The organism is Stenotrophomonas sp. YJH_SMC_10 (assembly GCF_059371555.1).
The window spans coordinates 53403-110156 of the sequence record NZ_JCAFUS010000010.1 but is presented as its reverse complement, the minus strand read 5'-3'; the positions used below and the strand labels follow the sequence as shown (position 1 = coordinate 110156).

At 67.2% G+C, this 56754-nt stretch carries 50 protein-coding genes and 5 tRNA genes (2 of these 55 running past the window's edge); 23 read left to right on the top strand and 32 right to left on the bottom strand.

The genetic code is table 11. From position 1 onward, the window contains the following. From AC5P9C_RS14060 to ispG, 3 genes are all read right to left on the bottom strand, one after another. Positions 1–144: the beginning of a response regulator gene (locus tag AC5P9C_RS14060; RefSeq protein WP_053506275.1), read on the bottom strand. The gene continues 504 nt to the left of window position 1, outside the view; the window shows 144 of its 648 coding nt (coding positions 1–144); the start codon lies at positions 142–144; the stop codon falls past the left edge of the window. A 201-nt stretch (positions 145–345) separates the two neighbouring features. Then, positions 346–1095, bottom strand: a complete 750-nt coding sequence (locus AC5P9C_RS14055) for a phosphatase PAP2 family protein (protein ID WP_049468765.1) — start codon at positions 1093–1095, stop codon at positions 346–348. Next, the gene (gene ispG, locus AC5P9C_RS14050) at positions 1076–2341 is read right to left on the bottom strand and encodes a flavodoxin-dependent (E)-4-hydroxy-3-methylbut-2-enyl-diphosphate synthase (RefSeq protein WP_053463394.1); all 1266 of its coding nucleotides are present in this window, start codon (positions 2339–2341) and stop codon (positions 1076–1078) included. Before ispG ends, AC5P9C_RS14055 begins: the two co-directional genes overlap by 20 nt. A gap of 114 nt (positions 2342–2455) precedes the next feature. On the opposite strand from ispG, the gene AC5P9C_RS14045 reads away from it, so the two are divergent. Both AC5P9C_RS14045 and AC5P9C_RS14040 read left to right on the top strand, forming a co-directional pair. Further along, positions 2456–3682, top strand: coding sequence for an ATP-binding protein (locus AC5P9C_RS14045; RefSeq protein WP_074726107.1), 1227 nt, complete (start codon positions 2456–2458; stop codon positions 3680–3682). After that, positions 3679–4248, top strand: a complete 570-nt coding sequence (locus AC5P9C_RS14040) for a response regulator transcription factor (protein ID WP_049468770.1) — start codon at positions 3679–3681, stop codon at positions 4246–4248. The genes AC5P9C_RS14045 and AC5P9C_RS14040 overlap by 4 nt, the downstream gene beginning before the upstream one ends. 245 nt (positions 4249–4493) lie before the next feature. On the opposite strand, the gene pgi is transcribed toward AC5P9C_RS14040, so the two are convergent. The 7 genes from pgi to pcnB all read right to left on the bottom strand — a co-directional run bounded on the left by pgi (position 4494) and on the right by pcnB (position 10591). Next, entirely contained in the window at positions 4494–6008 is a 1515-nt protein-coding gene (gene pgi, locus AC5P9C_RS14035; protein WP_053463396.1) for a glucose-6-phosphate isomerase, read from the bottom strand. Beyond that, a complete protein-coding gene (gene panD / locus AC5P9C_RS14030) occupies positions 6005–6385 on the bottom strand; it encodes an aspartate 1-decarboxylase (RefSeq protein WP_005409061.1) in 381 nt (126 codons plus the stop codon). Before panD ends, pgi begins: the two co-directional genes overlap by 4 nt. Before the next feature lie 87 nt (positions 6386–6472). Further along, a complete protein-coding gene (locus tag AC5P9C_RS14025) occupies positions 6473–6970 on the bottom strand; it encodes a hypothetical protein (RefSeq protein ID WP_103282940.1) in 498 nt (165 codons plus the stop codon). Positions 6971–7036: 66 nt separating this feature from the next. Beyond that, on the bottom strand, positions 7037–7876 hold the full coding sequence (gene panC, locus AC5P9C_RS14020) for a pantoate--beta-alanine ligase (RefSeq protein ID WP_103282941.1): 840 nt from the start codon (positions 7874–7876) through the stop codon (positions 7037–7039). Further along, positions 7873–8688, bottom strand: coding sequence for a 3-methyl-2-oxobutanoate hydroxymethyltransferase (gene panB, locus AC5P9C_RS14015; protein WP_005416119.1), 816 nt, complete (start codon positions 8686–8688; stop codon positions 7873–7875). Before panB ends, panC begins: the two co-directional genes overlap by 4 nt. Positions 8689–8722: 34 nt before the next feature. Beyond that, entirely contained in the window at positions 8723–9208 is a 486-nt protein-coding gene (folK, locus tag AC5P9C_RS14010; protein ID WP_103282942.1) for a 2-amino-4-hydroxy-6-hydroxymethyldihydropteridine diphosphokinase, read from the bottom strand. A 3-nt stretch (positions 9209–9211) separates the two neighbouring features. Then, entirely contained in the window at positions 9212–10591 is a 1380-nt protein-coding gene (gene pcnB / locus AC5P9C_RS14005) for a polynucleotide adenylyltransferase PcnB (RefSeq protein WP_049466337.1), read from the bottom strand. Positions 10592–10643: 52 nt separating this feature from the next. Here pcnB and AC5P9C_RS14000 point away from each other — a divergent pair. Then, positions 10644–10718 (top strand) — tRNA-Glu (locus AC5P9C_RS14000). 437 nt (positions 10719–11155) lie between these two features. Here the strand turns inward: AC5P9C_RS14000 and AC5P9C_RS13995 are convergent. Then, entirely contained in the window at positions 11156–12580 is a 1425-nt protein-coding gene (locus AC5P9C_RS13995) for a sugar porter family MFS transporter (protein WP_053506625.1), read from the bottom strand. A gap of 189 nt (positions 12581–12769) precedes the next feature. Between AC5P9C_RS13995 and fdxA the strand changes: the two genes are divergently transcribed. Further along, on the top strand, positions 12770–13093 hold the full coding sequence (gene fdxA / locus AC5P9C_RS13990; RefSeq protein ID WP_049411316.1) for a ferredoxin FdxA: 324 nt from the start codon (positions 12770–12772) through the stop codon (positions 13091–13093). A gap of 175 nt (positions 13094–13268) precedes the next feature. On the opposite strand, the gene AC5P9C_RS13985 is transcribed toward fdxA, so the two are convergent. Together AC5P9C_RS13985 and dapA are read right to left on the bottom strand one after the other, a co-directional pair. Beyond that, complete coding sequence (locus AC5P9C_RS13985) at positions 13269–13784, bottom strand: hypothetical protein (RefSeq protein ID WP_049466341.1); 516 nt, start codon at positions 13782–13784, stop codon at positions 13269–13271. Between the two features lie 32 nt (positions 13785–13816). Beyond that, positions 13817–14710 (bottom strand): 4-hydroxy-tetrahydrodipicolinate synthase, encoded by an 894-nt coding sequence (gene dapA, locus AC5P9C_RS13980; RefSeq protein ID WP_053463400.1) that lies wholly within the window; start codon positions 14708–14710, stop codon positions 13817–13819. Positions 14711–14874: 164 nt separating this feature from the next. Between dapA and AC5P9C_RS13975 the strand changes: the two genes are divergently transcribed. From AC5P9C_RS13975 to AC5P9C_RS13930, 10 genes are all read left to right on the top strand, one after another. Then, positions 14875–15435, top strand: a complete 561-nt coding sequence (locus AC5P9C_RS13975) for a glycine cleavage system transcriptional repressor (RefSeq protein WP_005409051.1) — start codon at positions 14875–14877, stop codon at positions 15433–15435. Between the two features lie 91 nt (positions 15436–15526). Beyond that, complete coding sequence (locus AC5P9C_RS13970) at positions 15527–16006, top strand: peroxiredoxin (RefSeq protein ID WP_049466345.1); 480 nt, start codon at positions 15527–15529, stop codon at positions 16004–16006. Positions 16007–16090: 84 nt separating this feature from the next. After that, positions 16091–17491 carry a PhoH family protein gene (locus tag AC5P9C_RS13965; RefSeq protein WP_049466347.1) on the top strand — a complete coding sequence of 467 codons (1401 nt, stop codon included), beginning with the start codon at positions 16091–16093 and terminating at the stop codon, positions 17489–17491. Continuing rightward, entirely contained in the window at positions 17488–17994 is a 507-nt protein-coding gene (locus tag AC5P9C_RS13960; RefSeq protein ID WP_049466349.1) for a hypothetical protein, read from the top strand. The genes AC5P9C_RS13965 and AC5P9C_RS13960 overlap by 4 nt, the downstream gene beginning before the upstream one ends. A 12-nt stretch (positions 17995–18006) precedes the next feature. Next, positions 18007–18675: a YoaK family protein gene (locus AC5P9C_RS13955; RefSeq protein WP_064238151.1), complete on the top strand. Its 669-nt coding sequence runs from the start codon at positions 18007–18009 to the stop codon at positions 18673–18675. 121 nt (positions 18676–18796) lie between these two features. Continuing rightward, positions 18797–19606, top strand: coding sequence for a bifunctional hydroxymethylpyrimidine kinase/phosphomethylpyrimidine kinase (thiD, locus tag AC5P9C_RS13950; RefSeq protein ID WP_164083668.1), 810 nt, complete (start codon positions 18797–18799; stop codon positions 19604–19606). After that, positions 19603–20529: an alpha/beta hydrolase family protein gene (locus AC5P9C_RS13945; RefSeq protein WP_343542998.1), complete on the top strand. Its 927-nt coding sequence runs from the start codon at positions 19603–19605 to the stop codon at positions 20527–20529. Before thiD ends, AC5P9C_RS13945 begins: the two co-directional genes overlap by 4 nt. Further along, positions 20520–20596, top strand: a tRNA-Arg gene (locus tag AC5P9C_RS13940). The genes AC5P9C_RS13945 and AC5P9C_RS13940 overlap by 10 nt, the downstream gene beginning before the upstream one ends. Positions 20597–20654: 58 nt before the next feature. Beyond that, positions 20655–20731 (top strand) — tRNA-Arg (locus AC5P9C_RS13935). Positions 20732–20763: 32 nt separating this feature from the next. After that, positions 20764–20840, top strand: a tRNA-Arg gene (locus tag AC5P9C_RS13930). A gap of 782 nt (positions 20841–21622) precedes the next feature. Here the strand turns inward: AC5P9C_RS13930 and AC5P9C_RS13925 are convergent. Continuing rightward, positions 21623–22543, bottom strand: a complete 921-nt coding sequence (locus AC5P9C_RS13925; protein WP_343542995.1) for a LysR family transcriptional regulator — start codon at positions 22541–22543, stop codon at positions 21623–21625. Between the two features lie 140 nt (positions 22544–22683). Between AC5P9C_RS13925 and AC5P9C_RS13920 the strand changes: the two genes are divergently transcribed. Further along, on the top strand, positions 22684–23385 hold the full coding sequence (locus AC5P9C_RS13920) for a pirin family protein (protein ID WP_049464791.1): 702 nt from the start codon (positions 22684–22686) through the stop codon (positions 23383–23385). An 82-nt stretch (positions 23386–23467) separates the two neighbouring features. On the opposite strand, the gene AC5P9C_RS13915 is transcribed toward AC5P9C_RS13920, so the two are convergent. Continuing rightward, positions 23468–24163, bottom strand: a complete 696-nt coding sequence (locus AC5P9C_RS13915) for an alpha/beta hydrolase (protein ID WP_343541708.1) — start codon at positions 24161–24163, stop codon at positions 23468–23470. A gap of 184 nt (positions 24164–24347) precedes the next feature. On the opposite strand from AC5P9C_RS13915, the gene AC5P9C_RS13910 reads away from it, so the two are divergent. Beyond that, complete coding sequence (locus AC5P9C_RS13910; protein ID WP_057493845.1) at positions 24348–25487, top strand: MFS transporter; 1140 nt, start codon at positions 24348–24350, stop codon at positions 25485–25487. An 81-nt stretch (positions 25488–25568) separates the two neighbouring features. On the opposite strand, the gene AC5P9C_RS13905 is transcribed toward AC5P9C_RS13910, so the two are convergent. Then, entirely contained in the window at positions 25569–26687 is a 1119-nt protein-coding gene (locus AC5P9C_RS13905) for an alpha/beta fold hydrolase (RefSeq protein WP_074725897.1), read from the bottom strand. 184 nt (positions 26688–26871) lie between these two features. On the opposite strand from AC5P9C_RS13905, the gene AC5P9C_RS13900 reads away from it, so the two are divergent. The 4 genes from AC5P9C_RS13900 to AC5P9C_RS13885 all read left to right on the top strand — a co-directional run bounded on the left by AC5P9C_RS13900 (position 26872) and on the right by AC5P9C_RS13885 (position 33752). Further along, on the top strand, positions 26872–28218 hold the full coding sequence (locus AC5P9C_RS13900; protein WP_343541702.1) for a c-type cytochrome: 1347 nt from the start codon (positions 26872–26874) through the stop codon (positions 28216–28218). Next, on the top strand, positions 28215–29141 hold the full coding sequence (locus AC5P9C_RS13895) for a c-type cytochrome (protein WP_343541700.1): 927 nt from the start codon (positions 28215–28217) through the stop codon (positions 29139–29141). Before AC5P9C_RS13900 ends, AC5P9C_RS13895 begins: the two co-directional genes overlap by 4 nt. A 115-nt stretch (positions 29142–29256) precedes the next feature. Then, a complete protein-coding gene (locus AC5P9C_RS13890; RefSeq protein ID WP_343541697.1) occupies positions 29257–31635 on the top strand; it encodes a TonB-dependent receptor in 2379 nt (792 codons plus the stop codon). A gap of 8 nt (positions 31636–31643) precedes the next feature. After that, entirely contained in the window at positions 31644–33752 is a 2109-nt protein-coding gene (locus AC5P9C_RS13885) for a phosphocholine-specific phospholipase C (protein ID WP_343541695.1), read from the top strand. Between the two features lie 109 nt (positions 33753–33861). Here AC5P9C_RS13885 and AC5P9C_RS13880 read toward each other — a convergent pair whose 3' ends face one another. The 4 genes from AC5P9C_RS13880 to AC5P9C_RS13865 all read right to left on the bottom strand — a co-directional run bounded on the left by AC5P9C_RS13880 (position 33862) and on the right by AC5P9C_RS13865 (position 40068). After that, positions 33862–35457, bottom strand: a complete 1596-nt coding sequence (locus AC5P9C_RS13880) for an alkaline phosphatase D family protein (RefSeq protein ID WP_343541693.1) — start codon at positions 35455–35457, stop codon at positions 33862–33864. Between the two features lie 10 nt (positions 35458–35467). Further along, entirely contained in the window at positions 35468–38401 is a 2934-nt protein-coding gene (locus AC5P9C_RS13875) for a TonB-dependent receptor (RefSeq protein WP_414615052.1), read from the bottom strand. Positions 38402–38542: 141 nt separating this feature from the next. Beyond that, the gene (locus AC5P9C_RS13870; protein ID WP_343541960.1) at positions 38543–39556 is read right to left on the bottom strand and encodes a FecR family protein; all 1014 of its coding nucleotides are present in this window, start codon (positions 39554–39556) and stop codon (positions 38543–38545) included. After that, positions 39553–40068 (bottom strand): RNA polymerase sigma factor, encoded by a 516-nt coding sequence (locus tag AC5P9C_RS13865; RefSeq protein WP_049469036.1) that lies wholly within the window; start codon positions 40066–40068, stop codon positions 39553–39555. Before AC5P9C_RS13865 ends, AC5P9C_RS13870 begins: the two co-directional genes overlap by 4 nt. A gap of 135 nt (positions 40069–40203) precedes the next feature. Between AC5P9C_RS13865 and AC5P9C_RS13860 the strand changes: the two genes are divergently transcribed. After that, positions 40204–40503: a hypothetical protein gene (locus AC5P9C_RS13860; protein WP_343541959.1), complete on the top strand. Its 300-nt coding sequence runs from the start codon at positions 40204–40206 to the stop codon at positions 40501–40503. A gap of 243 nt (positions 40504–40746) precedes the next feature. Then, positions 40747–43419 (top strand): pyruvate dehydrogenase (acetyl-transferring), homodimeric type, encoded by a 2673-nt coding sequence (gene aceE / locus AC5P9C_RS13855; protein WP_414615051.1) that lies wholly within the window; start codon positions 40747–40749, stop codon positions 43417–43419. A gap of 49 nt (positions 43420–43468) precedes the next feature. Here aceE and AC5P9C_RS13850 read toward each other — a convergent pair whose 3' ends face one another. Further along, positions 43469–43951, bottom strand: coding sequence for a LuxR family transcriptional regulator (locus AC5P9C_RS13850; protein ID WP_074725907.1), 483 nt, complete (start codon positions 43949–43951; stop codon positions 43469–43471). A 176-nt stretch (positions 43952–44127) separates the two neighbouring features. On the opposite strand from AC5P9C_RS13850, the gene AC5P9C_RS13845 reads away from it, so the two are divergent. After that, entirely contained in the window at positions 44128–46458 is a 2331-nt protein-coding gene (locus AC5P9C_RS13845; protein ID WP_495205187.1) for a TonB-dependent receptor, read from the top strand. Between the two features lie 59 nt (positions 46459–46517). On the opposite strand, the gene AC5P9C_RS13840 is transcribed toward AC5P9C_RS13845, so the two are convergent. The 11 genes from AC5P9C_RS13840 to miaA all read right to left on the bottom strand — a co-directional run. Beyond that, positions 46518–46610 (bottom strand) — tRNA-Ser (locus AC5P9C_RS13840). 78 nt (positions 46611–46688) lie between these two features. Next, positions 46689–46892, bottom strand: a complete 204-nt coding sequence (csrA, locus tag AC5P9C_RS13835) for a carbon storage regulator CsrA (protein ID WP_004152909.1) — start codon at positions 46890–46892, stop codon at positions 46689–46691. A 147-nt stretch (positions 46893–47039) separates the two neighbouring features. Continuing rightward, on the bottom strand, positions 47040–49688 hold the full coding sequence (gene alaS / locus AC5P9C_RS13830) for an alanine--tRNA ligase (protein ID WP_150827255.1): 2649 nt from the start codon (positions 49686–49688) through the stop codon (positions 47040–47042). Positions 49689–49797: 109 nt separating this feature from the next. After that, the gene (gene recX, locus AC5P9C_RS13825; RefSeq protein WP_049469023.1) at positions 49798–50289 is read right to left on the bottom strand and encodes a recombination regulator RecX; all 492 of its coding nucleotides are present in this window, start codon (positions 50287–50289) and stop codon (positions 49798–49800) included. A 110-nt stretch (positions 50290–50399) separates the two neighbouring features. Next, positions 50400–51437 carry a recombinase RecA gene (gene recA / locus AC5P9C_RS13820; protein WP_049420399.1) on the bottom strand — a complete coding sequence of 346 codons (1038 nt, stop codon included), beginning with the start codon at positions 51435–51437 and terminating at the stop codon, positions 50400–50402. Between the two features lie 203 nt (positions 51438–51640). After that, the gene (lexA, locus tag AC5P9C_RS13815) at positions 51641–52276 is read right to left on the bottom strand and encodes a transcriptional repressor LexA (RefSeq protein ID WP_046429914.1); all 636 of its coding nucleotides are present in this window, start codon (positions 52274–52276) and stop codon (positions 51641–51643) included. Between the two features lie 155 nt (positions 52277–52431). Continuing rightward, a complete protein-coding gene (ubiB, locus tag AC5P9C_RS13810) occupies positions 52432–54114 on the bottom strand; it encodes a 2-polyprenylphenol 6-hydroxylase (RefSeq protein ID WP_343543472.1) in 1683 nt (560 codons plus the stop codon). Between the two features lie 34 nt (positions 54115–54148). Beyond that, the gene (locus AC5P9C_RS13805; protein ID WP_053463576.1) at positions 54149–54643 is read right to left on the bottom strand and encodes a CinA family protein; all 495 of its coding nucleotides are present in this window, start codon (positions 54641–54643) and stop codon (positions 54149–54151) included. 119 nt (positions 54644–54762) lie between these two features. Then, positions 54763–56073 (bottom strand): ribosome rescue GTPase HflX, encoded by a 1311-nt coding sequence (gene hflX / locus AC5P9C_RS13800; RefSeq protein ID WP_329852066.1) that lies wholly within the window; start codon positions 56071–56073, stop codon positions 54763–54765. Between the two features lie 14 nt (positions 56074–56087). Next, positions 56088–56363 (bottom strand): RNA chaperone Hfq, encoded by a 276-nt coding sequence (gene hfq / locus AC5P9C_RS13795; protein WP_004152891.1) that lies wholly within the window; start codon positions 56361–56363, stop codon positions 56088–56090. A 96-nt stretch (positions 56364–56459) separates the two neighbouring features. Beyond that, positions 56460–56754, bottom strand: partial view of a tRNA (adenosine(37)-N6)-dimethylallyltransferase MiaA gene (miaA, locus tag AC5P9C_RS13790; RefSeq protein ID WP_074725911.1) — the 3' portion only. It continues 659 nt past the right edge of the window; 295 of the gene's 954 nt are visible here — the last part of the coding sequence; its start codon lies beyond the right edge, outside the window; its stop codon occupies positions 56460–56462.

Below are 56754 nucleotides of genomic sequence, written 5' to 3'. Positions count from 1 at the left end.
CAGCAGCTGACGGACGTCACGCAGCGCGTCTTCGCCGGTCTCGGCTTCGCCCACCACCTCGATGTCGGTCTCCCCCGACAGGATCATCTTCATCCCGGTCCGGACCAGCGCGTGGTCATCCACCAGGTAGACTCGAATCGTCATCCACGTACCTCTTCGAATGCGGCCATTGCAGGTCAAGCTAGGCAGGGCGCCGATACCCCTGCAAGCGCGTTCGGGAAGCGAACCGGGCATTCTGCCTTGCGCATCACAGTACCGCGCGTTGTGCTTGTCCCCTGTCTTGCAGAACCTGCAGTAACGAAACAACTGATCTATTACGTAGACGCCCCGGAGGGGTCATCCACGTCAATCCCCCTGTGGTGATGCTTCGCTGGCCGTCGCTGGCGGCGAATCGTGACGTCGCCAAGGATGCCGGCGACTGAACATGACCAGATAGCACCCTACCACCCAAACCAGCGCCGCACACCATCCGGCCAGGATGTCCGAGGGGTAATGGACCCCCAGATAGACCCGGGAGACGCTGACCAGCAGGCTGAACGCGGGCGCCAGCAGCAGCACCGGCCAGCGCCAGCGGGTGTTCCAGGCCAGCAGCACCAGGGTCGCAGCCAGGGTCATCGAGCCCATCGCGTGGCCGCTGGGGAAGCTGAACGTCGATTCGGGCGCGATCGATTCCCACAGGCTGGGCCGTTCGCGCTGGAAGAACTGCTTGCTGCCCATGTTCAGCAGCGCCGAGCCCACGAAGCTGACCGCCACGAACGTGGCCTCCCGCCACCGCCGACAGGCCAGCAGCACGCCGATGATCAGCACGTCGGCCGGAATCAGGAACCATTCGTAGCCCAGCCTGGAAATGAGCACGAAAAAGCGGTCCAGCAGCGGCGAATGCAGGCCATGCATCTGCCACAGCAGCGGCGCATCGAAATGGAACGATTCAAACTCGTGGACTTCGTCGGCCAGGGCGACGAAGCCGGCCAGCGGCAGCAGCACGCCACCGAACAGCAGCACCAGGCGCCACGCATTGCGCGCCATCCAGTGGCGGAAGCCGGAGGCGGACTCCGGCGCGGCGAGGATCGCAGGCTTATCCGGCGCTTCGGACATACGTGCGTTCGACGTAATCGTCGATCAGGGCGACGAACTCCTGGGCGATGTTGTCGCCGCGCAGGGTCACCTTCTTCTCGCCATCGACGAACACCGGCGCCGCCGGCGTTTCACCCGTGCCCGGCAGCGAGATGCCGATGTTGGCATGGCGCGACTCGCCCGGCCCGTTGACGATGCAGCCCATCACCGCCAGGGTCATGTTCTCCGCCCCCGGGTGATGGACCTTCCACAGCGGCATCTTCTCGCGCACGTGGTTCTGCACCACCTTGGCCAGTTCCTGGAAGAACTCGGAGGTGGTGCGGCCGCAACCGGGGCAGGCGGTGACCAACGGCGTGAAGGCGCGCTGGCCCGTGGTCTGCAGCAGTTCCTGGGCGACGATCACCTCCTGCGTGCGCGACTGGCCCGGCTCCGGGGTCAGCGAGATGCGGATGGTGTCGCCGATGCCTTCCTGCAGCAGCACGCCCAGCGCCGCCGACGAGGCGACGATGCCCTTGCTGCCGATACCGGCTTCGGTCAGGCCCAGGTGCAGGGCGAAGTCGGAGCGCTGGGCCAGGTCGCGGTACACCGCGATCAGTTCCTGCACGCCGCTGACCTTGGCCGACAGCACGATGCGGTCGCGCGGCAGGCCCAGCTCCACCGCCTGCTCGGCCGAATCCAGCGCCGAACGGATCAGCGCCTCGCGCAGCACGCGACCGGCATCCCAGGGCTCCGCGCGCAGGTTGTTCTCGTCCATCAGCTTCGCTGCCAGGGCCTGGTCCAGCGACCCCCAGTTGGCGCCGATGCGTACCGGCTTGTTGTAGCGGATCGCGAACTCGATCAACTGGGCGAACTGCAGGTCCTTCTTCTTGCCGAAGCCGACGTTGCCCGGGTTGATGCGGTACTTGGCCAGCGCCTCGGCACACGCCGGTTCGGCGGTCAGCAGCTGATGGCCGTTGTAATGGAAATCACCGATCAGCGGCACATCGATGCCCATCATCGCCAGCTTGTCGACGATGCGCGGGATCGCCGCAGCCGCCTCCACGGTATTGACGGTCAACCGCACCATCTCCGAGCCGGCACGCCACAACTCGGCCACCTGCTTCACGCTGGAGGCCACGTCGGAGGTATCGGTGTTGGTCATCGACTGCACCACCACCGGCTTGCCTCCGCCTACAGTGACCCCGCCGATCTGGACGGCATGGGTCTGGCGACGGGGCCAGGCGGTGGCATCGGAAGGGGGAGTCGGGCGGGTGACGGCGTCGTGCATGCGGGCATTCTAGCGCCCGGCCCTGCATTCCGGGTGACTCGCATTCAGCCGGCGGCACGGCTGCGGCCGATTGTCGCAGGCACGTGCACGCCTGAACGCATACGATGGGCACGCATGACCGGTCCCGACGCCCCGTTTCTCCGCACCCTGTGCAGCCTGCGCTGGCTTGCCGTAGGTGGCCAGGCCGCCACCATCCTGGTCGCCACCTGGGTGCTGGGCCTGCCGTTGCCGCAGCAGCCGTTGTGGGCCGGTGTGGCCGTGCTTGCCCTGTTCAACATCTACACCCAGCTGCGCCCGGAAGCGGCCGACACCGCGCCGCTGACCGCATTCGGCCACATCCTGGTGGACGTGATCATCCTGACCTGGATGGTGGGCTGGAGTGGCGGCATGGCCAACCCGTTCAGTTCGCTGTTCCTGATCCTGATCGCGCTGGCGGCGTTCGCCCTGCCCCTGCGCTGGGCACTGGCGGTCGCCCTGGCCTGCCTGCTCGGTTACGCCGCCAGCGGCATCTTCGGCCAGCCGCTGCCGGACGGCTATTTCCGCGCGCAGGACCTCAACCGCTGGGGCGTGGTCGCCAACTTCCTGATCTCCGCTGCGGTGGTGCTGACCTTCTCCACCCGGCTGGCGCTGGCGCTGCGCCAGCGCGAACTGGAACTGTCGGCGCTGCGCGAGCGCTTCGCGCGCAACGAGGGCATCGTCGCCCTGGCCACCCATGCCGCCTCGGTGGCACATGAACTGAACACGCCACTGGCGACCATGACCCTGCTCGCCGATGACGTCGCCGAGCGCAGCGAAGAGCCGGAAGTGCGCGAGGACATGGAAACCCTGCGCGAGCTGCTGGTGCAGTGCCGCGAGCGCGTGCTGGCACTGGCTGCGCCGGCGTCGACCGATGCACCGGGTCGCAGCCACTCCAGCGCCCAGCAGGTGCTGGAGCAATGGCGCCTGGTGCGGCCCACCATCGACCTGCATCGCAACGACGATGCGCCGCTGCGGCTGCCACTCGACCCGGGCGTGGGCCACCTGCTGATGGTCCTGCTCAACAATGCCGCCGATGCCGGCGAACAGGCCGGCCGGCCGCGCGTGGACCTGGACCTGCGCATCGAAGGCGACGACCTGATCGGCGAAGTACGCGATTACGGCCATGGCTTCGACGCCCGTGCCGCCGTGCTGCCGGGCAGGCTGTTCGGCAGCAGCAAGAGTGAGGGCATGGGCGTCGGCCTGGCCCTGTCCCATGCCACCATCGAACGCCTCGACGGCGAGATGTGGATGCGCCCGGCCCAGGGGGCCGGCAGCCGCGTCGGCTTCCGCCTGCCGCTGGCCCCACGCGAGGACACCCCATGAGCCTTCATCCCTCCCCCCAGGGCCTGCTGGTCGACGACGACGAGCTGTACCTGCGCACCCTGCAACGCAGCCTGGCCCGCAAGGGGCTTGAAACGCAGACCGCACAGGATGCGGCCAGCGCGCTGGCGCTCGCGCGCCAGCATCCGCCGGCGTTCGCGCTGATCGACCTGAAACTGGGCAGCGACTCGGGCCTGGCGCTGATCCAGCCGCTGCGCGCCCTGCGAGCCGACATGCGCATCCTGCTGGTGACCGGTTATGCCAGCATCGCCACCGCGGTGGAGGCGATCAAGCTGGGTGCGGATGATTACTTGCCGAAACCGGCCACGGTGCCGATGATCCTGCGCGCGCTGGGCGAAGAGGACGACGGCCCGGCCGACGATGGCGAAATGGAAGTGCCGGACGCGATGACGCCGATCAGCCGCCTGCAGTGGGAACACATCCAGCAGGCGATGCACGAGACCGGCGGCAATGTCTCGGCCGCCGCGCGCCTGCTCGGCATGCACCGGCGTTCGCTGCAGCGCAAGCTGGCCAAGCGGCCCAGTCCGGAACGCGACCCGAGCAGGTGAGGCGGTAGTGCCGGCCGCTGGCCGGCAGCCTCATGAACGATTGAAGCATCACCTGGATGCCGGCCAGCGGCCGGCACTACCAGGGCATCAGCGCTTCAGCTGCGCCAGGATCTCGCGGGTCAGCGCACCCAGCGCCTGCGCGGCAGCGCGTCGAGTGACGCGGTAGTGCCGGCCGCTGGCCGGCAACCTCATGAACGATTGAAGCATCACCTGGATGCCGGCCAGTGGCCGGCACTACCAGGGCATCAGCGCTTCAGCTGCGCCAGGATCTCGCGGGTCATCGGATCGGCAATCGCCACCTCCTCGCCCTGCAGCGCCGGCAGCAGGCCACTGGCCAGCTGCTTGCCCAGCTCGACACCGAACTGGTCGAAGGCGTTGATGTTCCAGATCACCGACTGCACGTACACGGCGTGTTCGTACATGGCGATCAGCGCGCCCAGCGCCTGCGGGGTCAGCGCGTCGAGCAGGATCAACGTGCTCGGGCGGCCGCCCGGGTAATCCCGATGCGGATCTTCGCTGCCCTGGCCATTGGCCAGCGCCTCGGTCTGCGCCAGCAAGTTGGCCAGCAGGGCCTGGTGATTGACCGTGTACGGATCATCGTTGTGCACGCAGCCGATGAAATCGGCCGGCACGATGCTGGTGCCCTGGTGCAGCGCCTGGAAGAAGCTGTGCTGCACATCGGTACCCGCCCCGCCCCACCACACCGGCACGGTGTCGGTGGTGACCGGCTGGCCGTCACGCTGCACGCGCTTGCCCAGGCTTTCCATCACCAGCTGCTGCAGGTAGGCCGGCAGCAGCGCCAGGCGCTGGTCGTAGGTCATCACCGCATGCGTGGCATGGCCCAGCAGGTTGCGGTTCCAGATGTCGGTCAGACCGTGCAACACCGGCAGGTTGCGCTCCAGCGGCGCATCCAGCGCGTGCGCATCCATCTGCGCCGCGCCTTCCAGCAGCTGTTCGAAACGCTCGAAGCCGATCGCCAGCGCGATCGGGAAACCGACCGCCGACCACAGCGAATAACGGCCACCGACCCAGTCCCACATCGGCAGCACGCGATCGGCGGCGATCGCGAAGGCCTTGGCGGCGCGTTCCGGGTTGGCGCTGACCGCATACAGGCGCTCGCTGCCGCCCAGCCAGTCGTGCAGGATCTGGCCGTTGAGCAGGGTTTCCTGCGTACCGAAGGTCTTGGAAATCAGGATGCCGGCGGTCTTGGCCGGATCCAGCGTGGCCAGCGTGCGCTGCATGGCGGCGCCGTCCACGTTCGACACGAAATGCACGCGCAGGCGCGCGCCGGTGACCGGGCGCAGCGCGTCGGCGACCAGGCGCGGGCCAAGGTCGGAACCACCGATGCCGACACTGACCACATCGGTCACGCCACTGTCTTCCAGCGCGCGCACCAGCACGCCCATGCGCTGGCGGATCGCGCGCGCGGTGGCATAGGCCTCGGCCGCCACCGGCGCATCGACCACGTCGCCGCGCAGCGCGGTGTGCAGCGCCGCGCGACCTTCGGTCAGGTTGACCTGCTCGCCGCGGAACAGGCGGGTGATGGCACCGCCGACGTCACGGTCGGCCGCCAGCGCCAGCAACGCCTGCAGCGCCGCGGCATCGTATTTCTGCCGGGCAAAGTTGACGTACAACGGACCGACCCGCAGCGCCAGGTCCTGTACGCGGCCGGGTTCGGCGGCGAGCAGGCCGGGAATGCTTGCGCCCTTCAGGCGCTGGGCGTGGGAATGCAGCGAGTCGAATCCGTTGTTCGTTGTCATGCGGCCTGGGTCGGGATCGTGTCGTTGGTGTGGGTGATCTGGTTCTTGCCATCAACGTACACCAGCTTCGGCTTGAAGCTGTCGGCTTCCTGCTCGGTCATGCTGGCGAACGCGGCAATGATGATGATGTCACCGACCTGCACGTGGCGCGCGGCGCCACCGTTGAGCGAGACAACGCCGCTGCCGGCTTCGGCGCGGATGGCATAGGTCGAGAAACGCGCACCGTTGGTCACGTCCCAGATGTGCACCTGCTCGAACTCGCGGATGCCGGTGGCCGCCAGCAGGTTGTCGTCGATGGCGATCGAGCCTTCGTAGTTCAGCTCGGAATGGGTGACGGTGGCGCGGTGGATCTTGGTCTTGAGCAGGGACAGGTGCATGGGGGCGCTGCAACGGCAAAGGAAAGAGCGGATTCTAGCACCCGCTTGGCCGTCGTCAGGGGGCTGCCGCAGGACGCTGAAGGCCGTTCAGGCGCCCTCGCCCCACGGCGCTGGCGCGGCAGGGACGGCACCGCCCTGCAGTGACAGCCGGAATACCGCATGGAAGGCCAGCCCGGCGGCCAGGCCCAGCCCCCCGGCCAACAACACCGTCAGCCCATAGCGGATCACATCGAAGGTATCCACATAGCGCAGGCGCTGCAGCAGCGGCCCCTGGACCGCACCCGGCCATTCATGGACCGCCATGGCCAGCGCGCCCAGCGCAGCCCCCACAAACGCGAAGCTGATCCGGCGCAAGGGCCGCCGGGACTGCAGGATCAGCGCCATCGGCAGGAACACCGCGATGGCGCTGCAGAGGCCCAGCCCGAACATCAGCCCACCGCCGGTGAGCGCGGGCATCGGCGTGCGCCTGAATTCGAGCGCGAACAAGAGGCCGCCAAACAGCTGCGCCGGCAGCATGCCGGCCGCCAGCACGGCGAGGATCGTCGCCCGGGCAAGGCGGCCGGCGTCAGTGGCAGGGGTCTTCATATCCAGTCTCCCGTCCGTGGGATGGTGAGAGGCGCCCGTTGCGGGCGCCCCGGAGCCACGTGCGGCTCAGAACTCCAGGTTGTCGATCAGGCGGGTGGTGCCCAGCCGCGCGGCAATCAGCGCCACGCGGCCACCGCCGTCGAAGGTCGGCTCGGCCAGCTCCGGGGTGCGCAGCACCGCGTAGTCGACCTGGAACCCGGCTGCCTGCAGCGCGACGGTGGCATCCGCCTCGATGCGTTCGCGCGGGTGACCGGCCACGTAGCCCTCGCGCATGCCCAGCAGGGTGCGGTGGATGGTGGTCGCGACGGGGCGCTGTTCGTCGCTCAGGTACTGGTTGCGCGAACTCTTGGCCAGACCATCCTCGTCGCGCACGATGTCGGCGCCGACGATCTGGATCGGGAACGACAGCTCGGTCACCATCTGCCTGATGACCGCCAACTGCTGGTAATCCTTGCGGCCGAACACGGCCACGTCCGGCTGGACCTGCAGGAACAGGCGCGCCACCACGGTGCAGACGCCATCGAAGTGGCCCGGCCGGCTGGCGCCTTCCAGCACTTCACTGACACCCGGCGCATGCATCTGCGTGGTCTTGTCCACGCCCAGCGGGTACATCACCTCGACGCTGGGCAGCCACACCGCGTCGCAGCCGGCCTGCTCCAGCCCGGCCACGTCGGCCTCGGGCGTACGCGGGTAGCGGTTGAAATCCTCGTTCGGGCCGAACTGGGTCGGATTGACGAAAATGCTCGCCACCACCTTGTCGGCGTACTGGCGGGCCAGCGCCACCAGCGAATGGTGGCCGCCATGCAGGTTGCCCATGGTCGGCACCAGCGCCACGCGCAGGCCGTCCTGCTTCCACTGGGCGATCTGCGCGCGCAGTGCGCCGAGTTCGTTGAAGGTCTGGATCATTGGGCGTAGGCGTGCTGTTCGTCGGGGAAGCTGCCGTCGCGCACGGCGTCGGCGTAGGCGCGGGTGGCACCGGCCACCGAACCGCCTTCGGCAAGGAAGTCCTTGACGAACTTGGGACGGCGATGACCGCTGTCCAGGCCCAGGAAGTCGTGCAGCACCAGCACCTGGCCGTCGCACTGCGGGCCGGCACCGATGCCGATGGTCGGCACATCCACCGCGGCGGTCACTTCCGCGGCGACCGGGGTCGGCACGCATTCGAGCACCATGATGCTGGCACCGGCCGCGGCCACGGCCTTGGCATCCTCGACCAGCTGGCGGGCGGCATCGCCGCGGCCCTGGATCTTGAAGCCGCCCAGGCGCAGCACCGATTGCGGGGTCAGGCCCAGGTGCGCGCAGACCGGAATCTCGCGCTCGACCAGGTAGCGGATGATGTCGACCTTGAAGCCGGCCCCTTCGATCTTGACCATCTCGGCACCGGCCTGCAGCAGCTGCAGCGAAGCATCCAGCGCGCGCTCCGGGGTGGCATCGGCGCCGAACGGCAGGTCGGCCACCAGCAGCGCACGCTGCAGCACGCGGGCCACGGCGCGGGTGTGGTAGACCATGTCGGCCACGGTCACCGGCAGGGTCGAATCATGGCCCTGCACGACCATGCCCAGCGAATCGCCGATCAGGATCAGGTCAACGCCATTTGCGTCGAAGGTGCGGGCGAAGCCGGCGTCGTAGGCGGTCAACATGACCAGCTTCTGGCCATTGCGCTTGGCCTCGGCCAGGGCGGGAACGGTCCAGGGCTTGCTGTCTGCGTGGGTGCTCATGTGCTGATAACCGGGGGAGATAACCCGGGCATTATCACCCTATCGGCGCGATCCCGCAGGCATCCACCCGCATCACTGCATCCCGCACGCGGCCATGGCCGGGAATGGCCAGATCCGGTGCGATTTCGGCCAGTGGCACCAGCACGAAGGCACGCGCGTGCAGGTAAGGGTGTGGCACCTGCAGGCCCGGCTGATCGAGCACCTGCGCGCCATACAGCAGCAGGTCCAGGTCCAGCGCGCGCGGCCCCCAGTGCACCGCCGGATCGCGCACGCGGCCGAAGCGCTGCTCCAGCGCCAGCATCGCCTGCAACAACTCATCGGCCGGCAACGTGGTTTCGACCGAGGCCGCTGCATTGACGAACGGCGGCTGGTCTTCATTGCCCCAGGCCGGCGTTGCGTAAAGCCGCGAGGCCTGGCGCAGGCGGGTCCCGGGCAGGCCGTCCAGCGCGGCAATCGCCGCGCCCACGGTGGCGGCCGCGTCGCCAAGGTTGGCGCCGAGGCCGATCCAGGCAAGGGTCATTGCTTACTCGCCCGCTGCACCGGCCGTGGCGCCCGGACGACGCCGACGACGGCGGCGCTTGCGCGGCGCCCCACTCTCGTCCTCGGTCTCTTCGCTGTGCATCGCATCCAGCGACGATTCCAGCTCGCGTCCGGACTGCGCCTGCGCGTCGCGCCAGAACTCGACATCGGCAGCATGCTCGGACGATGCCACCTGGCGCAGGCTGAGGAAGTCGAACGCCGCACGGAAACGCGGGTGGGTCAGGGTGCGGAACACGCGCTTGCGCTGGCGCGAACCGAAGCGCGACTGCAGCAGCCAGATCTCCTGCATCGGCAGCGAAAAACGCCGCGGCAGCGCAATGGTGCTCAGCTGCTGCACGGTGACGCGGTCGGCGGCACGGCGCTGTGCCTCTTCCGGTGCCACGCCCTGCTTGAGCAGGGTCGCCTGCGCGCGGCAGAACGCCGGCCACAGCAGCAGTGCGAACAGGAACGCCGGCGAGACCGGCTCGTCGTTGGCCACGCGCGCATCGGTGTTGGCCAGGCCCTCGACCAGCATGCGGCGCAGCGCGCCGGTGCGGTTGGACTTCAACGCCTTGGCGCTTTCCGGGAACAGCACGTCGAGCAGGCCGTAACGCTCCAGGCCTTCGAAGCTGGCCACGCCGTGCCCGGACAGGAACAGCTTGAGCACTTCCTCGAACAGGCGCGCCGGTGCGGCTTCGTTGAGCAGGCCGGCCAGCTGCGGGATCGGCGCGGCGGTGCCCTCTTCGATCTGGAAGCCGAGCTTGGCCGCCAGGCGCACCGCACGCAGCATGCGCACCGGGTCTTCCTGGTAGCGCTGCACCGGATCGCCGATCAGCTTCATCAGACGTGCCTGCACGTCCTCGAAACCACCGGTGTAGTCACGCACCGAGAAGTCCTCGATGGCGTAGTACAGCGCGTTGCAGGTGAAGTCGCGGCGGACGGCGTCGTCTTCGATGGTGCCGTACACGTTGTCGCGCACGAGCATGCCGTTTTCCATCTCGCGGTCGCCGCTGCCGTCATCGCTGTTGGCACGGAAGGTGGCGACTTCGATGATCTCGCGGCCGAACACAACGTGGGCGAGGCGGAACCGGCGACCGATCAGGCGGCAGTTGCGGAACAGCTGCTTGACCTGTTCGGGCGTGGCGTCGGTGGCCACGTCGAAATCCTTGGGTTGGCCATTGACCAGCAGATCGCGCACCGCGCCGCCGACAAGGTAGGCGCCGAAGCCGGCATCGCGCAGGCGGTAAAGCACGCGCAGGGCGTTCGGGCTGATGTCCTTGCGGGAGATCGTGTGCTGGTCGCGCGGGATGACGCGCAGGCTGAACGGTGATGTAGCAGGGGAAATGATGTTGGCGCTTCCGGTTGAAGTTTCGGGATTGCCCAATGGCATCGAGGTGCATATACTAGCGCTCCTGCCTCGGCAGCGACACAGTTACGCTCCCTTCGTCTAGTGGTTAGGACGTGGCCCTCTCAAGGCTAAAACAGGGGTTCGAGTCCCCTAGGGAGCGCCAGTCGCCGCAGCAGGAACCGAAAAAGCCCGCCTCGTGCGGGCTTTTCTGTTTTCCGGATTTGGCGCACCCCACCTGCTTGATCGCTGTAGCGCCACCCCTCCCGAAAGGGCTCGGGCAAGGCCATCCAGGGCAGGACACGCCGTAAACCCATCCATGGGGGCTCGGTCGCGCCATCCATGGCGCTCACGGTCCTGCCCTGGATGGCCTTGCCCGCGCTCTTCACAGTTTCCGTACTCGCGGCAAGCTCGACCCCGACGTGCTGCGCTGCGTCCGCGCAACCCATGATCTGACCAGAGGCGGCAGGCCAGCCGATCCAGGACCGTTGGCGCCATGGATGGCGCCATCGAGCCCCCATGGATGGGTTTACGGCGTGTCCTGGATCGGCTGGCCTGCCGCCTCCCCACGAAGAAAGGAGGCGCAGAAACACAGGCCGGCCGTCAGCCTTCCATCTGCTCCAGCTCCTTGCCCTTGGTCTCGCGCACGTAGCGGACCACAAAGAAGATCGAAAGGATCGCCGCGACCGCGTAGATGCCATAGGCCCCGGCCAGGCCGATGCCGGCCAGCAGCATCGGGAAGGTCACGGTGATCGCGAAGTTCGAGGTCCATTGCGCGGCCCCCGCCACCGCCAGCGCCGGGCCACGGATCTGGTTGGGGAACATTTCGCCCAGCATCACCCACATCACCGGGCCCCAGGACATGTTGAAGAACACTACGTAGACATTGGCTGCGACCAGCGCCAGCCGACCCATGCCATCGGACAGCTGCAGGCGCCCGCCGGCCAGGCTGCCGCTGGCAAAGGCCACCACCATCAGCACCAGTGCCACCGACATGCCGACCGAGCCGACCCACAGCAGCGGCTTGCGCCCGATGCGGTCGATCAGCAGCACGGTGAGCAGGCAGGCGCCGATGCTCAGCGCGCCGGACAGCACATTGATCAGCAGTGCGTCGCTTTCAGAGAAGCCCACCGCCTGCCACAGCACCGCGCCGTAGTAGAACACCACGTTGATGCCGACCAGCTGCTGGAACATGGCCAGGCCGATGCCCACCCAGAGGATCGGGCGCAGCCTGCCGGTAGCCCTGCTGCGCAGGTCGCCGAAGCGCGGCTTGTGCTGGTCCTGTGCCAGGCTGGCCTCGATCTCGGCCTGCTTGGCCCGGGCAGCGGCCTCGCCGTACAGTCGCGACAACACCGCCCTCGCCTGCCCCTGGCGGCCCTTCAGCACCAGGAAGCGCGGGCTTTCCGGAATCACCAGCAGCAGCACCAGGAACAGCGCGGAGGGCAGCGCCTGCATCCAGAACATCCAGCGCCACGCCTCATGGCCCAGCCACAGCGGCTCGGTCGAGGCGCCGGCAGCGCGGGCCAGCAGATAATTGCTGAGGAACGCCGCAAACAATCCGCAGATGATGGCCATCTGCTGCACCGTGGCCAGTCGGCCGCGATACCGCGCCGAAGCGACCTCGGCGATGTAGGCCGGCGACATCACGCTGGCCGCGCCCACCGCGAAACCGCCCAGCACGCGGGCCGCGACAAACAGCCAGGACGCATGGGCCGCGCCGGCGCCCAGCGCCGAAACCAGGAACATCAGCGCCGACACGATCAGGACGCCGCGGCGCCCCAGCCGATCGCCCAGCCAGCCGGCCAGGAAGGCCCCGATCGCGCAGCCCAGCAACATCGAGGCGACCTCGAAGCCCAGCGCGGCCTCGCTGGAATTGAAGGCCTGCCGCAGGCCATCGACCGTGCCATTGATGACACCACTGTCGAAGCCGAACAGGAACCCACCGAGGGTGGCCACGCAGCTGATCAGGACGATGAAGGCCGTGTTTTCACCGCCGTGGGAGGCGACGCCGGGCTGGGCGTGAGACATGGAAGATCCTGTTGGAAAGGGAGCCCGGCCACCACGGCCGGTTGCCGCGCAGCGTCGCACAGGCCCTGCCATGCCGCCAACGGCCGCCACGGCCGCGCCTGCCAGACGCCCGTTTTCGGCTCCGCGCCGACACCGGGGGCCAACCTGTTCTAGAATTGGCGGGTTCAGGAATCGATCCACCCCCAGCCCATGCCCTTTGTCGTCACCGAAAACTGCATCAAGTGCAAACACACCGATTGCGTGGAAGTGTGCCCCGTGGATTGCTTCCACGAAGGCCCGAACTTCCTGGTGATCGACCCGGATGAGTGCATCGACTGCACCCTCTGCGAGCCGGAGTGCCCGGTCAACGCGATCTTCCCGGAGGACGATGTCCCCGCCGGCCAGGAGGGCTTTGTCGCCCTCAATGCCGAGCTGGCGAAGGCGTGGCCGGTGCTGACCGTGCGCAAGGATCCGCCTGCCGACGCCGGCGAGTGGGATGGCAAGCCGGACAAGCTGAAACTGCTGGAGCGCTGAGAAGCGCCCGTTGCAGCAACGAAAAGGGCGCCCTTGGGCGCCCTTTTGCGTTTTCCGGCATACGCCAACCGCAGGATCCGGTAGGTGCCAACCTTGGTTGGCACAGAAGCGCCGACCCAGGTCGGCCTCTACCCGGGCAGCTGCGGACCTGGGCCCGCACCCGCTCGACCGGCCCTTACGGCGCCAGCTTCGCCTTCAGCGCAGCGATCAGCTTCACCGGTGCTGCGGCCGTGGCCGGCAGGCCACGCGGATCGACCGCGGAGATGTAGGCGCCAGCATCGACGGCAACCACGCGGACCAGGAAGTTGCTGCCTTCATAGGCCACGTCGTACGAACCCAGCAGCTGCGCGCGGCTGGCGATGGTCACGCCCTCCACGCCTTCCAGCGCCGTGCCGACCTTGGCGAAGGCTTCTTCCTTGCCGCCGGCAATGGTGAAGCCCGTGGTGCCCACGGCCGGGGCAGCCGCGGCAGGTGCCGCCGGCTTGGTCGCCGAGGCCAGCGTCGGCACCTTGTTGTCACCGGTGGTGGCCGGCAGGTTCAGGTCCGGCGGCACTTCCAGCGGACGCATTTCCGGGGCCAGGGCGTAGTCGCCCTTGACGCCGCGCTTGAAGCAGCCGGTGGTGCCGGCAGCGACCGCCACAGCAAGCAGGGCATAGGACAGCACGCGGACGGTGGAAACGGATTGACGCATGTGAATCTCCTGGGTCAGACCAAGACGGAAGGTCAGTGGCTGGAAAGGGCTTCGAGGGCGGCGATGTCGCCCGCAAGATGATCGGCGGCCGGGTGATGCGCTGCCGACAGCGGCAGCAGTGGCAGGCGCAGGTCGTGGCCGATGCCGATGCGGCGCAGCAGCGCCTTGACCGGGATCGGGTTCGGTTCGACGCCACAGAAATCATGGAACGGCTGCAGGCGCGCATCCCACGACTCGGTGGCTTCATGGTCGTGCGCGGCGGCCAGCTCGCACATCCGGCGGTAGGCGCCGGGAAGCACGTTGGAACCCACCGAGATCAGGCCATCGATACCGGCGCGGATGGAACGGGCCGCGGTGCCATCGTCACCACTGAGCACCGCGAACTGCGGGCTGCGCAGTGCCAGCAGCGCGTGTACCCGGCCGGTGTCACCGACCGCTTCCTTGATGCCGACGATGTTGGGGTGGCTGGCCAGCTCGGCGACGGTCTCCGGCTGCATGTCGCAGCCGGTGCGGCCAGGCACGTTGTACAGGACGACGGGCAGCCCGCCCTGGTCGGCAACCGCGCGGTAGTGCGCGATCAGGCCGGCCTGGGTCGGCCGCACGTAGGGCGGGGTGACCACCAGCGCATGGCTGGCGCCCAGTGCGGCGGCACGACGGGTCTGTTCGATGGTCTTGGCGGTGCCGGACAAGCCGGTGCCGGCCATGACGGGAATGCGGCCGCCGATGCGTTCCACCGCACTGGCCAGCAGCTGGTCGTACTCGGCGTCGGTCAGGGTGGCCGCCTCGCCGGTCGAGCCGGCCACGACAACGCCATGGACGCCACCCTCCAGTTGCAGGTGCAGCAGGCGCTGCCAACCATCGGGATCGAGGGCACCGTCGGCCCGGAACGGGGTCGCCAGCGCGGTGATGAGGCCGGAAAGGGACAAGGACGTGCTGCTCTTGGCTGGGAAGGGAAAACGCCCGCCACGACAGGCCGGGGGCGACCTGAATGTTACTTGCGGCGCGAAAGCACGGGCAAGTATGCTGGACACCGGTGGATCCCCGCCTCTGGCGGGCATTCAGACTCACGCATGCATTACCCGGAATCGCCTTGACCGACACCACCCCGCGCCCCGCGCCGAGCGAAAACCACCTCCTGATCAACGCCTATACGACGCATCCGGAGTCCCCCCTGCTGTCCGTCACCCGCCGCATCGCCGACAGCGGCTGCAATCTGGTGGACGCACGCCTGGCCACGGTCGGCCGCGATGTCTCGGTCACCGCCCTGGCCACCGGCTCCTGGGACTCGGTGGCCAAGCTCGAGGCGATGCTGACCCGGCTCGAGCGCGAGGAAGGCCTGAAGCTGGTCTGGTACCGCACCGCCGCCAAGCAGGCGCAGTCCAACCTGCTGCCTTACATCGTCGAAGTGATCGCCGCCGACAAGCCGGGCATCCTGTTCCAGCTGGCCGACTTCTTCGACCGCCAGGGCATCACCATCGAGAACCTGCAGAGCACGCGCTACCGCGCCATGCAGACCGGTGCGGAGATGTTCAGCGCGCAGGTCACCATCGGCGTGCCGGCCAACATGCACATCGCCGCGCTGCGCGACGATTTCCTCGAGTTCTGCGACCACCTGAACCTGGACGCGATCATGGACCCGATGAAGTTCTGAATGAATTCCTGATTTTTCGCGCATCCCTCACGGGCGCGTGGCGTTTCATGCAATTGTCGTAGAAAGAACCCAGGCTCGACAGAAGGACCTCATGAACAACGGCGACACCCTGGACCGCACCACCCTCTCCCTGCCACTGGCGCTGTCCGGTGGCGCCCAGGCCACCCTCGGCGACTACGCCGGCCACTGGCTGGTGCTGTACTTCTATCCCAAGGACAGCACCCCGGGCTGTACCACCGAAGGCCTCGACTTCAACGCGCTGCTGCCGGAATTCAAGAAGGCCGGTGCGGTCGTGCTGGGCGTCTCGCGTGATTCGGTGAAGTCCCACGACAATTTCTGCACCAGGCAGGGCTTCGGCTTCCCGCTGGTCAGCGATGGCGACGAAGCGCTGTGCAACGCCTTCGACGTGATCAAGATGAAGAACATGTACGGCAAGCAGGTACGTGGCATCGAACGCAGCACCTTCCTGATTTCCCCCGACAGCCGCATCGTGCAGTCCTGGCGCAAGGTCAAGGTTGCCGGCCATGCCGATGCGGTTCTCGCCGAACTGAAGGCCTCCCAGTCCAAGTGAGTCCCACTGCCTACTGTGTCTGCCATCACCCTGCCCCGCAGCAGGCCGTGGTGGTTTTTCCCTGTCCGTAACCAGGAATCGACGATGACCCGAGGCAAGCGCATCTACGTGCTGGATACCAACGTGCTGATGCACGATCCCACCGCGCTGTTCAAATTCGAGGAGCACGACGTCTACCTGCCCATGCAGGTGATCGAAGAGCTGGACAACGGCAAGAAGGGCACCTCCGAGGCGAGCCGCAACGCCCGCCAGGTGAGCCGCTTCCTCAACGAGCTGGTGCAGGAATCCGGCCTGGACAACCTGGCCGACGGCATTCCGCTGCAGCGCCCCAACGGCCTGCAGCTGCGCGGCAAGCAGAGCGCCGGCAAGCTGCGCTTCCAGACCAGCCATTTTGATGCGGGCAAGAGCTTCGGCCAGGTCATTCCGGACAACGCCATCCTCGGCGCGATCCTGGCCCTGAAGGAAGAAACCCCGGACCTGCCGGTGGTGTTCGTCTCCAAGGACATCAACCTGCGGATCAAGGCCGCCATCGCCGGCATCGTGTCCGAGGACTATGAGAACGACCGCGCGCTGGACGATTTCAGCCTGCTCTACACCGGCGCCACCGAACTGCCGGAAGACTTCTGGAAGCGCCACGGCGACGACCTGCGCAGCTGGAGCGACAAGGGCCGTACCCATTACGAAATCCAGGCGCAGGACGGCGAGGAGTGGTATCCGAACCAGTATGTCTACCTGCCAGGCGAGGATGAAGTCGAGCTGCGCGTCAGCCGCGTGGTCGGCGACGGCAAGGTGGTGCTGTCGCTGGTCGATGATTTCCGCCACGGCAGCCACGCCGTGTGGGGCATCAGCGCACGCAACCGCGAGCAGAACTTCGCCCTCAACGCACTGATGGACCCGGAGATCGACTTCGTCACGCTGCTGGGTACCGCCGGCACCGGCAAGACCCTGCTGGCACTGGCCGCCGGCCTGGCGCAGACGATGGACCAGCAGCGCTATCGCGAGATCATCATGACCCGCGCCACGGTCAGCGTCGGCGAGGACATCGGCTTCCTGCCCGGCACCGAGGAAGAGAAGATGACGCCGTGGATGGGCGCGTTGACCGACAACCTGGAAGTGCTGACGCACAACCAGGAAGGCGGCACCTGGGGCCGCCAGGCCACCAACGATCTGCTGGCCAGCCGCATCAAGATCCGCTCGATGAACTTCATGCGCGGCCGCACCTTCCTGTCACGCTACCTGATCCTGGACGAGGCGCAGAACCTCACCCCGAAGCAGATGAAGACGCTGATCACCCGTGCCGGCCCCGGCACCAAGATCGTCTGCCTGGGCAACGTCGAGCAGATCGACACGCCGTACCTGACCGAAACCACCTCGGGCCTGACCTACGCGGTGGATCGCTTCAAGAACTGGCCGCACAGCGCGCACATCACGCTGCGCCGTGGCGAGCGTTCGCGCCTGGCCGATTACGCTTCGGAGGTGTTGTGAACCGCTGCACCCGCCTGCTGCTGCCCACGGCGGCGATCGCCCTCGCCGCCGTCCTGGGTGCCTGCACCACCACGCGCGGCCCGGCCAGCGTGCCGACTGCCGCGCGCACCGGCCAGTCCTGGGTGGTCACCCGCCCGATCATCGCCGCGCAGGTGCTCGATACCTGCTCGCGGCCCAGCCCGGGCCGCGAGCCCGGGCGGGTCAGCGGCTACTGGGCACCCAGCCGCCAGCAGGTCGACCAGCTGGAAGCGAAGCTGTCGTCGCTGGAGGCCCAGGTGCCGAAGGTGCTGGACTTCGACCGCCAGTACGTCGGCATCGAAAGCGCTGGCAAGCGGTTGATCTATATCAACGCCTTCCATCTGCCCGACGACAGCGGCATCAATCCGGCGCGGGAAGCGATCCGCGTCTGCGACGGCGGCGCGCAGTTCTGGGGCGCGGTGTTCGACCCGGCCAGCAACACCTTCAGCGAGCTGCAGTTCAACGGCGGCCTCGGCGGGCCCTGAGGGGCCCCGCCGATGGGAATCCGCCTGCCCACCTGGGTCTGGATCGGCGCGGTCGCGCTCTCGTGCGTGGCCGGCATGGTCAACGTGGTCGGCTTCCTCGGCTTCGAGCACCAGGCAGTCAGCCACATGACCGGCAGCACCAGCCAGCTCGGCATGGCGCTGGCGCAGGGCGACTGGCGCGCGGTCGGCCATCTGTGGGGGCTGCTGATCGCGTTCTCGCTGGGCGCGATGCTCAGCGGCCTGCTGATCCAGGACAGTACCCTGCAACTGGGCCGACGCTACGGCGTGGCGCTGGCGCTGGAGTCAGCGCTGCTGCTGGTGGCCATTCCGCTGTTCGAACGCCACCAGATCTGGGGCGCACTGGCCGCCGCGATGGCCTGCGGCCTGCAGAACGCGATGGCCACGACCTTCAGCGGCGCGGTGGTGCGCACCACCCATCTCAGCGGCATGTTCACCGACCTCGGCATCGGCCTGGGCCACCTGCTGCGTGGCCTGCCGCTGCAGGTGCGGCGACTGACCCTCAGCGGCCTGATCATCAGCGGTTTCCTCGGCGGCGGCATCCTCGGCGCCTGGCTGTTCATGCGCTGGCAGTACCACGCCCTGCTCGCCCCCGCCCTGCTGACCGGCCTGACCGGGCTGGGTTATGTGCTGTACCAGCAGTGGGCGCGTTGGCGGCACTGAGGGCCGCGCTCTGGGGGTCAGGTCCCTTTTCCTGCGAAAAAGGGCCCTGACCCCATCTACCAAGGCATCCACGCATGGCGTGGATCTACTTTCCCCAGCTGGACCACGGCACAATCGCTGGATGAGCCCGACCACGCCCGTTTCCGCCCTGACCATCGCCGGTTCCGACTCCGGCGGCGGCGCGGGCATCCAGGCCGACCTGAAGACCTTCGCTGCCCATCGCGTGCACGGTCTTTCCGCGATCGCCGCGCTGACCGCGCAGAACACCCGCGGCGTCATCGCCGTGCATGTGCCACCGGTCGGTTTCCTGCGCGCGCAGCTGGAGGCCTGCTTCGACGACTTCGACATCCACGCGGTGAAGCTGGGCATGCTGGCCAACGCCGAAGTGATCCACACCGTCGCCGATGCACTGGAGCAGCATCGGCCGCCGCACGTGGTACTGGACCCGGTGATGGTCGCCACCAGCGGCGCACGCCTGCTGGAAGACAATGCCCTGCAGGCGATGCGCGAACGCCTGATTCCCTTGGCCACGCTGGTGACCCCGAACATACCGGAGGCGGAACTGCTGGTGGGCCGGAAGATCAGCAATGGCGATGATGCCGAACGGGCGGCCTCCGACCTGCTCGACCTCGGTGCCGGTGCCGTACTGCTCAAGGGCGGACACCTGCTGGAAGGCCATCGTGTGATCGACCGTTACTTCGACGGCGTCAGCAGCGAAGAATTCATCCACGCCCGCCTGCCGCTGGATGCACATGGCACCGGCTGCACACTGGCCTCGGCCATCGCCGCGCAGCTGTGCAACGGCCTGAGCCTGGCCAACGCCTGCGAAGCCGGCATCGACTATGTTGCGCGCGGCCTGCAGCAGGGCCATGCCCCCGGCCGCAGCGAGGTCCTGGTCCTCGATCACTTCGGCGCGGCGCCGCACGCATGAACCTGGCGCCGCGCAACCTCGCCGTGCAGTGCGACGACGGCCACCGCTACGAGGTGATTGCCTGCGTGCCTGCGCAGCCGATCGCGCGGCTGCTGTGGCTGCCGGCGCTGGGCGTGGCTGCACGCCATTACCTGCCGCTGGCATTGGCGCTGGCAGCCAGGGGCGTGGCGGTATACCTGCATGAGTGGCGCGGCAATGGCAGCAGTTCGCTGCGCCCATCGCGCACGCAGGACTGGGGATACCGCGAAGTACTTGAACAGGATCTGCCGGGCAGCCAGGCGATCCTGGCCGCCGCCGATCACGAGGGCGGCGCCCTGCCCTGGATCATCGGCGGCCACAGCCTCGGCGGTCAGCTGGCCTGCGTGCACGCCGGGCGCAATCCGAAGCACTTCCACCGGCTGTGGCTGGCGGCCAGCGGCTCGCCGTTCTGGCGCGGTTTTCCGCCACCACGCGGCTGGCTGCTGCCGCTGGTCTACCGCTTCCTGCCGTGGATCGCACAGCGCCAGGGCGTGCTGCACGGGCGCCGACTTGGCTTTGGTGGCACCGAAGCACGCGGACTGATCGCCGACTGGGCGCGCGTGGGCCTGAACAACCACTACGCCGCGGTCGGCATGGAGGAGGATCTCGATGCGCAGATGGCGCGCGTGCACGGCAGCGCGCAGGCGGTGTTGATGGAACACGACTGGCTGGCGCCGACCGGATCGATGCAGGCGTTGCTGGCGAAGCTGCCGAACGTGGACGCACAACTGTGCGTGCTGTCGGCGCAGGAGCTGGGCACGCGCGCCGATCATTTCGCGTGGCTGAAAGCCCCGGACGCTGTGGCTGACCTCTTTTTCATTCAGTTGGATGAAAATTTTCACAAAACTGTTGACGGTCCGCGCCGACATCCGCATAATTCCGCTCCTGTCGCAGGGCGCCCGTAGCTCAGTTGGATAGAGTACCTGGCTACGAACCAGGCGGTCGGGAGTTCGAATCTCTCCGGGCGCACCACTCGACAGGTTTTCAGCATCCGCCGCTGGAAATGCTTTAAAATTTGATTGTGTACCGCGCGCCCGTAGCTCAGTTGGATAGAGTACCTGGCTACGAACCAGGCGGTCGGGAGTTCGAATCTCTCCGGGCGCACCATACACAGTCAACACAACAAGTTTATGTAATTGGCGCCCGTAGCTCAGTTGGATAGAGTACCTGGCTACGAACCAGGCGGTCGGGAGTTCGAATCTCTCCGGGCGCACCATTACACCGAAACAGCAGGCCTCGGCCTGCTGTTTTTTTATGTGTGTTCTTCGGCAGGGCGGCGCCCTGCACCCCTGGTAGTGCCGGCCGCTGGCCGGCAACCTCAACAGCAAAAGCTGGCATTCCGTGGGTTGGCAGGGCGGCATGGACAGGCAGGACACGCCGTAAACCCATCCATGGAGGCTCGATGGCGGCATCCATGCCGCCAACGGTCCTGCCTGTCCATGCCGCCCCACCTCTGACAGATTTCCGCTATCTGATGGATCCACGCCATGCGTGGGTGAATCTCCATCGAGTTCGAGTATTTCGATAATTGATCGAAGAGCATCCACGCATGGCGTGGATCTACCGTGCCGACCAAGGTCGACACCTACCAGAGCAGTACGCCGTTCCGACAGATCGCGGAAAACTGTCGAAGGCGGGGTGGGTCCGGTTGCGGGAGTGTCCGCGGCATGGGCCCGAGGCATGCCTCGGGCGGGTTGGGCAGGACGCCCAACCCCGGTCTTGCCGTGTGCGCAGGAAAGCGCACACGAGCAAGCCGCGGCCAAGCCCCCAGGGGTGAGGGCGCTTTGCTTGCGAAGCACTGCTTCGCAAGCGCCCGAACGCACAGCCGCCAGCGGCTGGGCCGGTCTGGGGGTTTACGGCGTCTCCCGCAACCGGCCCCACCCCGCCGTCCCTCAGGAAACCAGCTTCTGCTGTTGCTGTTGCTGTTGCTGTTGCTTCGAATGTTGCCGGCCAGCGGCCGGCACTACGGCGGGTGCAGGGCGCAGCCCTGCCAAACCCCTACCCCCTGGCCATCGCCTGCCACCACTCCGACAGCAGCTCCGGCCTGCGCAGGCGCTCCCGCCACCAGCGCAGGGCAGCGCCCTCCTCACCGGTGCGCCAGGCCAGCCAGAACGTCTCCTCCGGCTTGTGTTCCTCCACCTCACGGATCACCAGCTGGCCGCGCGCCACTGCGGCGCGTGCACAGGGCTCGGGCAGGAAACCGAAGCCCACGCCTTCGCACTGCAGCTTCAGCTTGCTGGCCATGTCCGGCACCGTCAGCATCTCCTGCCCCATCAGCAGTCCAACGGTGCGCGGCAGCAACCTGCGCGCGGAATCGGAAACGGCGATCGCACAGTGCTCAGCCAGCTGTTCGCGACCGAGCACGCCGGGCACCGCGGCCAATGGATGCTCGGGTGCGACGGCGAACACGAACCCCACCGTGCCCAGGGGCTCCACCACGTAACCGCCGCCACTGGGTCCCTCGCCCGGCGCACCGACCAGCAGGTCGGCACGCCGGTCCAGCAGGGCCTCCCAGGTGCCGGACAGCGCCTCGCCGATCAGTCGCAACCGGGTCGGCGCCTCGGCCTGTCGAAATGCGGCGATATCCGGGCCGAGCAGCCAGGTCGGGAACACCGAATCCACCGCCAGGGTCAGCTCGGTCTCCCAGCCCGACGCGACCCGGCGCACCCGCAGCTCCAGCTCGCGGGCCGCACGCAGCAGGTGCCGGCCTTCGTCCAGCAGCGCGCGGCCGGCCTCGGTCGGCTCGGCGCGCGGGCCAACGCGGTCGAACAGCTGGACACCCAGGTCTTCCTCCAGCTTGGCCACGGTATAGGAGATGGTCGAAGGCACCTTGTGCAACGCCTTGCCGGCACCGGCAAACGATCCGCGGCGGTCGATGGCATCCAGTATCTGCAGGGCATCGAGGCTGAGCTTGAGCATTCGAATTTTTCGATGATGGCTGTCAAAACTATCCGTTTTTCAAACCCGGGGCGCAAGCGGATACTTCTCTCCAACGGGGAAACACACAGGCTTCCGGCCCACCCCGCCCCATCGAAACCATCGAACAAGGAGATTCCATCATGCTGCAGATCCGCAAGAGCGCTACCCGTGGCCTGGCCGAGCATGGCTGGCTGTCGTCGCGCCATACCTTCTCCTTCGCGAACTACTACGATCCCCGCTACGTCAGCTTCGGCCCGCTGCGTGTCATCAACGAAGACAAGGTGATCGGCGGCCAGGGCTTCGGTACCCACGGTCACAGCAACATGGAGATCATTTCCTACGTGCTGGGCGGTGCGCTGGAACACAAGGACTCGATGGGCACCGGCTCGGTGCTGCGCTACGGCGACGTGCAGCGCATGAGCGCCGGCAGCGGTGTCACCCACAGCGAGTTCAACCACTCGGCCGACGAGACGGTGCACTTCCTGCAGATCTGGATCTTCCCGGACAGCGAGAACATCACCCCGTCGTACGAGGAGACCCACTTCCCGCCGGACAGCAAGCGTGGACAACTGCGACTGATCGCTTCGCCGGACGGTGCCGACGGTTCGCTGCGCATCCATCAGGACGCCCGCATCTTCGCCACCATCCTCGATGGCGGCCAGAAGCTGCACCATGCGCTCGGCAACGGGCGTGGCGCCTATGTGCAGGTGGCGCGTGGCCAGCTGCAGGTCAACGGCATCACCCTGGAAGCCGGTGATGCGCTGCAGGTCAGCGACGAAGCCCAGCTGACCCTGGAAAACGGCAACGACGCCGAAGTGCTGGTGTTCGACCTGCCGCTGTAACCACAACGCCCGCGGTGCCTCCGTGCATCGCGGGCGCTTTCGTGCTGCGCCGGCGCTCGCTCGGCGCTGTGCAGAAGCAGCCTCAGCCAGCGATGGCAGCGCTGGCTTCCAGGATCAGCGCGGTCACTTCCTTCGGCTGCGAGGCCAGCGAGGCATGGCTGGCATCCAGCTCGAGCAGGCGCTTGGGCTGCATCCGCGCGGCCATCGCCTTCTGGTTCTGCGGTGCGATCATGCGGTCCTGGCGGGACAGCTGGTACCAGCTGGGCTTGTGCTTCCAGGCCGGATTGCTGACCGCATCCCCGAACGTGCTGGCCAGCGGCGCCTTCTGGGTCACCGCCATCACCCGGCCTTCGTCGTCACTCAGATCCTGGCAGAAGCTCTCGTGGAACCTGTCTGCACGCAGCCACAGATAGCCATCGCTGTCCGGCGCCAGGTTCTGTGCCGCCTCCGGCAGGTGCTGCTGGGTGATGCCACCCGGGCTCTCGCCGGCATCAGGCGCGAAGGCCGCGATGTAGGCCAATCCCTTGACGTTGTCCTCGTTGCCGGCCTGGCTGATCACCGCGCCACCATAGGAGTGGCCGACCAGCAGCACCGGTCCATCGACCTGCCGGATCATCTTCTGCGTGCGCCCCGCGTCGTCGGCCAGCGAAGTAAGCGGCAGTTCCACCGCCTGCACGCGGTCGTGGCCGTTGCGATGCAGTTCCAGGATCACTTTGGCCCAGTGTGCCGCCCCGCCCCAGAATCCATGGACGAGGAGGATGGTCGGTGTCGTGCTCATGTACAGGTCTCCGGCAGCGGCCGGCGGGATGCCGGCCGTGCGGCCACTGTGCGTGCGCGAGGTTAATCACCAGTGACGCTGCCGGCCCACTGCAATCGTATGCGTCGCCGGATGTCACCCATGGCACTTGCCGAGGCTATCTGAAAACGTTTTCATTGAGGCTCCCTGGAGCTTCGCACCGCGCATGACGCCTTCATCCCCACGTGCCCAGCAGCACGCCACCCGCGCCGCCTTCTTCATTCCCGGATTCGCCACCGCTGCCTGGGCGCCGATGGTGCCCTATGCCAAGGCCAAGGCCGGGCTGAGCGATGCCAGCCTGGGCGCAGTCCTGCTCTGCCTCGGCCTGGGCTCGTTGCTGGCAATGCCGCTGGCCGGTGCGCTGACCGGGCGACTGGGCTGCCGACGCCTGCTGGTGGCCAGCTGTGCAGCGGTGCTGCTGGCACTGCCATTGCTGGCACTGGCGCCCTCGCCGCTTGCGCTGGGCGCCGCCCTGTTCCTGTTCGGCGCCGGTGTGGGCGCGATGGACTGCACGGTGAACATGCAGGCCGTGGCGGTCGAGCGCGATGCAGGGCGCGCGATGATGTCCGGTTTCCACGCCTTCTACAGCATCGGCGGATTCGTCGGCGCCGGGTGCATGACCGGCCTGCTGATCCTGGGCACGCCGCTGTGGCTGGCCGCGCTGCTTTCGGTGGCGGCGCTGTTGCTGGTCGCGGTGCTGTCGGCGCCGCACTGGCGTCCGCAACGCATCCTGCACGAAGGCCCCCTGCTGGCGCTGCCGCACGGCGTGGTGCTGTTCATCGGCGTGCTGGCCTTCGTGGTGTTCCTTGCCGAGGGCTCGATGCTGGACTGGAGCGCGGTGTTCCTGGCCGAGGTACGCCAGGTGCCGCGCGACCAGGCCGGCGCTGGCTTCGCACTGTTCACCCTGGCGATGACGGCGATGCGCCTGTTCGGCGATGGCATCGTCGAACGCCTTGGCCGGACCCGCACGATGGTCTTCGGCGGCATCACGGCGGCGGCGGGGTTCACGCTGGCAACGCTGGTCCCGTCGTACGCGGTGGCGCTGGTGGGCTACGTGCTGGTCGGCCTGGGCTGTGCCAACATCGTACCGGCCCTGTTCTCGATGGCGGGCCAGCAGCGGGTGATGCCGGAGAGCATTGCCATCACCGCAGTCACCACACTGGGTTACGCCGGCATCCTCGCCGGCCCGGCCGCAATCGGTGCCCTGGCACACGCCACCAGCCTGGGCTTCGCTTTCCTGTGCGTAGCAGCACTCCTGCTCGGCGTCGCCGCCTCCGCGCGTTCCCTGGCACACCGACTGCCCTGACAGAAAAAGGGGACGGAGGGGATTAAGTCGTTTGCAGCACACCTGTGGCAGATGCGACTTAATCCCCTCCGTCCCCTTTTTTCAGCTTCGCGTCAGCCACTCGGCCTGGGCCGGCAGCTGTGGGGCCGGGCAGGCACTGTGCGGAGGGTGCGCGTCGCGCGCCATCCAGTCGTCGACCACTCCGGCCAGCAGGTCCAGCCGCAGCGGCAGGGTGATGTGGTCCTCGCCGCGCATCTCGATGTAGTGCGCGCGCGGGTTGGCCTGGGCGAGCGCGCGGCCCTGGCTGACCGGAATGTGCTGGTCGCCCTGTCCATGCAGCAGCAGCACGCAGGCGCGGGTATCGGCCAGCGCACGCGCGACGTCCACGCGGTCCAGATCGACGTCGATGCGGCGGCTGGCCGCAGCAATCACCTGGTTGATGTCCTGACCGCCATAGCGCCAGCGCGCGTACGACGCCATCGCCTGCGCTTTCAGTCCGTCCGGCTGCAACCCCATCAGGTGCGGGATCATCGTGCGGATCGCCACGCCGGCATTGGCGAATGACTCCATCGCCACCACGCCGGCCACCTGGTCGCCGAGCTTGTCGGCGGTGAACACGGCCGTGGCGGCGCCGTAGGACACGCCGAACAGGTACAGCGGCCCGATCACTTCGCCGCGCCTACGCAGCGCGCCGATCACATCGACGACGTCATCCGATTCGTAGGTGCCATAGCCGGACGGTCCCGCACCGGACTGGCCGTGGTTGCGCAGGTCGAGGGTGACCACGCGATAGCCGGATTCCGCCAGCTGCAGCGACCATGGCAGCATCGAATCGCCGTTCATCATCCACCCGTGCAGCAGCACTACGGTGCCACGCGGCGCCTGCGCGCGGAAGGGCTGCGGCACGGCCAGGCTCAGCCCGGTATCCAATGGCAGGCCGTTCTCGTGGCGCTGCGGCAGGTAGTGGTAGCGCGCGCCGTAATCCCCGGGATCGAACACGCGCCAGAAGATCGGCACGCCATCACGGCCCGCTGCGAATCCGTGGCGGTTGGGCAATGCGGCGATGGCCGCAGCGATGCGCGGGCGATCAAGCAGGGTCGAGACACCACCTGGCGCAATCAGCCGATCGGCGAGCGAGGTGGACGAGGCATTGATCGAGGAGGAGCATGCAGCCAGCCACAGGCCGGCGCACGCCAGCAACAGCAGCAGCAGGCGCTTCATGGCACGTCATAGGGGGGAATCCGACAGACTCGGACAGTAACGCCCCAATACGCCCCGATCTATCGCACGCGGATGACGGCTTGATGACAGCGCAGCAATGATTCAGCTTCGCGCGCAAGCTGTACACGTTCAGTCATTGATCGGAATCAATGAGCGCGCGCACGTGCTTGCCCAGAGTGCACCCATGCGCACCTCGATCAAGCTTGCCCTCGCTCTGGCCGCGACGTTGGCCGCCGCCTATGGCATCGCCCGCAGCATGCCGCACTGGTTCGCACCGCGGCAGACCGCGCAGGTCGACATCCACGATCCGGCGCTGATCGCGCAGGGGCGGTATGTGTCGCGCGCCGCCGACTGCGCGGCGTGCCACACCGCGCCGGGGGGCAGGCCGTTCGCCGGTGGCCTCGGCATGCAGACGCCGATGGGCACGATCTACTCGACCAATATCACCCCCGATCCGGATACCGGCATCGGTGCCTACGACTACGCCGATTTCGAGCGTGCGGTTCGCCGCGGCATCCGCCACGACGGCCAGCCGCTGTATCCGGCGATGCCGTACGCCTCATACGTGATCGCCCGCGATACCGAAATCAAGGCGCTCTATGCCTATTTCATGGCCGAGGTGCAGCCCGTGAGGCAGGACAACGCCGCCAGCACGATTCCGTGGCCGGCCAACATGCGCTGGCCGCTGGCCTGGTGGCAGCTGTTGTTCGCACGCCCGCGCAGCTTCAGCCCGGATCCGGCGCTGGATGCCGGCCAGCAGCGTGGTGCCGAACTGGTGGAAGGCCTGGCCCATTGCGGCGCCTGCCACACGCCACGCGGCCTGGCCTTCCAGGAAAAGGCGATGGCCGATGATGGCAGCCGCCAGTTCCTGTCCGGTTCGGTGCTGGAAGGCTGGTACGCGAAGAACCTGCGTAACGAATCGACAGGCCTGGCCAGCTGGAGCGAGGGCGAGATCGTCGAGTTCCTGCGCACCGGCCGCACTGATCGCGCTGCGGCTTTCGGTGGCATGGCCGACGTAGTCGAGCACAGCACGCAGTACCTGTCCGATGCCGACCTGCTGGCGATGGCGCGCTACCTCAAGCAGCTGCCGGCGCGTGAGGGACGCAGTGCGCAGTGGTCGCCCGGTACCGACACCACCACCGCCGCGCTGCGCAGTGGCGACTACCGTGCTGCCGGTTCGCTGGCCTACGCCGAGCACTGCCAGGCCTGCCACCGCGCCGATGGTCGCGGCATGCCCCGCGTCTATCCGGCGCTGGCTGGCAACTCGATCGTGTTCGCCGATGATCCCAGCTCGCTGGTGCAGGTGACCCTGACCGGCGGACGCACGCCGCACACCCCGCACGATCGCATGGCCTTCAGCATGCCGGGCTTCGAGCACCTGCCGAACGCGCACCTGGCGCAGATCCTGACCTTCATCCGCAGCAGCTGGGGCAACCACGCCAGCGCGGTGAGCGAGGTCGACGTGGCGCGCATGCGCCGGGTGGTGCGCGACAAGCCGGTGCACTACGTTCCGCAGGAGGCCGCACAATGAAGCGTTCGCGCACGCGTTCCCGCCTGCTGGCCGGCACTGCGATCACCCTGGTGATGCTGGCCGGCGCCGGTACCCTCGCCTACCGTCATCTGTATCCGGACCTGGATGCTGCCGTGGCCGCCACGATCGATATCCTCGATGCGCAAGGCAGACGGGTCGGCCACTACGCCGCGCCCAGCGCCGACGAGATTGCCGGCCTGGACAATGCCGGATCGGTGATGCTCGGCCGGCGCATCCTCAACGAGACCGCGCGGCTGCTGCCGGACAACGTCGGCAACGATCTGAACTGCAACTCATGCCATATGGCCGAGGGCAAGCGGCCTTTCGGCAATCACTACTTCAATACCGGCGGCGGCGCCTATCCGCGCTACATGCCGCGTCCGGGCAAGGTGATCGGGCTGCCCGAGCGCATCAACGGCTGCCTGCAGCGTTCGATGAACGGCAAGCCGCTGCCGAAGGACGCGCCGCAGATGCGCGCGATGCTCGACTACATGGCGTGGCTGAGCAGCCCGGTGCCAGAGGGTGCAACGGTGGCCGCGCCCAGTGAGGGCCCCATCGACAGCACGCTGACCCCGGACCCGGTCCGTGGCCAGGCGCTGTACGCCGTGCAGTGCGCCGCCTGCCATGGCGACAACGGCGAAGGACGGCGCGACGCCAGCGGTGACATCGCCTTCCCGCCACTATGGGGCGACCACAGCTTCAACATCGGCGCCGGCATGGCGCGCCTGTACAAGGCCGCCGGCTTCATCAAGCACAACATGCCACCGGCGGTGACCCGCGAGCCGCCACTGGGCCAGCAGGTGATGCCCGACCAGGATGCGGTGGACATCGCCGGCTATTTCATCAACCAGCCGCGGCCGGACTTCGCCAACAAGGGCAAGGATTGGCCACGCGACCCGAAACCCAAGGACGCGCGGTACTGAAGCAGGCCGCAGGTGCCGGCCGTCGCACAACACGATTCCTGCATCGTCACGTCATGCCGATGTCATTGGCGCTGCCGACACTCCGGGGCTTCCCTCCCCTGAAGGTCCGGTCTCGATGCGAATGTCTGCGCGCTTTCCCCGTGTCTCGCTGCTTGCCCTGCTGATCGCCCCCGCACTGGACGCCCTGGCTGGAGCACCGCAGGGCGATGCCGCTGAAGCGCGCAGCAGTGAGGCCCGCACCCTCGACCAGGTGCAGGTGATCGGCCAGGCCACCAGCTACGCCAAGACTTCGGTACGTGCGGAAACGCTGAACCGGCAGACCGTGATGAGCAGCGTCAACGACGCGCTCAATGAAGTCCCCGGCGTGGTGGTCAGCGAGGCCGACGCCACCGGTTCGTCGGTGTGGGGCACGCAGATCAGCATGCGTGGCTTCGTCACCAACCGTGACACCCAGCAGATCGGCACCACCATCGACGGCCTGCCCAACGGCGGCTCGGGCTATGGCGGCGGCTCGCTGGCCAACCGCTACATCGACACCCTCGACCTGGAAACGGTGGAGGTCAGCCAGGGCACCGCCGATATCTCCTCGCGCTCGAACGAGGCCCTCGGCGGCACGCTCAACTTCCTCACCAGCGACCCGCTGCAGGACAGCCGCCTGCGCTTCGTGGTCGGTGCCGGTGACAACGAGGCGCGCAAGTACTACGTGCGCTACGACACCGGCCTGCTCGGTGGCCACACCCGCGCCTGGGTCAGCGCCTCGTCGGCGCGCGTGCAGGACTGGATCGACGGCAGCGGCAAGGCCAGCAACGACCACATTGCCGGCAAGTTCATCACCCAACTCGACCGTTGGACGCTGACCGGCTACCTGTCCTACAACGATGCCGACGAGCCGGAATACACCAGTGTGTCGCCGAACGGCTTCGCCACCAATCCGGATCGCGACAACCTGGTCGGCACCCTCACCGGCATTCCCTACCTGGACCAGAACTACCGCTCCGGCTCGCGCGCGCTGCGCGAGAACACCTTCGGCTACCTGCGCGCGGCCTTCGATGCGGGCAACGGCTTCAAGGCTTCGGTGGCGGCTTACGGACACCGCATGCAAGGTCGTGGCGACTGGCTGCCACCGTACCTGGCGCAGGTCAGCGATGACGGTGCGGGCCGTCCCGAGTCAGAGTACCTCGGTGGCAAGACCGTGTACGGCGGCAGCAACCGTGGCCAGATCTTCTTCGTCAGTCCCGACGGCAGCGCCGCGCAGCGCCTGGCCAACTGCACGCCGCGGCTGGGCTTCACCGCCGAATACGATCCGGACTGCTATGCCGGCAACGTGCTGGGCGCGCAGTCCTACCGCCACACCCACTACGACAATGACCGCATGGGCGTGACCGCCGACGTCGAGTGGCGGCAGACCTTCGGTGCGATCGGCAACACCCTCCGGGGTGGCCTGTGGGTCGAGAAGCTGGATCGCTCGGCACGCCGCGACTGGCACCGCCTGCTCAACGTCGGCCAGGACATCGCCTTCGACCACCAGCCGTACTGGGTGCAGTTCGAAGACAAGTACAAAGTCGACGAGCAGATGTACTACGTCGAGGACGTCGCCCGCTTCGGGCCGTTCAGCGCGCGCCTGGGCGTGAAGCAGTTCTTCGTCGACCAGTCGCGCCGCCGGGTGATCGGCGCCAGCGAACACGTGACGTCCGATTCCAGGTCGGATCCGCTGCTCTCTACCGGCTTCACCTGGGCGCCGGGCGTGGAAGGCATGGAGCTGTTCGCGGGCTTCTCGCAGAACTTCGCCGCCATTCCCTCCGGCGTGCTCGGCGAGACCGACCCGCAGCGCTTCCGCAACGTCGAGCCGGAGACCGCCGACAACATCGAAGTGGGCATGCGCATCAGCCGCTGGCCGCTGACCGCCTCGGTCACGCTGTACAACATCAAGTTCGACAACCGCATCGTCTACCTGCCGGCCGGCTTCGTCAGCGGCATCGACTACCTGGGCGAGACCGACGGCGTCTACGAGAACTTCGGCGGCGTGGAAAGCAACGGCCTGGAAGCGGCGTTCGGCTATGGCTGGGACAACGGCTGGCGCCTCAACGCCGCCTATACCTACAACCGCTCCAAGTACCTGGGCAGTGGCGATGCCGCGCGTGATACCCAGTTGGGCATCGTCGACGGCGCCAAGGTGATCGGCCAGCCCGAACAGACCCTCGTCCTGTCGGCGGACTGGCAGGGCGAGAACTGGAACTTCGGCCTGTCCGGCCGTTACCTGGGCACGCGCTATCTCGACGCCGCCAACGTCAGCAAGCTGCCCTCGGCCACCGTGTTCAACGCCAACATCGGCTTCGACCTGCAGGGCCTGTCGCCGCGGCTGAAGGGCATGGGTGCCAACCTGGTGGTGAGCAATCTGACCGACAAGCGGTATCTTGCTGGGGTGGACGGCCGCGACAACGCCTTCATCGGCGCCCCGCGCACCGTCGGCATCTCCTTCCGTGTGGACCTGTGAGTGAGCCCGTGACCGATATCGGCCGACGCCGGTTGTTGCAGGCCGGCGTTGCCGCTGGCCTTTCCCCGCTGCTGCCCAGCATCGCCCGCGCCGCAGCGATCGCGCCTGCGGCGCAGACCCGCAGTCTGGAAGACCTGCAGCACATCGTGGTGTTCATGCAGGAGAACCGTTCGTTCGACCACTACTTCGGCACGCTGCCGGGGGTACGTGGTTTCGGCGATCGCTTCGTGGCCCCGGCGCCGGCACTGCAGGCCGGCGGTTGCACCCGCAGCCTGTGGCTGCAGCCCGACGCGAGCGGCACGCGCGCGATCGCCCCCTTCCCGCTGGATACCGGCGCGCACTTCGGCTACATGCGGGTGGAAGGCACGCCGCACACCTGGCCGGATGCACAGCGCGCCTGGGACCACGGGCGCATGGGGCAATGGCCGAAGGCCAAGCAGAACCACGCGATGGGCTACTTCCAGCGCAGCGATCTGCCGTTCCAGTTCGCGCTGGCCGATGCCTTCACGATCTGCGACGCCTACCACTGCGCGATGCAGGCGGGCACCAACCCGAACCGGGTCTTCCTGTGGACCGGCCACAACGACGCGCACGCGCGTGCCGGTGGCCCGGTGATCGCCAACTCGCACGACAACTTTCCCGAACAGGGTGGGCACCCGGCGTCGTATCGCTGGACCAGCTATGTCGAGCGCCTGCAGAAGGCGGGCGTGTCCTGGCAGATCTACCAGGACATGGCCGACAACTTCACCGACAACCCGCTGGCCGGCTTCGAAACCTTCCGCCAGGCCCACCGCGCAGCGCCAGGGCATGACCCGCAGCTGCGCGCACGCGGGGTCAGCACGCGTGGCCTGGCGCAGCTGCGCCAGGACGTCATCGACGGGCGCCTGCCGCAGGTCAGCTTCATCATTGCCGACGCGGCCGGCAGCGAGCACCCGGGACCCTCCAGCCCCGTCCAGGGCGCGGCCTATACCGCGCGCGTGCTGGATGCGCTGACCGCCGATCCGCAGGTGTGGAGCCGCACCGCCCTGCTACTGATGTTCGACGAGAACGACGGCTTCTTCGACCACATGCCGCCGCCGGCTCCTCCTTCACCGGTGGGCACTGGCTGGGCGGGTACGTCTTCGGTCAGCACCGAGGGCGAGTACCACCGCCATCCGGCACCGGGAGACGAGAAGTACGATGCCGCCGAGCTGCGCGGCCGCCCGTATGGGCTGGGTCCGCGCGTGCCGCTGTACGTGATCTCGCCCTGGAGCCGCGGCGGCTGGGTCGATTCGCAGATCTACGACCACACCTCGGTCATTCGACTGATCGAACGCCGCTTTGGTGTGGCGGCACCGGATATCTCGCCGTGGCGCCGCGCCGTCTGCGGCGACCTCAGCAACGCCTTCGACTTTGCCCAGCGCGATACCCGGCCGTTCGTCCGCGGCCTGCCGGACGTCAGCGCAGTGGCGGCACGTGCTGCTGCTTTGCCGGGACGCACCGTGCCCGCGCTGCCGGAGGGGCTGAAGCCGGCGAAACAGGAAAGCGGTGTACGCCCGGCGCGTGCCCTGCCCTATCGTCCACAGGCGTCGTTGGCGGCGGTCGACGCCTCGGGCGTGGATCTGACGCTGTCCTGCGATGGTGCGGCGGCCGTACTGCACGTCTACGACCGGCTGCGGCTGGAGGCGGTGCCCCGCCGCTACACGCTGGTCCCGGGCGTGCCGCTGCGCGAGCGCTGGCCGCTGGACGCCCAGGGTCGCTATGACCTGTGGCTGCTTGGGCCGAACGGCTTCCATCGTCACTTCCAGGGTGCGGCCAGGACGCCTGCCGTGCAGGCGTCGATTGATCACGCGGATGGCCAACTGCGGCTGCACCTGCGCAACCTGGAGGACAACGCACAGCCGCTGCGCATGCAGGCTGGCGCCTATGCCGGGCACATGCCAGAGCAGATGCTGGCACTGCCGGCGCGCGCGGAAACGACGGTGGCCTGGGACGCGGCACCCACGGCAGGCTGGTACGACCTGCGCGTCAGCGCGGGTGAGAGTGTGCTGCGTTTGGCGGGCCGCGCCGAGGATGGTCGCCCCGGCACCAGTGACCCGGCGATGGGCACCGAACCGCTGCGGTTCGAGCACGATTGAGGAATCCCCTGTAGAGCCGAGCCCACGCTCGGCTGCTTCTCGCCCTGGTCGCATTGCCCCGAAAAAGCAGCCGAGCGTAGGCTCGGCTCTACAGCGCAGACCGGTAGATTCAGGCCTCCTGCAGCCCCGGCCGGCCGTGCGCCACCGCGTAGCGCTTCCAGCTCTGCACGGTACCGTTCGGCCGCATCACCGTATCCAGCGTCTTCATGTCGCCGATCCACGCATCACGGGTGACATCGCACAGCACATAGCCACGCTTGTCGGTGGTCGCCTTCAGATTGGGGCTGTGCGCAAGCTGGTTGCGGGCGTAAGCGTCCACGCCCTGGCCATCGGCACCGGACGTGATCGAAGTGGCAAGGAACTCGCTGGAGACCACGCCCGAATCACGATGGTCCTGCACCAGGTCGCTGGCGTAATGCCGGTGCGCGTCGCCACAGGCGGTCACCACGTTGCCGAAGCCGACCTTCTGGATGTGGTCGAGCAGGCGCCGGCGGCTGTCCAGGTAGCCCGACCACTGGTCATCGGACGACTGCACCACCCCGTCCTTTTCGCGCATGTAGTTGCCCAGCGCCACCTGGTGGGCGATGGTGTGCCAGCGCGGCGCGGCATCGGCCAGCCCATCGAACAGCCAGCGCTCCTGCTTCGCACCGACGATGCTGCGCTCCGGTGATTCCACGTCCTCACGCAGCGCCATGTTCACCTGCTTGCTGCGGTACTGGCGGGTGTCGAGCAGGTGCAGGTCCATCAGCGTGCCGTAGCGTGCGCGCCGGTACAGCTGCATGTGGCCGTCGCGGGGGAAGGCCGAACGGCGCAGCGGCATGTTCTCGTAGTACGCCTGGAACGCCTGCGCACGGCGCAGCAGGAACACCTCGCTGGGCGTATCGTCCTGGTCCTCGGCGCCGGCCCAGTTGTTGTCCACTTCATGGTCATCGAAGGTGACGAACCAGGGGGCCGACGCGTGCGCGGCCTGCAGGTCGCCGTCGCTCTTGTACTGGGCGTAGCGTCGACGGTAATCGTCGAGCGTGTAGGTCTGCGGCCCGACATGATTGCGCAGGTTGGTGAACGGCTGGCCGTTCATCTTCCGCAGGCCTGGCTGGCTTTCGCCCTCGTAGATGTAATCACCGTAGTGGAAGACGAAGTCCAGCGGTTCCTCGGCGATGCGCCGCCACGCGGTGTAGTGGCCCTCTTCGTAGTGCTGGCAGCCGGCCACCACAAAGCGCACGCGATCCACCGCCGCCGTGGCCGCAGGCAGCGTGCGGGTACAACCGACTGCACTGGCGTGGCTTCCAACGGTGAAGCGGTACCAGTAGGGCCGTCCGGGCGCCAACCCGTCCAGTTCCACGTGCACCGCGTGGCCGAGTTCGGGATGCGCGAGCGCCGAACCCTGGCGTACCACCTTGCGCATGCCTTCGTCCGCTGCCAGTTGCCATTCGACCACCATCGGCCGGGCCGGCATGCCACCGCCGAACACCAGCGGCTCGGTCGCCAGCCGCGTCCACAGCACCATGCCATCGGCGGACGGATCACCCGAGGCCACGCCCAGGGTGAACGGTGTGCTGGCAAAGCGTGGCGAGGCCAGCAGGTTGCGCGGGTTCAGCGCGGTGGCATCGGCCTGCGCGGCCAGCGCGCGTGCCGTGCCCATCCAGGCGCCGGCGGCGGACAGGCCGGCCAGGGCCAGGAATCGCCTGCGATTGATCGTGTCCACGGCTGCGCCCTCAGTTGTAGATGATGTGGAAGTAGAAGAAGCGGCCGTAGTCGTCGATCTCGGTGCGGAAGCGCCCGTTCGGACCGGTGCTGTAGGTCGGCTGGGTGTTGAACAGGTTCTTGGCTTCGTACTTCAGCGTCACGTGCCTGCTGACCTTGTGGCTGAAGGCCATGTTGAAGGTCATGTACGGGTCGTAGTACGAGTCCAGCCACTGGGTATCGCCGAAATCGACCAGCATCCGGCTGCGATAGGTTCCGGACAGGCGCAGTTGCGAGCTCTTCCACGGCATGCGCCAGATCACCGAGCCATTGAGCGACCAGTCCGGCTGGTACAGCAGGCGGTCCAGGCGCCGCTCGGTGCCATCGGTGATGCGGTAGTTGGTGCGGCCTTCCAGCCGCGTGGCGTTGAAATACATGTCGAAGCGCTGGCGGCCCCACCGCAGGTTGCGGTTGGCCACCGCGAACTCGACGCCATGCAGCGTGGACTCATCGGTGTTCATCGGCTGGGTCACCCGGTAACGGGTGTCGCCCACGTTCTCGAAGGTGGTCAGGGTGTAGATGTCGTCCTTGATCACCTTGTCGAACAGCGCCACCGAAACCAGGCCGTTGTTGCCGTTGAAGTACAGATCCCAGGCCAGGTCGAGGTTGGTGGAACGGCGCGGCTGCAGGTCCGCATTGCCCTGCTTGATGGTGCAGAAGCCCCTGCCTTCCTCGTCGTCGCCACAACTGGTGCTGGTGGCCTGGGCGATGTTGCTCGGCGTCGGCCGGCCCAGCGTGCGGCTTGCAGAGAAGCGCAGGCGCTGGTCCTCGCTCAGCTTGAAGGTCGCGTTCAACGAAGGAAGCAGGTTGTTGTAGCCGCCACTGGTCGTGCGGAACGCCGGACTGTAGGAGGTGCCACCGTCATCGCTGAACGGGCTGTACGCATCGAAGCGGGTGTGGTCGTAGCGCAGGCCGCCGATCAGCAGCAGCCGGTCCCACGCGTAGTGCGCGGACACATAGGCGTTGGTGATGTCCTCCACGTACTTGTAGTCGCTGGTGAAGTTGGCATTGGGATACGCCGCATTGTTGTTGCCCAGTTTCGGCAGCAGTTGCTCGTTCCACTTGCGGTTGTCGATCAGCGGGAAGCCCGGCACGCTGCCCAGCAGCGTCGAACCCGGATACAGGTAATCGTTGAGCGTGGCACTGCTCTTGAAGTAGTCGAAGTCGATGTCCTGCCAGATCTTCAGGTGGCGGTATTCGGCGCCGGCGGCCAGGCCGAAGCCCCGCGCATCGGCGTCGATGTTGTAGCTGACGTCGGCGCGCAGGTTGTCGATGCTCTCCCTGGCGTTGCGGGGGGAGACGTAGGCCTGCGCAGGATTGAGCTTGAACGCGGAGCTGGTCAGCAGGCTGGAATCGGATACCGCCACCGCGTTGGGGAACCCGTGGCTGTCGTTCTCGTAGTCGACGAACAGATTGCTGGGGTAGGCGCGCACGCCCCAGTAGACCTGGTTGTTGTGGAAGGTCTCTTCGGTATGGCCGCCACGCAGGGTCAGCCGCGAACGCTCGCCGATGTCCCAGTTGAAGCTGGCGATCGCGCCCCGGTTGCTGCGGTCCCAACGGTCGTGGCGGTTCTTGATGTAGATGCTGTTGATCTGGGTGGTGCCGCTGTCCTCGGTCTGGTTGCGGATCGGGAACTTGGCATTGCCATACAGATCGGTCTTGTTCATCGTCGAGTTCTCGTAGAACCGGTACGAGTACAGCAGCAGCGATGCGTAGAACGGGTCATCCGAGGGCTTCCACTCAAGCTTGGCGGAGCCACCGAAGTTGGTGATGAAGTTGGTATAGGTGCCGGTGCTGAAGTTGCCAGGCGCGCGCAGCCCGTTCCAGCCCTTGGCTTCGTCCGGCCCGGTGGTGCCGTCGGTGAGGTACTTGCCAGCGTCGTTGTAGTAGTAGTTCGACTCCACCCAGCGCTTGACGCTGTTGCGCGAGCGTTGCTCGTAGCGGGCCACCGCAACGATGCCGAATTCCTGGTCGGCGCCGAACGGGCTGGAGAACACCATCTTGGCGCTCTTGCCGAAGTGACCGAGCGTCTCGTGGTTGCCGCCAGCGCTGCGCTCGACGTTGGTCTCGGCGGTCGAATAGATGCCTGCCACATCGGCAAACACGTACTTGCCGGACCGGTCGAAGGCACTGCGGCTGATGATGTCGATCACACCGCCGATCGCGTCCGGTGCCTGCTCCGCACTGAAGCTCTTGTAGATGTCGGTGCGGGTGCCGATGTCGCTGGGAATCAGCTGCAGGTTGTTCATGCGCTCACCCGAGCCGCTGCCCCCCACGCTCGCAATGGCAATGCCATCGATGGTGGTGTAGTTGAGATTGGCCTGCACGCCGCGCACGGTCACGTAGCGTGGCTCGCCGGCATCTTCCACCGCGCTCAGGCCGGGCGCGGCCATCAGGCTTTCGGCCAGGGTTTCGTCGCCGTAGCTGTCCATCTCATCGTAGACCACCGAATCCTTGATCACCGGCGAGGTCTTCTTCTGGTCGATCACCTCATGCGCGGCAATCACCTTCACCGTGCCCAGCGTCGGCGCGACCATCGCCTCGGCTTCGCGCGGCTTCGGTACGGCTGGCTTCGGCGCGTCGTGCACGGGGGCCGGGTCGATGGCGATGACATTGCCATCCACCACGGTGTAGCCCAGTCCGCTCCCCGCCAGCAGTGCGTCCAGCGCCTGCCTGACGGTGGCACCGCGCGGCACCGCACCGGCCATGCGGGCATCGCCATCGGCCGAGTACAGGAACTGGACGCCGGAAATGCGCGACAGCTGCTCCAGCGCGCGCGCCAGCGGCTGTGCCGCGATCGGCGTGGACACGCGCGCCTGCAGGCCATCGGGCGCGGCAGCGAAGGCCGGTGCCACGCTACAGGGAGACAGGGCGAGGATGATCGACAGGTAGAGCGTGTTGCGCATCACGGGTCCTTGCAGGAGAGAAGACAGCAGGCGCCGCTGCGTGACTCGGCAGCGGCTTCTCCCATGTAAGAGCCCGCATCCGCCGAAGTGGAGAACGCGGATTCGATGAATTTTTTCTGACAGCGCGCGCCCACACCGGGTTCAGCGGCTGCCGACCCGCACCGTATCGCCCTCGCGCCGCACCACGAAACGCGGGTCGCGCTCGAGGAAGGCCTGCAGCGCACCGATGCGATGCGCATCGAGACTGCCGGACAACCGCGCCGATGCCGCGCCTTCGTCCAGCACGCGCACCTGCACCTGGTTGTGCCGATTGAAGGCAGCAGCCACTTCGTCCAGGCGCTCGTCAAGGAAGGACACTTTGCGCTGCTGCCAGTCCAGCAGCATCGACAGTGGCATGTCCAATGACTCCACCGCATGGCTGCGCGCGTCGACCTGCACCACCCGGCCCTGCCCCAACTGCGCCAGGCGGCGGGCGCCCGCGCCCTGGCTCCAGACTTCGACCTTGCCGGAAACCACACCGATGCGCGTGCTCTGCAGCCGTCGCGACACGTCGAAGACGGTGCCGATGTCTCGGATCTCCAGGCCGTTCACTTTCACCTCGAACGGACGGCGGTCGCGGGCGATGTCGAACGTGGCCTCACCCTGCAGCAGCTCCACCTGGCGACCGAACCAGCCCATGCGCACCCGCAGGCGACTGTCCGCGTTCAGTCGCACCTGGGTCTGGTCAGGCAGCACCAGGTCGCGCAGTTCGGCGTGACCGGTGCCATGGATCTGCTCGCTCGGCATCATCCAGGGCAGCAGGCCTGCGGCCAGAACGCCGATGCAGGCCGCCGCCATCCTCCAGCGCGCGCGGCCGTAGCGTGGCGTGGCGCCCGTCGGCGCTGGTGCAGTGCCGAACAAGGGCACGACCTTCGCCGACACCGGCGATGCCACCGGCAACGCTCCGGGCACCTGCGACTGCAGCGCCTCGCCCACCTGCCGGTGCAACGCGAGAGCACGCAGGTAGGCGCGCACATGCTCGGGCGAGCGCTTCATCCATTCCAGCAACGCAGCGCGTCCCGCTGCATCCAGCGTTCCCTCGCGATTGCACAGGAACCAGTGCGCCGCCTCACGGGCGACCTCGTCGTCCAGCCACCGCGATGGATCCCGGTTCATGCGCGCTCCCTGGCGCGCAGCGCCTTCCTGCAGGCTTCCAGCCCCTTGCCGATGTGCTTGCGCACCATGTGCACCGACACCTGCAGCTGCTGGCTGATTCCGGGGCAGTCCAGCCCGTCGCGGTAGTGCAGTTCCATCACCCGCCGGGTGGTCGCCGGCAGCTGCTCGATGGTGCTGCGGATGTCGTTCCAGCGCTGTGCGCGTTCGAACTCGCCTTCGATGTCTTCTTCGCTCTTCAATACTTCGGCCAGCAGATCGACGTCTTCCAGTGGCGGCAGCGACGAGCGTGCGCGTGCATGCTCGCGCGCCAGGTTGGCGGCCACGGTGAACAGGTAGGCTTCCGGATTCTCGACGGCATCGGCGTGCTCGCCGGTGCTGCGCAGCAGGCGCAGGTAGACCTCCTGTGCCAGGTCTTCGGCATCCTCGCGGGCCGAGCCGCGGCGCAGGAAGAAGCCACGCAGCAGCCGGCGCCGCAGTTCGTAGCGCTGCTCCCAGATCCTCACGCTGTTCACGGCCGGCCAACCCTCCGCAGGCTGGAAAGCCCCGCAGGGTGACGGTCGTCGATGACAGGGGCGTTTCAGCGAGCGGCGGGCAACCGCTAGACTGCCGCCCCCGCCACCGCGGCGACCCGCACAAGGAGTGCTCCAATGAACGCACGCACCGCCATCAATACCCTCAGCAGCCTGCTGTTCCTGCTGCTGGTTGCGCACACCACGGCCTACCAGCAGCAGATGTGGCCGCCCAGCCGGGTCGTCCACGAGCATCCGGTCGTGGTCGCCCTCGCCTACGCGCTTGGGCTGCTGACGCTGCTGCTGTGGATCGCCGGCCCGCGTGCGCCGGAGACCACCCAGCGGCTGGCGCGCGGGCTGCCCATCGTTGCCTGGTGCCTGCTGGCCATCGGCGTGGCGATCATTCCGGTGTTCTTTCCCGGCCTGCTCCCGGGCTGACCGGTTGGCACGACCGGCGCACTGCCGATGATACGGCGCGCGGCGCCAACCCCGGCTTTGCAGAGACCCAAGCCCGCGCCGCCTATCGACGCCGGCCGCGCGGGCCTAGGCTGGCGCTCTCGGTGACCGCCACGGTCGCCCTTCGCGTCACGGCCCCGCCGTTGCGACCCCGCTCCAGTGCTGTGCGCCCTGCCGGTGTTGTCGCCCCGGTGGATGTCCGACCGGCGCCCTCTGGAGACAGCCATGAACCCAACCCCGATCCCCTTCGATACCGACCCGCTGGAAACACGCGAGTGGCGTGAATCGCTGGAGGCGGTGATGCAGGCCGGCGGGCGACCGCGCGCGCACTACCTCATCGACCAGCTGAGCGAGCTGGACGCCCAGCAGCACGGCGACCTGCATGCCCGTGCCTGGACCGCCTACGTCAACACCATCCCGGCCGAGCGCCAGCCGGCCTACCCCGGTGACCTGGCCATCGAGCGCCGCCTGAACGCGATGATCCGCTGGAACGCGATGGTAATGGTGCTGCGTGCCGGCAAGCACTCGAACGTCGGCGGCCACATCGCCACCTACCAGTCGGCAGCGGTGCTGTACGACGTGGGCTTCGACCACTTCTTCCGTGGCCGCACCGATACCTTCGACGGCGACCTGATCTACATCCAGGGCCATTCGGCACCCGGCATCTATGGCCGCGCCTACGTGGAAGGCCGCATCGACGCGGCAACGATGGACAATTTCCGCCGCGAAGCCGGTCGCGAGGGCCTGTCTTCATACCCACATCCGCGCCTGATGCCGGAGTTCTGGCAGTTCCCCACCGTATCGATGGGACTGGGCCCACTCACCGCCGCCTACCAGGCGCGCTACATGCGTTACCTGGAATACCGCGGCCTGAAAGAACAGCAGGGGCGCAAGGTCTGGGCCTTCCTCGGCGACGGCGAGATGGACCAGCCCGAGTCGCTTGCGGCGATTTCGCTGGCCGGCCGCGAGCGGCTGGACAACATCGTGTTCGTGGTCAACTGCAACCTGCAGCGCCTGGACGGGCCGGTACGCGGCAATGCCAAGGTCATCCAGGAACTGGAAGGCACCTTCCGCGCGGCCGGCTGGAACGTGATCAAACTGATCTGGGGCAGTGGCTGGGACGACCTGCTGGCCCGGGACCACGACGGCCTGCTGCGCCGGCGCATGATGGAATGCGTGGACGGCGACTACCAGACCTTCAAGTCGCAGAATGGCGCCTACGTGCGCGAGCATTTCTTCGGCCGCTATCCCGAGCTGCTGGAGCGGGTCGCACACATGAGCGACGACGACATCTGGGCGCTGACACGTGGCGGCCACGATCCGCAGAAGGTGTTCGCCGCCTACCAGCAGGCAGTGGACACCCGTGGCCGCCCGACCGTGATCCTGGCCAAGACGGTCAAGGGTTTCGGCATGGGTGAAGCCGGCGAAGGCCAGAACATCAACCACCAGCTGAAGAAGATGAGCGCCGACGCGGTGCGCGCCTTCCGCGACCGCTTCAACCTGCCGGTCAGCGACGACCAGCTGGAGGAAATGCCGTACCTGCGCCCGGAGCCGGGCAGCGCCGAGGCCGCCTACTTCGCCGGGCGCCGCCGCATCCAGGGCGGCCAGCTGCCGGCGCGCCTGGCCAGGGTCGATCCGCTGCCGCTGCCGCCGCTGTCGATCTTCAACACCCAGCTGCAGGGCAGCGGCGATCGCGGCCAGTCCACCACCATGGGCTTCGTGCGCATCCTCAGCAGCCTGCTGAAGGACCCGGAACTGGGCAAGCGGGTGATTCCGATCGTGCCCGATGAATCGCGCACCTTCGGCATGGAAGGCCTGTTCCGCCAGATCGGCATCCACTCCTACCTGGGCCAGCTGTACACGCCGCAGGATGCCGGCCAGCTGAGCTATTACAGGGAAGCCAAGGACGGCCAGATCCTGCAGGAAGGCATCAACGAATCCGGAGCGATCTGCTCGTGGATTGCCGCCGGCACCGCCTACAGCAACCATGGCCTGGCCACGATCCCGTTCTACATCTTCTATTCGATGTTCGGCCTGCAGCGCGTCGGCGACCTGGCCTGGGCCGCTGCCGACGCGCGTACGCGTGGCTTCCTGCTCGGCGCCACCTCGGGCCGTACCACGCTGATGGGCGAAGGCCTGCAGCACGACGACGGCCACAGCCACGTGCTGTCGTCGGTGATCCCCAGCTGCGTGTCCTACGACCCGACCTACACCTACGAGCTGGCGGTGATCATCCACGACGGCCTGCGCCGCATGTATGTCGAGCAGGAAGACATCTACTACTACATCACCGTGCTCAACGAGAACTACCCGCAGCCGGCACTGCCCGAAGGCGCCGAGGCCGGCATCCTGAAGGGCCTGTACCTGCTGCATCCGGCAGCCGCCGACAACGCTTCGCAGCCGCGCGTGCAGCTGATGGGCAGCGGCGCGATCCTGCGCGAGGTGGAAGCGGCGGCCGACCTGCTGCAGCAGGACTTCGGCATCGCCAGCGATGTGTGGAGCGCGACCAGCCTGACCGAACTGCGCCGCGACGGGCTGGCCGCTGAGCGCTGGAACCTGCTGCATCCGGCCGAAGAACCGCGCGTACCCTACGTGCAGCAGTGCCTGCAGGGCCATGAAGGCCCGGTGGTGGTGGCCACCGACTACATGAAGATCGTCGGCGACCAGATCCGGCCCTTCATCAACGACCGGCGCTTCATCGCGCTCGGCACCGATGGCTTCGGCCGCTCGGATACACGGGAAGCGCTGCGCACGTTCTTCGAAGTGGATCGCCACTTCATCGTGCTGGCCGCCCTGAAGGCCCTGGCCGACGAAGGCCGCATCGAGCGCTCGCGGATGCAGGATGCCATCGACAAGTACCGCATCGACATCGGCAAGCGCGACCCGGCCGCAGTGTAAGACAGCCGTGTTCACCACGCCCGTCGCGGGCGTGGTGAACACCGCAACGCTACGGCATGCGCTTGAACAGGTTGGTCTGCAGGATCGGTGTACCGTCGTGGGCGTAGAACGCCTTGGTCTCGGTCATCGTCGCGTGGTCATCGGCCACCGTGTAGATGCGGGTGGAGGCCGGCGTGCCGTGGTCCACCAGCTGCATCACCAGCGTATTCGGCGCCGGCAGTTTCAGGTTGGCCTTGTCCGCGCCGTAGGTGCCGGACAAGGCACCCGGCGTGCCATCCAGCGCCAACGTGCCGTCGGACTTCATGGTCTTGCCGTCGTGCAGGACGATGTCCACGTGCGAGCTCCAGCGGCCACCCCCGGCATCCCTGAACTCCAGCACCACCCGCTTCGGGCGCTGCGCTTCGGGTAATGCCGAGGTCGCTGTATCCAGCGACCAGCGCCCCAGCAGCGGCGACGGGGATGCCTCCCCGGCCAGTGCCGACGCGATCGGCAGCGAGCACGCACACAACAACACCGCGGACAACAGCTTCATACGTTGCTCCGTTCCAGTGGAGAAGGCACTGCATTGACGGGTGGCGGGGGCAGCGCCTCGGATCGTGCACGGCATCGGCGGGCCGCGCAAGGCGCGGGCGACACGCGCCGCCCCCCCTTCTTGTCCACCCAAAGAGTTACGTTATAACATTTCACTTTATCTTCACGGATCGCATCATGCGTCGCCACCTGCTTGCCTCAGCCATTCTGTTCGCCGTCCACACCGCCCACGCTGCGGACGCGCCCACCCTCCCCACCCTCCAGGTCCAGGCCGCCCCGCCCTCGCGCATCGACAGCCGGGTCACGGTCGACAATCCGCAGGCCCAGAACCGCACGCTCGGCGGCCTGCTCGAACACGTCTCCGGCGTGCAGAACAGTGCCTTCGGGCCGAACGCGGGCGCCCCGGTCATCCGCAGCCTCAGCGGCAATCGCGTGCAGATCCTGCAGGACGGCCAGTCCATCCTCGGCATGAACGCGATCAGCGGCGACATCAACATTCCGTTCGATCCCCTGTTCGTGCGCAGCGTCACCGTCAACAAGTCCTCGGACACCGTGCGCTACGGCGGCAATGCGATCGGCGGCAGCGTGGACATCGATTCGGGTCTGATCTCGCGCAGCATGGAAGACAAGGACCAGTCGATGGAACTGGTCCTACGCAAGGGCTTCAATGCCGCCGACGCGCAGGGCTTCCGCATGAACTTCAACAACCAGCGCAACCTCTCGACCAACCTGCAGGTCTCGCGCCAGCGCATCTCGCACTACGACATCCCCGGCAACAGCAAGGCCGCCGTCTGCAACACCCGCCTGTTCCCGCCGACCGGCGGCGTCAACTCGGCGCTGGCCGACAGCTGCCAGAAGGAGGCACGCGTCCAGCAGATCTACAACAAGGCCTCGCAGCCCTACATCGACCAGTTCATGACCGAGAATCCTGACTGGGCCGATGGCGATTTCTCGTTCTACACCAACAGCCCGACCTCGGTCTGGCAGCGCCGCACCTATATCAACCCGGTCAACCCGGCCTATGTCGCTGGCACGCCGTCGTATGTGCAGAAGCAGATCAACAACGATGTAACGCCCGATTACCATCACCGGCTGGGCAACAGCTATGCGCGCAGTTCGCAGGTGGCCGCCGGCTCGACCCTGTTCTTCGATCGCGGCTACGTCGGTGTCAGCATCGATGCCAAGGACAGCGAGTACGGCGTGCCGGGCTTTTCGATGCAGAACCTGTCATTCGGTTCGAACTACGCCGACGGCCTGCCGGTGGGCGTGGTGATCAGGCAGGAGCGCTACGCGCTGGAAGCCCTGCTGCGCGATCCGCTGCCGTGGTTCGAGCGTGCGGAACTCCGCGTTTCCAGGCTGGACAACACCTCGGGCGAGCGGCTGGGCGCCACCAGGGCCAACGACTACGATTTCGAGAGCACCCAGGCCGAAATGCTGCTCAGCCATCAACGCATCGGCCCGCTCAGCGGCCTGCTCGGCTTCAGCCACCAGTCGCGTGACGTCACCGGCAGCGGCTCGCAGCGCTACCTGCCTGACGTCGACACCCGCAGCAATGCGGTGTTCGTGAAGGAAACGCTGGACTTCGGTTGGGTCGCGTTCGATGCCGGCGTACGCCATGAGCGGACCGATCACACGCTTCAGCCCAGCCGCTTCAGGACCGCGCGCAATGCCGCCAACACGAAACTGCAGGATCGCGCCTACCGGCTCAACAGCTACAGTCTGGGTTCCTATGTGGAGCTGGGCCCCTTGTTCGCCGCCAAGCTGCGCTACGCGTCCTCGCAGCGCGCACCGGAGATCAACGAACTGTATGCCAGCAACGCGCACTATTCGGTGATGACCCAGGAAGAAGGCAACCAGAACCTGGAGCCAGAGCACGCGAAGAATCTCGAACTGACCGGCCTGTTCCACATCGGAGGTTTCGAGCTGTCGGCCACCGCCTACCGGATGAAGTACCAGAACTATCTCTACCTTGGCTACTCCGGCCTGCAGACCGCCAACCGCCTTCCGTTGAAGTACTGGAAGCAGACCGACATCACGGTGAAGGGGTTCGAGATCGACGCATCGCAGGCACTGGATCTGGGTCGATACGGCACATTGAACGTCTCCGCCTTCGCCGACCTGGTGAAGAACAAGGCCGACCACCCTGATTCACTGCGCGCCCACAACGATGGCGAGTACCTGCCGAACATGCCGACCAACCGCTACGGTGCCAGCCTGCAGTGGCAGCGCCAAGGCTGGAAGGCGCAGCTCTCCAGCACGTACTACGGCGCGCAGAAATACCTCGGCCGCAACGTCAGCGAAGAAGTGCCGCTGGATGCATTCAACCTGGTCGACCTGCAGGTCAGCCGTGAACTTCCGGTGCGCAACAGTTACGTCGCCGGCATGGAGGTGTTCGTCAACGGCAGCAACCTGCTCAATGAGGAAGCGCGTCCACACAACTCGCCGCTGAAATACATCGCGCCGTTGCCGGGGCGTGGTTTCCAGGTCGGTGTGACGGTACGGCTCTGAAGACCGGCCATAAAGAAAAACGCCTGCAGATCGAGGATCTGCAGGCGCTTCTTTGTATCTGGCGGAGTGAGAGGGATTCGAACCCTCGATAGAGCTTTTGACCCTATACTCCCTTAGCAGGGGAGCCCCTTCGGCCACTCGGGCATCACTCCGGGGTTTTCTCCGCGTCTGGTGCGGTGCACCTCAGCGGGGCGTGAATCATAACGTTAATCGAGTGCGAAGGTAAAGCGTTATTCGGCAGAATTTTCGCTGCCGGTGCCACCGGCTTCGTCACCGCGCTGGATGCGCTGATAGATCTCTTCGCGGTGCACAGCGACGTCCTTCGGTGCAGTGATGCCGATACGCACCTGGTTACCCTTGACGCCAAGCACGGTGACGCTCACCGAGTCACCGATCATCAGGGTTTCGCCGACGCGGCGAGTCAGGATCAACATTTTTGTAAGTCTCCATGGAACCGTGTGGAAGGGTATCCCCCACCGGCTTGACGCTCCGTCAAGAAGCGCTACCACGACAAAGGGAAAAGATTCGCAATGGTACCGTCAGCCGTCCCGCTCCTACAAGGAGGGGGACGGCCGGGTTCATCACAGGCGGGGGCTGACCCATTCGACGACTGCAGCCAGCGCAGTGGCAAGGGCGGGCCCGTCCTCACCACCACCCTGGGCGAGGTCCGGGCGTCCGCCGCCCTTGCCCCCGATCTGACTGGCAATGTGGGACAACAGTTCCCCGGCCTTGACCTTGCCCATTGCGCTGCCGTTCACGCCGGCCACCAGGGCCGCCTTGCCGTCCTGGGCGCCGGCCAGGACGATCACCGCGTCGCCCAGCTGCTGCTTCAGGCGGTCCATGGCATCGCGCAGGGCCTTGGCGTCAAAGCCTTCCAGGCGGGCGGCCAGCACCTTCACACCGGCAACCTCGACCGCCTGGCCGGACAGGTCGGCGGTAGCGCCGGCGGCGACCTTGGCCTTCACCGCCTCCAGTTCGCGCTCCAACTGCTTCTGGCGCTGGCCGAGGGCACGGATCTTCTCGACCACGTCGGCGGCGCTGCCACCGAGCAGTTCGGCGGCTTCGGCCAGGCGGGCCTCCTCGGCGTCCACGTAATCCAGGGCGCCCTGGCCGGTGACCGCCTCGATACGGCGCACGCCGGCCGAGACACCGCCCTCGGAGGTGATCTTGAACAGGCCGATGTCGCCGGTACGGTTGACGTGGGTACCACCGCACAGCTCGGTGGAGTAGTCACCCATCTTCAGCACGCGCACGTGCTCGCCATACTTCTCGCCGAACAGGGCCATCGCGCCGAAGTCCAGCGCTTCCTGCATGCCCATGGTGTGGACTTCGGCCGCGTTGTTGGCGCGTACCTGCTGGTTGACCTTGCGCTCGATCAGTGCCAGTTCTTCCGCGCTGATCGGCTGGAAGTGCGAGAAGTCGAAACGCAGGCGGTCCGGAGCGACCAGCGAGCCCTTCTGCTGCACGTGGGTGCCCAGCACTTCGCGCAGGGCGGCATGCAGCAGGTGCGTTGCCGAGTGGTTGAGGATGGTGGCGCCGCGGCGCTCGCCATCGACCTGGCCGGCGAGCACGTCGCCGACCTTCAGGCCGCCTTCGGACAGGGTGCCGACATGGCCATGGAACTGGCCGGCGAACTTCTGGGTGTCTTCCACTGCCAGGCGCACGCCGTTGCCGGCAAGCACGCCCGTGTCGCCGACCTGGCCGCCGGACTCGGCATAGAACGGCGTCTGGTCGGTGATGACGATGACCGCGTCCCCGGCCGCGGCCGACTGCACCGGACGGCCGTCCTTGAGCAGGGCCAGTACGGTCAGGCCGTCGGCCTGCAGGCGGTCATAGCCGAGGAAGCGGGTCGGGCTGAGCGTCGCCACCAGCTCGGCAGGCAGGCTGACGCCGCCGCCGAACTTGCCGGCCGCACGGGCGGTTTCGCGCTGCTGCTCCATCGCGGCATCGAAGCCGGCGATGTCGACGGTCAGGTCGCGCTCGCGGGCGATGTCCTGGGTCAGGTCGAGCGGGAAACCGTAGGTGTCGTACAGGCGGAAGGCGTCAACGCCCGGGATCACGCCGTTGCTGGCCTTGCCGGCCACGTCCTCGAAGATCTTCATGCCGGCATCGAGGGTTTCGGCAAAACGTTCTTCCTCGGCCTGCAGCGCACGGGTGACGGTGTCCACCGCCGCCGGCAGTTCCGGATAGGCCTCGCCCATCTGCTCGACCAGGGTTGGCACCAGCTTGCTGAAGAACGGCTGGCGCACGCCCAGCATCCAGCCGTGGCGCAGGGCGCGGCGGATGATACGGCGCAGCACGTAGCCACGGCCTTCGTTGGACGGCAGCACGCCGTCGACGATCAGGAACGAGCAGGCGCGGATGTGATCGGCGATCACGCGCAGCGACTTGTTCTCCAGGTCGGCGGTGCCGGTCAGCTCGGCGGCCTTGCGGATCAGCGCCTGGAACAGGTCGATCTCGTAGTTGGTGTGCACGTGCTGCAGGATCGCCGCCAGGCGCTCCAGGCCCATGCCGGTGTCCACGCACGGCGCCGGCAGCGGCACCAGGGAGCCGTCCGGCTGGCGGTCGAACTGCATGAACACCAGGTTCCAGATCTCGATGAAGCGATCGCCGTCTTCATCCGGGGAGCCCGGAGGACCGCCGGCGATGTGGTCGCCGTGGTCGTAGAAGATCTCGGTGCACGGGCCGCACGGGCCGGTGTCGGCCATCTGCCAGAAGTTGTCCGAGGCGAACGGTGCACCCTTGTTGTCGCCGATGCGCACGATGCGCTCTTCCGGCACACCGACCATGTCGCGCCACAGCGCGTAGGCTTCGTCGTCGGTCTGGTACACGGTGACCAGCAGGCGCTCGGCCGGCAGTTTCCAGACCTGGGTCAGCAGCTCCCAGGCCCAGGCGATCGCGTCCTTCTTGAAGTAGTCGCCGAACGACCAGTTGCCCAGCATCTCGAAGAAGGTGTGGTGGCGGGCGGTGTAGCCGACCTGGTCGAGGTCGTTGTGCTTGCCGCCCGCGCGCAGGCAGCGCTGGACGTCGGCCGCACGCACGTAGCTGCGCTTTTCCGCGCCCAGAAACACGTCCTTGAACTGCACCATGCCGGAGTTGGTGAACAGCAGGGTCGGATCGTTGCCCGGCACCAGCGGCGCCGACGGCACGATGGTGTGGCCTTTGCCCTTGAAGAATTCAAGGAAGTCGCTGCGGATCTGGGAGGTCGTGAATTTGGCGGATGCGTTCATTGGGGGCTGGCAGTCTGCGGGCCGGCGGGCCCGGACCACCGGCCGCGTTGGCCAGGGTCGCGAGGGACCGCCGAAAACCTAAAGGGTATCAGGCCCGGCGCCGCCAGTCTCAGTCATCCGGGTCATAGCGGGTCGCACGGCGGATGCTGTCGCCGTCGAAGCCCCGCCGGGCCAGCAGATCAGCGGCCTTGCGCCGCTGCGCCAGGTCCTGCGGACCCGCCTCGCCGAAGCGCCGACGCACCAGGTCGCGGGCGTTTTCCTGCCAGTCGCCCTCATAGCTGTCCATCGCTGCGGCAATCGCGCCACTGTCCAGGCCGTGGGTGCCCAGCTCGGCACGGATATGGATCGGCCCATAACCGGTGTTGGCGCGCATCCTCACCAGGTTCTCGGCGAAACGGGTGTCGTCCTGCCAACCGGCTTCGGTCAGTTTGGCGACAGCGGCCTGCGCGGCTTCGTCTTCGATGCCGCGGGCGGTCAGCTTGCGGGTGAGTTCCTTGCGCGAATGCTCGCGGCGGACCAGCAGGCCCAGCGCGCGTTGCACGGGCGTCTGCTCGCGCGGCCGGCGCTTGCGGCCGGTGGGAATGTCATCGGCGTCGGACATCGGTACTCCAAGGGTGGCGCCATCCGTGGCGCCGTGCCCGTCCCTGGGCGATTCGAACCTGCGGGACAGGGCGACGTCACTGACGGCGCCGCCCTGCCCCACAGCAAGCCTTACTCGTCGTCGCCTTCGTCGTCGCCTTCCTCGCGGGCCGCTTCGGCCGGCTGGAACTTCTCGCGAAGCTCGGCCTCGAGCTTTGCGGCAACGGTCGGGTTGTCGCGCAGGTAGCCACGGGCATTATCCTTGCCCTGGCCGATGCGCTCTTCACCGTAGCTGTACCAGGCACCGGCCTTCTCGACCAGCTTGGCATCCACGCCCATGTCGATCAGCTCGCCTTCGCGGCTGATGCCCTCGCCATACAGGATCTCGGTGATGACCTGCTTGAACGGGGGCGCCAGCTTGTTCTTGACGACCTTGATCTTGGTCTGGTTGCCGATGATCTCGTCACCCTTCTTGATCGCGCCGATGCGGCGGATGTCCAGGCGGACCGAGGCGTAGAACTTCAGCGCGTTGCCGCCGGTGGTGGTTTCCGGGCTCTGCCCCGGCATCATCACACCGATCTTCATGCGCAACTGGTTGATGAAGATCACCAGCGTGTTGGAGCGCTTGATGTTGCCGGTCAGCTTGCGCAGCGCCTGGCTCATCAGACGGGCCTGAAGGCCCGGCAGCTGGTCGCCCATCTCGCCTTCGATTTCGGCCTTCGGCGTCAGCGCGGCAACCGAGTCGATCACCAGGATGTCGACCGAACCCGAACGCACCAGCATGTCAGCGATTTCCAGCGCCTGCTCACCGGTATCCGGCTGCGACAGCAGCAGGTCGTCCACGTTCACGCCCAGCTTGGCGGCGTAGATCGGGTCCAGCGCGTGCTCGGCATCGATGAAGGCCGCAGTGCCGCCCATCTTCTGGCATTCGGCGATGGCCTGCAGGGTCAGGGTGGTCTTGCCCGAGGATTCCGGCCCGTAGATTTCGACGACACGGCCCTTCGGCAGACCGCCAATGCCCAGTGCGATGTCGAGCATCAGCGAACCGGTCGGGATGGCCTCGACGGGCTCGACCACGCGGTCGCCCATGCGCATCACCGAGCCTTTGCCGAACTGCTTCTCGATCTGGCCCAGAGCAGCAGCCAAGGCGCGCTTCTTGTTCTCGTCCATCGTATTGGTCCTTGCAGAGGTCATGTCGTTGGGGGTGCTGTCTTTGGGGGTCTTCTTTGCCATGGGTTCACTTTAAGTCGGACGTATCGCACAGGCTGAGATTCTGCCCGGCGCTCTGAAAAGAATTATCGGACATCCGTACCAACCTCAGTGGAACCAGAGAATCGCCACAAAAGACCGCGGGTAATGCGCTATGGAACAGGTCAACGGTTGGGCCGAAGCAGGCCGCAATAGAGGCCCTCGATTGCGAAGTCCTGGTCGGGCAGCACCTCGATCGGCTTGTAGTCGGGGTTGCGCGGCAGCAGGCGGATGCGGTCCTTGGCGATCTTCAGCAGCTTGACGGTGATCTCGTCATCGATGCGGGCCACCACGATCTGCCCGGAATGGGCGTCGCGGGTGCGGTGCACGCCGATCAGGTCGCCGTCGAAGATGCCCTCGTCGATCATCGAATCGCCCTGCACCTTCAGCAGGTAGTCCGGCGCCGGCGAGAAGAACACCCGGTCCAGCACCACGAAATCGTCCGAACCGATATCCGCGCCGATCGGCAGGCCGGCCGCGACCCGGCCCAGCACCGGCAGGCGCAGCACACTGTCAGGCAGGCCCGGCTCGGCCAGCGTCTCCACCGGCGGTGCCTGCACCAGGCGGATGCCGCGGGCCTGGCCGGGGATGCGACGGATCGCACCGGCCTGCTCCAGGGCTTCCAGGTGGTACTGGGCCGCGCGCACGCCCTTGAAGCCGAACGCACGTGCGATTTCAGTCTGCGACGGCGGTGCGCCATCGCTCTCGATACGCTCGGCGATCAACTGCAGGATCGCCTGCTGGGTGTCGGTCAGGTCCATGGTTAGTAGTATTACTACTAACGTTCGGATCTGCAAGTGCCGGGGCATGCTCGGCGAGCGCGCGAACACCTGGCCGGGCGGCAAAAGCAAAAGCAAAGGCAGCCGGCCAGCGGTCGGCTCTACGGGAATCGCTGCGCGATTCCGCGGCAAGCACGCTAGGCGTGCTTGCCGCTTCTCCAGATCGAGAACAGGATCCATACGCCGCAGAAGCCGGCGCCGATGAATCCGCATACGCCCAGCGCCAGCAGCCAGCGGCTGGAAACCCCGCCGACGCTGTGCATCACGATCGACGAGCCGATGATCAGCGCGGCCGTGATCACGCCCACCACCAGCCGGTTCGCGGCTCGGTTCACCTGCTCGCCGAAGCCCTGCAGCGCGGTGGTCTCCACCTTCAGCTGGAGGCGACCACGGCGCGCCGCCTGGACCAGCTTGCGCAGGTCACGCGGCAGTTCACCGGCGAAGTCGACCAGTCCCAACAGGCTGCGGCGGCCGCGCTTGAGCAGCGCCCTGGGGGCATAACGCTGCAGCACGACCCGCTCCAGGAACGGACGCGCGGCGCTGGCCATGTCGAAATCCGGATCCAGCTGCCGGCCCATGCCTTCCAGGGTCAGGAAGGCCTTGATCATCAGGGCCAGGTCCGCCGGCAGGGTCAGGCTGTAGCTGCGCAGCAACTGGGTGATGTCGCCCAGCATCAGGCCGATGCGCAGGTCCTTCAGCGGCACGCCCCGGTACTGGTCGACGAACTGGCTGATGTCATGCTGCAGGCGGTTCTCGTCCACTTCCACGCCGCCGGCCCAGTCCAGCAGTACGTCCGCCACGCCCTGCGGGTCCTGCTCGACCAGACCGTGCAGCAGTTGCGCGACCTGGAAGCGGCGCACTTCGGACAGCGCGCCGACCATGCCGAAGTCGATCACGCCGATGCGGCCGTCCCGCAGGTAGATGATGTTGCCGGGGTGCGGATCGGCGTGGAAGCTGCCGTCCTCCAGCACCATCTTCAGCACGATGCCGGCGCCACGCCGGGCCAGTTCGCGCCGATCCAGGCCCGCCGCATCGACGCCGGCCAGATCGCGGCCGGGAATGCCCTCGACGAAGTCCTGCACGTTCAGGCTCTCGCAGGTCCACTGCCAGTGCACCTTCGGAATCAGTATGTCGTCACGGCCGTTGAAGTTGCGCGCGATGCGTTCGGCATTGCGGCATTCAGCAGCGAAATCCAGCTCGCGGCGCAGCGATACGGTGAACTGCTGCACGACCTCGGCCGGGCGATAGCGACGCAGGTCCGGCAACCGGGCCTCGACGATCTCGGCCAGCCGCGCCAGCAGCCGCAGGTCGGCCTCGACCACGTCGCGGATGCCGGGACGCCGCACCTTCAGCACCACCTCACGACCATCATGCAGCCGGGCGCGATGGGCCTGCGCCAGCGAGGCGGCGGCCATCGGGGTTTCATCAAGGACGGCGAATACCTCCGCCGGCGACGCGCCCAGGTCGGCTTCGAGCTGCCCGCGGATCTCGGCGTACGGCAGGGCCGGCACCGCGTTCTGCAGTTCGGACAGCTCGGCAATCCACTCCGGCGGCAACAGGTCGACGCGCGTTGCCAGCACCTGGCCAAGCTTGACGAAGGTCGGGCCAAGATCCTGCATCGCGCTGCGCACGCGCACGGGTGCGGTCATCCGCAGCAGTTCCTGGCGGTCCTCGTTCCAGTGCAGCAGGCGCCCTGCCCGCTCCAGCGTGGTGGCCAGGCCGATGCGCCGCACCACGTCGCCGAAGCCGTAGCGGATCAGGACAACGGCGATTTCCTGCAGTCGGCCCAGGTCACGGACCGTGCCCAGCGTTTCCCACATCATGCGTGCTCCGGACGGTTACCGGGGCAGCATGTCACAGCTGGGCGTCGATACCGCGCAATGCCGCCGCTACGGTTTGCCGGCGGACGGCTTCGCGGTCGCCGTCGAACTGGAACAACTCGGCGCGGGCGTAGCCGCCCCGGCGCTTCCAGCCGATCCAGACGCTGCCGACCGGCTTGTCCGGGCTGCCACCGCCAGGGCCGGCGATGCCGGTCACCGCGACGGCGATGCCGGCGCCGGAGTTGACCAGTGCGCCGGACACCATCTCCAGCACGGCTTCGCGACTGACCGCGCCGAACTGCTCCAGCGTCTGCGCGCGCACGCCCAGCAGGCGCTGCTTGGCCTCGTAGCTGTAGACCACCATGCCGCAGTCGAAGAACGCCGAAGAACCGGCGATGTCGGTCATGCACTTGGCGATCCAGCCGCCACTGCAGCTCTCGGCGGTCACCAGCTGCAGCGAAGCCTGCTGCAGGCGCTGCCCGAGCGCGGCGGACTGGGCATTGAGATCGGCGTCGGTGGGGATGGACATCGGCATGACGGTGGGGCGAAGAACCCCCTTGTACCGCAGATGACAGGCGGATGTCGCGCCCCTCCGGCACGGCTGCGTTGCCGGCCAGCGGCCGGCACTCCCCGGCATCGGCCGCTACCTCACCACTCCGGCAGTTTTTCCGGCAGCAGCGCCCGGATCGGGCCGCCATCGGCACTGGCGGCCAGCTTTTCGGCTTCGGCGACCGGCAGGTCAACCTGCAGCAGCCAGCCGTCCTCGTCGGCCTGCTCGCTGCGGATCACTTCCAGCTGATGCAGACGCGCACGCAGGCGGCCGGCATCCGGCGGCAGGCGTAGTTCGCCGGTGACATGCTGCAGGCCCAGCCGCTTGCCCAGCACCGCCTGCAGCAGCTCCAGGCCCTGCCCGTCACGCGCGGAGATCCACACCCGTTCACGGCGCGACTCGTCCGGAATTCCGTCCTGGCCATCGTGACGGACATCGGCACCTTCGATGCGGTCGATCTTGTTGAACACCAGCAGCTGCGGCAGATCGCCGGCACCGACCGCGGTCAGCACCTCGTCCACCTGGGCGATGCGCTCCTCGCGGTGCGGATCGGCGGCGTCGACCACGTGCAGCAGGAAATCGGCCTCGCGTGCCTCGGACAGCGTCGAGCGGAACGCGGCGACCAGATCATGCGGCAGATCGCGGACGAAGCCGACGGTATCGGCCAGCACTACGCTGCCGCCCGGCACCGCGATGCGGCGCACGGTCGGATCCAGCGTGGCGAAGAGCTGATCGGCCGCATAGGCCTCGGCGCCGGTCATGGCGTTGAACAGGGTCGACTTGCCGGCGTTGGTGTAGCCCACCAGGGCCACGCGCGGCAGCTCGCTGCGCACACGCGCACGGCGCATCTGGGTGCGCTGCACTTCCACCTTTTCCAGGCGCTTCTGCAGCTGCTCGACCCGCTTCTGCAGCAGGCGGCGGTCGGTTTCCAGCTGGGTTTCACCCGGGCCGCGCAGGCCGATCGAACCGCCGCGCTGGCGCTCCAGGTGGGTCCAGCCGCGCACCAGCCGCGTGGCCAGGTGGCGCAGCTGCGCCAGCTCGACCTGCAGCTTGCCTTCGTGGCTGTGCGCACGCTGGGCGAAAATGTCCAGGATCAGGCCGGTACGGTCGATCACCCGGCGCTCGAGGAAGCGCTCAAGGTTGCGCTCCTGGCCCGGGCTCAACGCGTGGTTGACCAGGATCAGGTCGGCACCGCTGGCATCGGCCGCGGCCTTGATCTCGTCCAGCTTGCCGCTGCCGATCAGGGTAGACGGATTCGGACGGTCCAGGCGCGCAGTGATCGTCGCGGCGATGCTGGCCCCAGCGGAGCGGGCCAGATCACCGAATTCTTCCAGCACATCGTCTTCCAGCTTGCCGAAATGGGGCTGGATCAACAGGGCGTGCTCGCCCTTTTTCGAGCGGTCAAACATTCACCGCTCCGGTATTACTCGTCTGCTTCATCACCTGCCTGACCACCTTCACCGGACTGCACGTAACCACCACCCGGGCCGACCTTCACATTGCGTGCCGGGACCACCGTGGAAATGGCGTGCTTGTAGACCATCTGACTGACCGTGTTGCGCAGCAGGACCACGAACTGGTCGAACGACTCGATCGTGCCCTGCAGCTTGATGCCGTTCACCAGGTACACCGAAACCGGCACGCGTTCGCGCCGCAGTGCGTTCAAGAAAGGATCCTGCAGCGATTGCCCCTTGGACATTGCACACTCCTGATTATTGTTCTTATTGGGTTGCCGACGGTTGCCACGGCCCCCGAGCCGCCCGCCGACCGACGATGTTACACGGCTGGCGTCGGTTCAGCGTGCGACGAAGGTCGACACCGCGCCAGCCAGGCGCTCGTGGTCGATATGGGGGTCGAACCAGCGCGCATCAAGCTCCCCGCGCAGCCAGGTCAGCTGGCGCTTGGCCAGCTGGCGGGTGGCGAAGATCGCTTTGTCACGGAAACGGGCGGCATCGCCCTCCCCGTCCAGGTACTCCCACGCCTGGCGATAGCCGACCGCGCGCACGGCCGGCAGGTCCAGCGGCGCCTCCATTGCGGCCATTTCCGGCATGGCGCGCAACGCCCGCACCTCGTCGAGAAAGCCCTGCGCC

Excerpts from the sequence above, each read along its gene's own strand:
- AC5P9C_RS13905 (WP_074725897.1), bottom strand. The coding sequence starts at position 26,687 with ATGAAGCGCCTGCTGCTGCTGTTGCTGGCGTGCGCCGGCCTGTGGCTG.
- pgi (WP_053463396.1), bottom strand. The coding sequence starts at position 6,008 with ATGACAACGAACAACGGATTCGACTCGCTGCATTCCCACGCCCAGCGC.
- recX (WP_049469023.1), bottom strand. The coding sequence starts at position 50,289 with ATGTCCGACGCCGATGACATTCCCACCGGCCGCAAGCGCCGGCCGCGC.
- AC5P9C_RS13910 (WP_057493845.1), top strand. The coding sequence starts at position 24,348 with ATGACGCCTTCATCCCCACGTGCCCAGCAGCACGCCACCCGCGCCGCC.
- AC5P9C_RS13850 (WP_074725907.1), bottom strand. The coding sequence starts at position 43,951 with ATGAAGCTGTTGTCCGCGGTGTTGTTGTGTGCGTGCTCGCTGCCGATC.
- fdxA (WP_049411316.1), top strand. The coding sequence starts at position 12,770 with ATGCCCTTTGTCGTCACCGAAAACTGCATCAAGTGCAAACACACCGAT.
- AC5P9C_RS13995 (WP_053506625.1), bottom strand. The coding sequence starts at position 12,580 with ATGTCTCACGCCCAGCCCGGCGTCGCCTCCCACGGCGGTGAAAACACG.
- AC5P9C_RS13955 (WP_064238151.1), top strand. The coding sequence starts at position 18,007 with ATGGGAATCCGCCTGCCCACCTGGGTCTGGATCGGCGCGGTCGCGCTC.
- AC5P9C_RS13875 (WP_414615052.1), bottom strand. The coding sequence starts at position 38,401 with ATGCGCAACACGCTCTACCTGTCGATCATCCTCGCCCTGTCTCCCTGT.
- AC5P9C_RS14055 (WP_049468765.1), bottom strand. The coding sequence starts at position 1,095 with ATGTCCGAAGCGCCGGATAAGCCTGCGATCCTCGCCGCGCCGGAGTCC.
- AC5P9C_RS13965 (WP_049466347.1), top strand. The coding sequence starts at position 16,091 with ATGACCCGAGGCAAGCGCATCTACGTGCTGGATACCAACGTGCTGATG.
- AC5P9C_RS13845 (WP_495205187.1), top strand. The coding sequence starts at position 44,128 with ATGCGTCGCCACCTGCTTGCCTCAGCCATTCTGTTCGCCGTCCACACC.
- AC5P9C_RS13805 (WP_053463576.1), bottom strand. The coding sequence starts at position 54,643 with ATGTCCATCCCCACCGACGCCGATCTCAATGCCCAGTCCGCCGCGCTC.
- AC5P9C_RS14025 (WP_103282940.1), bottom strand. The coding sequence starts at position 6,970 with ATGAAGACCCCTGCCACTGACGCCGGCCGCCTTGCCCGGGCGACGATC.
- ubiB (WP_343543472.1), bottom strand. The coding sequence starts at position 54,114 with ATGTGGGAAACGCTGGGCACGGTCCGTGACCTGGGCCGACTGCAGGAA.
- panD (WP_005409061.1), bottom strand. The coding sequence starts at position 6,385 with ATGCACCTGTCCCTGCTCAAGACCAAGATCCACCGCGCCACCGTCACC.
- lexA (WP_046429914.1), bottom strand. The coding sequence starts at position 52,276 with ATGGACCTGACCGACACCCAGCAGGCGATCCTGCAGTTGATCGCCGAG.
- AC5P9C_RS13925 (WP_343542995.1), bottom strand. The coding sequence starts at position 22,543 with ATGCTCAAGCTCAGCCTCGATGCCCTGCAGATACTGGATGCCATCGAC.
- AC5P9C_RS13985 (WP_049466341.1), bottom strand. The coding sequence starts at position 13,784 with ATGCGTCAATCCGTTTCCACCGTCCGCGTGCTGTCCTATGCCCTGCTT.
- alaS (WP_150827255.1), bottom strand. The coding sequence starts at position 49,688 with ATGAACGCATCCGCCAAATTCACGACCTCCCAGATCCGCAGCGACTTC.
- AC5P9C_RS14040 (WP_049468770.1), top strand. The coding sequence starts at position 3,679 with ATGAGCCTTCATCCCTCCCCCCAGGGCCTGCTGGTCGACGACGACGAG.
- AC5P9C_RS13895 (WP_343541700.1), top strand. The coding sequence starts at position 28,215 with ATGAAGCGTTCGCGCACGCGTTCCCGCCTGCTGGCCGGCACTGCGATC.
- recA (WP_049420399.1), bottom strand. The coding sequence starts at position 51,437 with ATGGACGAGAACAAGAAGCGCGCCTTGGCTGCTGCTCTGGGCCAGATC.
- AC5P9C_RS13915 (WP_343541708.1), bottom strand. The coding sequence starts at position 24,163 with ATGAGCACGACACCGACCATCCTCCTCGTCCATGGATTCTGGGGCGGG.
- folK (WP_103282942.1), bottom strand. The coding sequence starts at position 9,208 with ATGACCCTTGCCTGGATCGGCCTCGGCGCCAACCTTGGCGACGCGGCC.
- AC5P9C_RS13890 (WP_343541697.1), top strand. The coding sequence starts at position 29,257 with ATGCGAATGTCTGCGCGCTTTCCCCGTGTCTCGCTGCTTGCCCTGCTG.
- thiD (WP_164083668.1), top strand. The coding sequence starts at position 18,797 with ATGAGCCCGACCACGCCCGTTTCCGCCCTGACCATCGCCGGTTCCGAC.
- AC5P9C_RS14045 (WP_074726107.1), top strand. The coding sequence starts at position 2,456 with ATGACCGGTCCCGACGCCCCGTTTCTCCGCACCCTGTGCAGCCTGCGC.
- aceE (WP_414615051.1), top strand. The coding sequence starts at position 40,747 with ATGAACCCAACCCCGATCCCCTTCGATACCGACCCGCTGGAAACACGC.
- ispG (WP_053463394.1), bottom strand. The coding sequence starts at position 2,341 with ATGCACGACGCCGTCACCCGCCCGACTCCCCCTTCCGATGCCACCGCC.
- AC5P9C_RS13920 (WP_049464791.1), top strand. The coding sequence starts at position 22,684 with ATGCTGCAGATCCGCAAGAGCGCTACCCGTGGCCTGGCCGAGCATGGC.
- hflX (WP_329852066.1), bottom strand. The coding sequence starts at position 56,073 with ATGTTTGACCGCTCGAAAAAGGGCGAGCACGCCCTGTTGATCCAGCCC.
- AC5P9C_RS13900 (WP_343541702.1), top strand. The coding sequence starts at position 26,872 with ATGCGCACCTCGATCAAGCTTGCCCTCGCTCTGGCCGCGACGTTGGCC.
- panC (WP_103282941.1), bottom strand. The coding sequence starts at position 7,876 with ATGATCCAGACCTTCAACGAACTCGGCGCACTGCGCGCGCAGATCGCC.
- panB (WP_005416119.1), bottom strand. The coding sequence starts at position 8,688 with ATGAGCACCCACGCAGACAGCAAGCCCTGGACCGTTCCCGCCCTGGCC.
- AC5P9C_RS13970 (WP_049466345.1), top strand. The coding sequence starts at position 15,527 with ATGAACAACGGCGACACCCTGGACCGCACCACCCTCTCCCTGCCACTG.
- AC5P9C_RS13870 (WP_343541960.1), bottom strand. The coding sequence starts at position 39,556 with ATGAACCGGGATCCATCGCGGTGGCTGGACGACGAGGTCGCCCGTGAG.
- csrA (WP_004152909.1), bottom strand. The coding sequence starts at position 46,892 with ATGTTGATCCTGACTCGCCGCGTCGGCGAAACCCTGATGATCGGTGAC.
- hfq (WP_004152891.1), bottom strand. The coding sequence starts at position 56,363 with ATGTCCAAGGGGCAATCGCTGCAGGATCCTTTCTTGAACGCACTGCGG.
- AC5P9C_RS13945 (WP_343542998.1), top strand. The coding sequence starts at position 19,603 with ATGAACCTGGCGCCGCGCAACCTCGCCGTGCAGTGCGACGACGGCCAC.
- AC5P9C_RS13860 (WP_343541959.1), top strand. The coding sequence starts at position 40,204 with ATGAACGCACGCACCGCCATCAATACCCTCAGCAGCCTGCTGTTCCTG.